We start from the raw sequence: 55,812 nt of genomic DNA on the forward strand, positions 1-55,812 counted from the left end.
GCCTCGTAGAGCCGGCCCTGGGCCTGGTTCACCTGATCGCCCGCGGCGTAGTGGGCCTGGCGCACGGTCTCCAGCTCGGATTCGACATGGCGCAGGTCGGCCATGCGGGCTTCAAGGTCGTTCACGGCCTGCAGGCCTTCCATGCGCACCTTGGTCTGGTCGGCCTCGGCGTCGGCACGCTTCAAAAACCACTGCTGGTGCTGCTTGAGCGTCACGTCCTGCTGCAGCAGGTTGTAGCGCGCGGCCACCTCGGCCTGTTTTTCGAGCTTTTCGAGGTTGGCGTTGAGTTCGCGCAGGATGTCTTCCACGCGCGTGAGGTTCTCGCGCGTGTCGTGCAGGCGGTTTTCGGTCTCGCGCCGGCGTTCCTTGTATTTGGACACGCCCGCCGCTTCCTCCAGGAACAGGCGCAGTTCCTCGGGGCGCGACTCGATGATGCGGCTGATGGTGCCCTGGCCGATGATGGCGTAGGCGCGCGGCCCCAGGCCCGTGCCCAGGAACACGTCCTGCACGTCGCGCCGGCGCACCGGCTGGTTGTTGATGTAGTAGCTGCTGTTGCCGTCACGCGTCAGCACGCGCTTGACGGCGATCTCGGTGAACTGGTTCCACTGGCCGCCCGCGCGGTGGTCCTGGTTGTCAAACACCAGCTCCACGCTGGAGCGGCTGGCGGGCTTGCGCGAAGTGGTGCCGTTGAAGATCACGTCCTGCATGGACTCGCCACGCAGCTCGCTCGCCTTGCTCTCGCCCAGCACCCAGCGCACCGCATCCATGATGTTGGACTTGCCGCAGCCATTGGGCCCCACCACGCCCACCAGTTGCCCTGGCAGCATGAAGTTGGTCGGCTCGGCGAACGACTTGAAGCCGGAGAGTTTGATGGAGTTGAGACGCACGGATCACCCTGATACACCAGCGCCGCTGGCGGGGGCCAGGGCCGGTCGAAACGCCACCAGGCCGCCCCTGCATGGATGCGGCCCGCCGACAAGGCGCCGATGTTACCCGAGCCCCGCCTCCCGCATCACGACCCGTGGCGCCTGTAAGAGTTCGCAACAAACCGCAAGACACGGTATCGGCCCCCGAATAAACCATGCGCCTGTGTCAGACTTTGCCGACCTTTTTTGCCGGAACCCACACCGTGACCACCCTTGCACTGGCAGACAACCCCGCGCGAACCCTCGATCCTTCCCCCCCGGCCGAGCCCCAGGACGGTTGGCAGACGCCGGCCCTGGCGCTGGCCGGCACGCTGGCCCTGGCGGCCTGCGGCGGAGGCGGCGGGGCGGACACCACCGACCCGCAATCCGGCCTGCCCGCCACGCGCAGCCCCGAGGACACCGCGCGCTTCATGGGCCAGGCCACGTTGGGCGCCACGCGCGCCGACATCCAGGCGCTGTCGCAGCGCAGCCTGGACGACTGGCTGGCCGAGCAGTTCGCCAAGCCCGCCACCTCCAGCCATGTCGACTGGTTGATGGCCCAGGGCTACGGCGCCGAGGAATTTCGCTTCAGCCAGCGCGGACTGGACAACACCGTCTGGCGCGCCTTCATCGGCGGCGAGGACGCCCTGCGCCAGCGCGTGGTGTTCGCGCTGTCGGAGATCTGCGTGGTGTCGGTGCTGGGCGTGGACAGCGCCTGGCGCCAGTTCGCCCTGGCGTACTACCTTGACATCCTGCAGGCGCACGCCTTCGGCAACTACCGCCAGTTGCTCGAAGCCGTGACGCTGACCCCGGCCATGGGCTACTACCTCACCTTCCGGGGCAACGCCAAGGCCAACCCCAAGACCGGCAGCCAGCCCGACGAGAACTATGCGCGCGAGCTGATGCAGCTTTTCACCATCGGCCTGGTGCAGCTCCAGCCCGACGGCACGCCCGTGCTGCGCAACGGCCAGCCGGTGGAAACCTACCGCGCCGAGGACGTGAGCGGCCTGGCGCGTGTATTCACCGGCTGGGACCTCGAAACCGCCGGCATGACCAAGCCCTACCCGCCCGAGCAGATGTGCCGCCCCATGGTGCAGGTGGCCGGGCGTTACGAAACCGGGCCCAAGCAGTTCCTGGGCACCACCATCCCCGACGGCACCGACGCACGCACCGCGCTGCGCATGGCGCTCGATGCGCTGTTCGCCCACCCCAACGTACCGCCCTTCGTGGGGCGTCAGCTCATCCAGCGGCTCGTGACCAGCAACCCCAGCCCCGCCTACGTGGGCCGCGTGGCCGCCGTGTTCGCCAACAACGGCCAGGGCGTGCGCGGCGACCTGCGCGCCGTGGTGCGCGCCATCCTGCTCGACCCCGAAGCGCACGACCCGGCCCGCCTGCAAAACCCCGCCTGGGGCAAGCTGCGCGAGCCGGTGCAGCGCTTCGTGCACTGGGCGCGCGCCTACAGGGCCACCTCGGCGGGCGGCATCTGGGACATTGGCGACCTTTCGGACCCCGGCTCGCGCCTGGGCCAGAGCCCGCTGCGCTCGCTTTCGGTGTTCAACTTCTTCCGCCCCGGCTACGTGCCGCCCCAGACTGCGCTGGCGACCCAGGGCCTGGTGGGGCCCGAGTTCCAGCTCACCAACGAATCCACCGTGGCGGGCTATGTGAACTTCATGCAGCGCGCCGTGGCCGCCAAGAATGTGGGCGACCTGCGGCCCGACTACGGCAGCCTGCACCCGCTGGCATCCAACGCCCCGGCCCTGGTGGCCGAGGTGGCCCTGGTGCTGGCGGCCGGGCAGATGCCGGCCGCCACCCAGGCCGTGATCGCCACCGCCGTGCAGTCCATGCCCGCCAAGACCGACACCGATCTTCAGAACCGCATCCAGGCCACGCTGCTGCTGGTGCTGGCGTCGCCCGAATACATCGTCCAGAAATGAGGCCGGCCATGCACGCCCCCGACAACATCGCTCCCAACAACGCCTCGCGCCGCGCCTTCCTGCGCCGCTCCGGCGCCCTCTCGCTGGCCGCCAGCGCCGCGCCCTGGGCGCTGGCGCTCTCGTCCATCGGCGACGCCGCCGCGCAGAGCGCCACCGACTACAAGGCCCTGGTCTGCGTCTTCCTGCAGGGCGGCAACGACAGCTGGAACACCGTGGTGCCCTACGACACCACGCACCATGCGCTCTACCAGGGCCTGCGCAGCAACATCGCCTTCACGCGCGAGGCGCTGGCGGCGGGCGCGCTCGAACCTTTGGGCGGCAGCCCCGACGGGCGCCAGTTCGCCCTCGCGCCCACGCTGGCCACCGGCCTGCGGCCCCTGTTCCAGCAGGGCCGGCTGGCCGTGGTGCACAACGTGGGCACGCTGGTACAGCCCACCACCAAAGTACAGTACCAGGCGCGCTCGGTGCCGCTGCCGCCCAAGCTGTTCTCGCACAACGACCAGCAGTCGTACTGGCAAGCATCGTCGGCCGAGGGCGCCACCAGCGGCTGGGGTGGGCGCATGGGCGACCTGTTCGCCTCGGGCAACGGCACCTCCACCTTCACCTGCATCAACGTGGCGGGCAACGCGGTGTTCCTCGCGGGCGACGTGGCCATCCCCTACCAGGTGACGACCAGCGGCGCGGTGCCGGTCAACGGCATCAAGAGCCCGCTGTTCGGCTCGGCCGCCGCCTCGCAGGCGCTGCGCCAGCTCATGACGGCGCCCTCCAGCCACTGGCTCGCCCAGGCGCACGCGCAGGTGGCGCAGCGCAGCATCCAGGCGGGCGAACAGGTCACCAGCGCGCTGGCGGCCACGCCGCTGCCCGCGCCCTTCCCCACCGGCAACCGGCTGGCCGACCAGCTCGGGCTGGTGTCGCGCATGATCGCGGCGCGCCAGCAGCTCGGCGTGCGGCGCCAGGTGTTCTTCGTGGCCATCGGCGGCTTCGACACGCACGACCGGCAGCTCGCCACGCACCCCGGGCTGCTCGCCAGCGTGGGCGACGCCCTCGCCGCCTTCCACCGCGCCACCGAGGTGCTGGGCGTGGCGCAGCAGGTCACCAGCTTCACCGCCACCGACTTCGGCCGCACTCTGGTGAGCAACAACGACGGCTCCGACCACGGCTGGGGCTCGGCCCAGCTCGTGCTGGGCGGCGCGGTGCAGGGCGGGCGCCTCTACGGCGCGGCCCCGGTGCCCGCCAACAACGGCCCGGACGACGTGGGCCAGGGCCGCCTGCTGCCCGCCGTGGCCGTGGAGCAGTACGCCGCCACCATGGCGCGCTGGTTCGGCGTGCCCGCCAGCGATTTGCCGCTGGTGCTGCCGCGCCTGGGCAATTTCGGCTCCGCTGATCTTGGGTTCATGACGGCCTGACCCCGGATCTATGCATCAAATCAGGCTAAAACGCCCATTCAGAAAGCGCCACCAGCTACTGATTCGATAGCGCCCGCTGCTGCACCGGGTACGGCGCCAGCGTGCTGCGCCGCTCGTCCACCTCCAGCGCGCGGCCCACGGGCGGGAAGGCGCGCTGCGGGCAGCTCGCGCGCTCGCACACCTTGCAGCCCATGCCGATGGGCACGGCGGCGGCCGGGTCCGCCAGGTTCAGCCCCTTGGAATACACCCAGCGCGGCGCGTGCTCGATGTCGCAGCCCAGCGCCACGGCGTGCAGCTTGCCCGGCGCGCCCCAGGCGCCGCCGCCGTGCTGCACGGTGCGCGCCACCCACAGGTAGGTGCGCCCATCGGGCATGCGCGCCAGCTGCGTGGCGATGCGGCCGGGCTGGGCGAAGGCCTCGTACACGTTCCACAACGGGCAGGTGCCGCCGATGCGCGAGAAGTGGAAATGCGTGGCCGACTGGCGCTTGGAGATGTTGCCCGCCCGGTCCACGCGGATAAAGATGAACGGAATGCCGCGCGCCTGCGGCCGCTGCAGCATCGACAGCCGGTGGCACACCGCCTCGAAGCCCACGCCAAAGCGCTGGCCCAGGCGCTCGATGTCGTAGCCCTCCTCCTCGGCCGCCTGCAGGAAGGCCGCATAAGGCATGAGCAGCGCACCGGCGAAGTAGTTGGCCAGGCCGATGCGCGCGAGTTGCCGCGCCTCGCGGCTCGACAGGCGCGCGTCCTGCGCCAGGCGCCGCAGCACGGGCTCCATCTCCAGGAAGGCCAGTTGCGTGGCCATGTGGAAGTTGCGCTGCCCGCCCTCCAGCCGGTCGGACAAATAGAGCACGCTGGACGCCGCGTCGAACAGGCGCAGCGTGCCGCCTTCGAGCACCGGCAAATCGGGCCCCGGCGTGACCACGCGCACGCCGTGCTGCTGCTCCAGCCGCTGCAGCAGCACGCTTTCGGCGCGGCGCGGCTCCATGCCCCACTGCGCGGCGCAGTGCTCGGCGGCGGCATCCAGCTCGGCCATGTGGTTGTGGTGCGCGAAGAAATAGTCGCGCACCTCCTCGTAGGCCATGGGCGGCGGCGCCGCGCCGTCCTGGCCCGCGCGTTCGCCGTCCCAGGGGGCGGCCAGCGCATCGAGCCGCTCCAGCGCCTGCTGGTAGCGCCCATGCAGGCCGATGAGGGTGCGCGCCACGGCGGGCATGCTGGCGGCCAGCTCGCGGATTTCGGCCAGCGACACCGGCGCCTGCCCCGCGCCATCGGGCGGCTGGTCGGCCAGCACGTCGTTCAGGCCGGCGATCAGGCGCGCCTCCTCGTCGTCGGAGAAGCGCTGCACGTCCACGCCCAGCGCGGCGCTGATCTTGAGCAGCACGGGCACCGTCAGCGGGCGCTGGTTCTGCTCGATCTGGTTCAGGTAGCTGGCCGACAGGCCCAGCGTGCGCGCCAGCGCCACCTGCGTGAGCCCGCGTTCCTCGCGCAGGCGGCGCAGCTGCACGCCCATGAAGGTCTTGCGCATGGAAGTCTCCTGGTTATTCGCAACATTCGCAATTTGCACTTTTATTCTTCGCAAACCTTCGCCAATTCAGTGCTTACCTTGGGAGAAGCGTTTGCGTACATTGCGAATCATGCACCGGACCACGCGGCTGCACAAACACTTTTTGCAAGGAGAACAACGCCATGAGCGAAACCGCCACCCCCGTCCCCAAGGCCAAGAAATCCGTCGCCCTCTCGGGCGTGACCGCCGGCAACACGGCGCTGTGCACCGTCGGCAAGACGGGCAACGACCTGCATTACCGGGGCTACGACATCCTGGACATGGCCGAGGTCTGCGAGTTCGAGGAGATCGCCCACCTGCTGGTGCACGGCAAGCTGCCCACGCGCGCCGAACTCCAGGCCTACAAGGCCAAGCTCAAGGCCCTGCGCGGCCTGCCCGCCAGCGTGAAGGACGCGCTGGAGAAGCTCCCCGCCAGCAGCCACCCCATGGACGTGATGCGCACCGGCGTCTCGGCCCTGGGCTGCGTGCTGCCCGAGAAGGACGACCACAACATCCCCGGCGCGCGCGACATCGCCGACCGCCTGCTGGCCAGCCTGGGCTCCATGCTGCTTTACTGGTACCACTGGAGCACGCAGGGCAAGCGCATCGCGGTGGAGACCGACGACGACTCCATCGGCGCGCACTTCCTGCACCTGCTGCACGGCCAGAAGCCCAGCGCCGCCTGGGAGCGCGCCATGCACACCTCGCTGAACCTCTATGCCGAGCACGAGTTCAACGCCAGCACCTTCACCGCCCGGGTGATCGCCGGCACCGGCAGCGATATGTATTCCAGCATCGCCGGCGCCATTGGCGCGCTGCGCGGCCCCAAGCATGGCGGCGCGAACGAGGTGGCTTTCGAGGTGCAAAAGCGCTACGACAACCCCGACGACGCCGAGGCCGACATCCGCCGCCGCGTGGAAGCCAAGGAAGTGGTGATCGGCTTCGGCCACCCCGTCTACACCGTGAGCGACCCGCGCAACGTGGTCATCAAGCGCGTCGCGCGCCAGTTGTCCGAGGAAGCGGGCAGCACCAAGATGTACGACATCGCCGAACGGCTGGAAGCCGTGATGTGGGAAACCAAGAAAATGTTCCCCAACCTCGACTGGTTCAGCGCCGTGAGCTACCACATGATGCGGGTGCCCACGGCCATGTTCACGCCGCTGTTCGTCATCGCGCGCACCAGCGGCTGGGCCGCGCACACCATCGAGCAGCGCATCGACAACAAGATCATCCGCCCCAGCGCCCACTACACCGGCCCCGACGACCTGGCCTTCGTGCCCATCGAGAACCGCACGTAACCCCTTGCAGCGCCCCACGCCATGAACACCCTCTACCGCAAGAACCTGCCCGGCACCGCGCTGGACTATGTGGACGCCCGCGCCGCCGTCGAGCACCTGCGCCCCGGCGCCTGGGCCGAGATGCCCTACACCGCGCGCGTGCACGCCGAGAACATCGTGCGCAAGGCCGACCCGGCCACCATCGTGGACTGCCTGCGCCAGCTCATCGAACGCCGCCGCGAGCGCGACTTTCCCTGGTACCCGGCGCGCGTGGTCTGCCACGACATCCTGGGCCAGACCGCCCTGGTGGACCTGGCCGGCCTGCGCGACGCCATCGCGGCCGAGGGCGGCGACCCGGCCCAGGTGAACCCCGTGGTGCCGGTGCAGCTCATCGTGGACCACTCGCTGGCCGTGGAGTGCGGCGGCTTCGACCCCGATGCCTTCGCCAAGAACCGCGCCATCGAGGACCGCCGCAACGAGGACCGCTTCCACTTCATTGAGTGGACGAAGAAGGCCTTCGCCAACGTGGAGGTGATCCCGGCGGGCAACGGCATCATGCACCAGATCAACCTGGAAAAAATGTCGCCCGTGGTGCAGGTGCAGGATGGCCTGGCCTACCCCGACACCTGCGTGGGCACCGACAGCCACACGCCGCACGTCGACGCGCTGGGCGTCATCGCCATCGGCGTGGGCGGCCTGGAGGCCGAGAACGTGATGCTGGGCCGTGCCTCGTGGATGCGCCTGCCCGAGATCGTGGGCGTGAGGCTCACCGGCCAGCGCCAGGACGGCATCACCGCCACCGACGTGGTGCTGGCGCTCACCGAATTCCTGCGCAAATCCAAGGTGGTGGGCGCCTACCTCGAATTCCATGGCGAGGGCGCGGCCAAACTCACCATTGGCGACCGCGCCACCATCTCGAACATGGCGCCCGAATACGGCGCCACGGCCGCGCTGTTCGCCATCGACGAACAAACGCTGGACTACCTGCGCCTCACCGGCCGCGCCGCCGAACAGGTGCGCCTGGTCGAAACCTACGCCCGCCAGGCGGGCCTGTGGGCCGACAGCCTGCAGGATGCCGTGTACGAGCGCACGCTCGAATTCGACCTGTCCCGCGTGGAGCGCAACCTGGCCGGCCCCTCCAACCCGCACGCCCGCGTGGCCACGCGCGAGCTGGCGGCCAAGGGCATCGCCGGCCCGTGGGCCATGCCCGCGCCCGGCGAAGGCACGATGCCCGACGGCGCCGTGGTCATCGCCGCCATCACGAGCTGCACCAACACCAGCAACCCGCGCAACGTGATCGCCGCCGCCCTGCTGGCGCGCAACGCCCGCCGCCTGGGCCTGACGCGCAAGCCCTGGGTCAAAACCTCGCTCGCCCCCGGCTCCAAGGCCGTGGAGCTGTACCTGCAGGAGGCCGGCCTGCTGGGCGACCTGGAGGCGCTGGGCTTCGGCATCGTGGGCTTTGCCTGCACCACCTGCAACGGCATGAGCGGCGCGCTCGACCCCGCCATCCAGCAGGAGATCATCGACCGCGACCTGTACGCCACCGCCGTGCTCTCGGGCAACCGCAACTTCGACGGGCGCATCCACCCGTATGCCAAGCAGGCGTTCCTGGCCTCGCCGCCGCTGGTGGTGGCCTATGCGCTGGCGGGCACGGTGCGCTTCGACATCGAGAACGACGTGCTCGCCATGGTCGATGGCCGCGCCATCCGCCTGCAAGACCTCTGGCCGAGCGACGCCGACATCGACGCCGTGGTGCGGGCCGCCGTGCAGCCCGCGCAGTACCGCGCCGTGTACGAGCCCATGTTCACCCTGCGGCGCGACGACGGCCAGCGCGTGAGCCCGCAATACGCCTGGCGCGCGCAGTCCACCTACATCCGCCGCCCGCCCTACTGGGACACCGAGGGCGTGGGTGCCCTCGCCGCCCACCCGCGCACGCTCAAGGGCCTGCGCCCGCTGGCGATCCTGCCCGACAACATCACCACCGACCACCTCTCGCCCTCCAACGCCATCCTGGCCGACAGCGCGGCGGGCGAGTATCTGGCGCGCATGGGCGTGCCCGAGGAAGACTTCAATTCCTACGCCACGCACCGGGGCGACCACCTGACCGCCATGCGCGCCACCTTCGCCAACCCGCAGCTGGTGAACGAAATGGCCGTGGTCGACGGCCAGGTGCGCAAGGGCTCGCTGGCCCGTGTGGAGCCCGAGGGCCGCGTGGTGCGCATGTGGGAGGCCATCGAAACCTACCTGCAGCGCAGGCAGCCGCTCATCGTCGTGGCCGGCGCCGACTACGGCCAGGGCTCCAGCCGCGACTGGGCCGCCAAGGGCGTGCGCCTGGCGGGCGTGGAGGTGGTGGTGGCCGAGGGCTTCGAGCGCATCCACCGCACCAACCTCATCGGCATGGGCGTGCTGCCGCTCGAATTCCAGCCCGGCACCACGCGCCACACGCTGCAGCTCGACGGCACCGAGACCTACGACGTGGCGGGCACGCTGCAGCCGCGCGCCGTGCTCACCCTTGTCGTGCGCCGCAAGAACGGCGAGGTGCTGCAGGTGCCCGTGCAATGCCGGCTCGACACCGCCGAGGAAGCCTCGGTGTACGAAGCGGGCGGCGTGCTGCAGCGCTTTGCCCAGGATTTTTTGGCCAAATCGGCCGATAGCGCCCGACCAGCAAGCGCCATCAGCTATCAAAACTGAAGTAAACCATGGCACCGCAAACCAAGATCCCCGCCCTCTACATGCGCGGCGGCACCAGCAAGGGCGTGTTCTTCCACCTGCCCGACCTGCCCGAGGCCGCGCGCCACCCCAGCCCCGCGCGCGACGCGCTGCTGCTGCGCGTGCTGGGCAGCCCCGACCCGTATGGCAAGCAGATCGACGGGCTGGGCAACGCCTCGTCCAGCACCAGCAAGGCCGTCATCCTGGGCCGCAGCACGCGGCCCGGGCACGATGTGGATTACCTCTTCGGCCAGGTCGCCATCGACCGCCCCTTCGTGGACTGGAGCGGCAACTGCGGCAACCTCTCGGCCGCCGTGGGGCCCTGCGCCATCCACCTGGGGCTGGTGGACCCGGCGCGCATCCCGCGCCAGGGCAGCGTGGCGGTGCGCATCTGGCAGGCCAACATTGGCAAGACCATCGTGGCCCATGTGCCCATCGTGGGCGGGCAGGTGCAGGAGGCGGGCGAATTCGCGCTCGACGGCGTGGCCTTCCCCGCCGCCGAGGTGCCGCTGGAGTTCATCGCCCCGGCCGACGAGGGGGACGGTGGCGCCATGTTCCCCACCGGCAACGTGGTGGATGAACTCGACGTGCCCGGCGTCGGCCGCTTCCAGGCCACGCTCATCAACGCCGGCATTCCCACCATCTTCCTCAACGCGGCGGACCTGGGCTATACCGGCACCGAGCTACAGGGCGCCATCAACGGCGACGCGCAGGCCCTGGCGCGCTTCGAGGCCATCCGCGCGCACGGCGCCGTGAAGATGGGCCTGATCCGCGACGTGGCGGAAGCCGCCCAGCGCCAGCACACGCCAAAAATAGCCTTCGTGGCCCCTCCCATCAGCTACACCGCGTCCAGCGGCAAGCACATCGAGGCCGAGGACATCGACCTGCTGGTGCGCGCCCTCTCCATGGGCCAGCTGCACCACGCCATGATGGGCACGGCGGCCGTGGCCATTGGCACCGCCGCCGCCATCCCCGGCACGCTGGTCAACCGCGCGGCCGGCGGCGGCACGCGCAACGCCGTGGTGTTCGGCCACCCCTCGGGCACCCTGCGCGTGGGCGCCGAGGCCGCGCAGGTGGGCGGCCAGTGGCAAGTGACGAAGGCCTTGATGAGCCGCAGCGCCCGCATCCTCATGGAAGGCTGGGTGCGCGTTCCCGCCGACAGTTTTTAAGCCAAATCAGCCTCCAGCGCTTATGCAGCAAGCGCCATAAGCTACCAAACCAATAGCAAACCAGCCATGAACACCAAGCAACAACTCAAGGCCCTGGCCCATGCCCGCCGGGGCGTCATCGTGCCCGGCGCGTTCAACGCCCTCTCCGCCCGCGTGGTGGCCGACCTGGGCTTCGAGGCCCTCTACGTCACCGGCGCGGGCGTGACCAACATGTGGTTCGGCCTGCCTGACCAGGCCTTCATGGGCCTCACCGACATCGCAGACCACACCGCCCGCATCCGCGACGCCGTGGACCTGCCCCTGATCGTGGACGCCGACACCGGCTTTGGCAACGCGCTCAACACCTACCACGCGGTGCGCACCCTGGAGCGCGCGGGTGCCGATTGCATCCAGCTTGAAGACCAGGTCAGCCCCAAACGCTGCGGCCACTTCGCCGGCAAGGACGTGGTGGAAGCCAGCGAAATGATCGGCAAGATCAAGGCCGCCTGCGACGCCCGGCGTGACAAGGACCTGCTCATCATGGCCCGCACCGACGCCGCCGCCGTGCACGGCTTCAACGCCGCCGTGGAGCGCGCCCAAGCCTACGCCGAGGCGGGGGCAGACCTGCTGTTCGTCGAGGCCGTGACCGAGCTGGAGCACGTCCGCGCCCTGCCCCAGCGCCTGGGCACACCCCAGCTCATGAACATGGTCATCGGCGGCAAAACCCCCATCACCAGCGCCCAGGAACTGGGCCAGCTCGGCTATGGCCTGGTGCTGTACGCCAACGCCGCCCTGCAAGGCGCGCTGGCGGGCATGCAGCGCACGCTGACGCAGTTACGGGAAATGCAGCGGATTGATGAAGACCCGGCGCTGGTGACGCCGTTTGCGGAAAGGCAGCGGCTGGTGGGTAAGGGGGTTTGGGATGGGTTGGAGAAGAAGTATGTGGGGTGATTGGGCAGCAGACACACACGCAGTCGGACCGCTTGAAATCAAGGGGTGCTCCTACATAATCCTCACGGCGTGGCCATGAGTTCGAGCAATTTGGGGCGCGCCACGCTTGGGCGTATCAGTGCGCTCTCGCCTGTGGCATCTACGCCGTGAACAGCAAAGACGTTCTTGGCTAGATAGATTCTGATGGAGATAATGGCAGACATGGACTTTCCCTTCCACAAAACGAGTGAATTGATGAGAGATCGCACTCCCATCGTGGCACTTTGATGCCGTACCCCGCAAATGCGCGGATCACTCGGGACGGGGAAGTCCCTTTCATTCGTTAGAAATCGTGCGCATGAATATTCGACTTATCTTAGTTCTGGCCCTAACCCTCTTCACCAAGAGCGCGCTAGCCGACCATGCTCATTCGGATCATCCAGCTAAACCAGAGGTGGAGATCGAGGCCTCACTAATTGCTCATGGCAGTGAAGACTGGAGCGTTCATATAACCCGAACAGGGATTACATATTTTCGCCATTCCTACAAAAAATCCTTTGGAACCCTCAGAGGTGAATTTCTCCTTGATCCCGATATTTTGTTAAAATTACTCACTGAGGCGCAAATACACCAGTTCAATGATCTCCCAAGAAAAATTCAACCCGCGCTGATCCCTATTCATGCACCCATGTACGCAATAGACATTCGGGTGGACGGCAATCGACATAAAGTTCAGGTCTACCATCCCGCTGGTTTTAGCCAATCTTCCGAACTCGATCGTTTCTCTGCAGTTTGGGACGCAATATGGAAAGAATTTCCCCTGAAACCTCCAGGCGTTCTAAATATTGACGGCAGCTTCGACCAGAAACAGCCGATTGCTTCTGACCGAAACGCGCCGCACGTCAAGTGCCCATGAATACGCGGCCTCTGCGCTACCATCCCAGCCGGTACCACTCACCACCCGCCATGACCACCACCCCCCTCACCCTGGCCATGCCCACCCCCACCGGCGACCAACTCAAGGCCGCGCGCGTGGCTGCCGGCCTCAGCCAGGCGCAGGCCGCCGAGCTGATGGGTTACCCGCTGCAGACCGGTAGCCGGGGCGGCGTGCAGTCGCGCACCTGGCAGGCGCTGGAGAGCACGACGGACGAGCGCAATATGCAGGGGCCGGTGTTCGCCATGTTCCTGCTGCTGACAGGGCAGCACCCGGAATACACGCTCACACCCCGGCCCGCGCCGGAACGCTGAAAAGCTAATGCACCGCAGGCCGGTGCGCGACCCCAAAGCGCTCGGCCAGGGTGGCGAGGCGCTTGTCCAGGGTCCAAAGACTGGCACCGGGCGTCATCAACGTGGAGGCAAGGAGCGACAAGTCCACCAGCCCGCAGCCCAGCCCAAAAAGCTGCTCATGCTCCACGAACGCCATCACCTCGCGGATGCTGGCCTGTTGGGCGGGTTGCAGGCGCTGCAGATCCGCCAGGGTTTGCGTTCGGGATGGCGGCGTGCCGCACGCCAATTCGCCCAGAACCATGGGGTGGATCATCACCGCGTCCCGCTCCAGCAGGCCCACCAGCGGCAGGCTGCCCTGGCGGAAGTGATCGACCCACACGGAGGTATCGACCAGCACCCGCATCACTGCGCCCCGGCTTCCTGGCGCCGGGAAACGTCCGCCATGTCGGGCATGGCGGCGCCCAGGGATGCGAGGCGCTTGGCGGCCTGCACGCGCACATAGGTCTTGATGGCCTCACGGATCAGGTCGGCCTTGTCCATGCCGGGCTCGGCCACCTGCAGTGCTTCTTCGTAGAGGGTGTCGTCGATGGTCACGGTGGTTCGCATGGGGCGCTCCAATTCATCAATTTTGATGCCATTTTGCATCAATTAATGCATCTATGCATTGCGCAGCCACCATGTTGCAGCCACAGGCCTTGCGGTGCTGGAAATGTCTCTGGCTCGCCAGTATTCAGGCACAAATCGGCCTTTAGCGCCCACCTAACAAGCGCTACCAGCTATCTTTTACATAGCTGACTTTGCTTCCCCTCCCATCCAATGCCCCTGCGCAAAAGCAGGCCTATTCACTAATTGCAAAGACAATCATTGTCTAGTCAATTAAATTACGGCCCATGCCAGACACACCCCAGCCGACCGCCCCCCCGCAGTTCTACGACACCACCCGCCTCGTGCCCGAGGAAAGCGTGGGCTACCTCATGCGCAAGGTGATGTCGTCCATCCGCACGCAGGCCGATGCGCAGCTCTCCACGCACGACATGACCTACGCACAGTGGCTGCCGCTGTTCAAGCTGTCGCTGTGCACCACCGCGCCCACGGTGGCCGGGCTGGCGCGCGACCTGGAGACCGATCCGGCGGCCATGACGCGCGTGCTCGACCGGCTGGAGGCCAAGGGCCTGGTGGCGCGCGAGCGCTCCACCACCGACCGGCGCGTGGTGCAACTGGCCCTTACGCCCGAGGGGCAGGCCGTGGCGGCGCAGGTGCCGCCCGTGCTGGCCGAGGTGCTGAACGGCCACCTGAGCGACTTCACGCACGAGGAATGGCAGCAACTGCTGCACCTGCTGCGCCGCATGCTGGCCAACGGCGAGGCCCGGCGCCAGCAGCAGGCGCAAAACCCCTGATTCACCCCCCGTTTCACGCACCGCCCATGACGCCCTCCTCCTTTCCTTCCTTCGCCGGCACGCGCCGCCTGCTCCCCCTGGCCGGCGCGCTGGCCACGGCCCTGCTGCTGGTGGCCTGCGCCAGCCCCGGCCCAGCGCACACGCCGCTGGCCGCCTCCACAGCCCATGCCGCCGGCCTGCCCGATGCCGCCTCGCAGCCCGCCGCCGCGCAGTGGTGGAGCGCGCTGGGCGACCGCCAGCTCGATGCCCTGGTAGCCCAGGCGCTGCAGGGCAGCCCCAGCCTGGCCGTGGGCCGCGCGCGGCTGGCCCAGGCCGTGGCGCTGAGCCAGGTGCGCGAGGCCGCCAACGGCCCGCAGGCCACGCTGGGCGCGGACCTGTCCCGCCAGCACTACACGGCGCACGGCCTGGTGCCCGCGCCCGTGGCGGGCAACAGCTATTCCACGGGCAACCTGCAAGCCACGCTGGCCTGGGCGCCCGACTTCTTTGGCCAGCACGCGGCTGAACTTGAAGCCGCCCTGGGCCAGGCGCGCGCGGCCCAGGCCGATGCCGCCGCAGCAGCCAACCTGCTGGCCGCCCAGGTAGCGCGCGGCTATGTGGGGCTGGCGCGCCTGGTGGCCCAGCGCGAGGTGGCCGAGCGCGCGCTGGCGCAGCGCCAGGAGCAACTGGGCCTGACGCGCCAGCGCGTGGGCGCGGGGCTGGACAGCCAGGTGGAGCTGACCCAATCCCAATCCGCCGTGCCCGACGCGCGCACGCAGATCGAGGCGCTGGACGAGCAGATCACACTGGCGCGCCGCCAGCTTGCCGTGCTCAGCGGCCAGGCGCCGGGCGCGCTGGCCGCGCTCACGCCCCGGCTCGCCGCGCTGCAGCCCCCGGCCGTGCCGGGCGAGCTGGGCGCCGACCTGCTGGGCCGCCGCCCCGACGTGGTGGCCGCGCGCTGGCGCATCGAAGCCGCCACCCAGGGCGTGGCCGTGGCGCGCAGCGAGTTCTACCCCAACGTCAACCTCACCGCCTTCGTGGGCCTGAACGCGCTGGGGCTGGACCGGCTGTTCAACGCCGGTTCGCGCCAGCTCGGCGTGGCGCCCGCGCTGCGCCTGCCCCTGTTTGACGGCGGGCGCCTGCGCGCCCAATTGGGCGGGCGGCAGGCCGAGCTGGACGCGGCCATCGCCCAGTACAACGGCGTGGTGCTCGACGCGGCACGCGAGGCCGGCGACGCCCTGGCCTCGCTGCACTCGCTGGAGCGCCAGCAGGCGCAGCAGGCCGAGGCCGCCGCTGGCGCCGAAAAGGCCTACCAGTTCGCGCAAGAGCGTTACCGCGCCGGCCTGGGCACCTACCTCGTGGTGCTGAGCACCGAGAGCCAGGTGCTGGCCCAGCGCCGCCTGGCCGTGGACCTGAGCGCGCGCCAACTCGACACCCGCGTCGCCCTGATGAAGGCCCTGGGCGGCGGCTGGCAGGACGATACCGCCACGCTGCAGACGGCCGCCCGCTGAGCCCTCTGCCATCGCACCCCACACAACGAACACGAAAGACAACACCATGAGCGCACCCCTGACCGCCACCGAAGCCAACACCGCCCGCCGCCGCGGCCTGACCCTGATCGCTGCCGCCGTGGCCCTGGCCGGGCTGGGCTGGGGCGGCTGGCACTGGATGAACGGCCGCCATTTCGAGAGCACCGACAACGCCTATGTGGCGGGCAACGTGGTGCAGATCACGCCCCAGGTGGGCGGCACCGTGGTGGCCATCGGCGCCGACGACACCGACTTCGTGCGCACCGGCCAGGTGCTGGTCAAGCTCGACCCGGCCGACGCCCGCGTGGCGCTGGAGCAGGCCGAGGCGCAACTGGCGCAGACGGTGCGCGAGGTGCGCACGCTCTATGCCAACACCGCCACCCTCAAGGCCCAGGTGAGCCTGCGCCAGGCCGACCTGGCGCGCGTGCAGGCCGACGCCGCCCGCCTGCAGGACGACGTGAACCGCCGCGCCCCGCTGACGGCCAGCGGCGCCGTGGGCAAGGAAGAGTTCCAGCACGCCACGGCGCAACTGGCCGCCGCCAAGAGCAGCGTGGCCGCCGCCCAGTCCGCCGTGCTGGCCGCGCAGGAGCAACTGGCCGCGAGCCAGACGCAGACCGACGGCACCACCGTGGAGCAGCACCCCGGCGTGCAGCGCGCCGCCGCGCGCGTGCGCGAGGCCTACCTGGCGGTGCAGCGCGCCCAGCTCGTGGCGCCGCTCGACGGCCATGTGGCCAAGCGCGGCGTGCAGGTGGGCCAGCGCGTGCAGGCCGGCGCGCCGCTGATGACCATCGTGCCGCTGTCGGACCTGTGGGTGGACGCGAACTTCAAGGAAAGCCAGCTGCAGAACCTGCGCATCGGCCAGAAGGCCGAGCTGGTGGCCGATGTGTACGGCACCCAGGTCACCTACCACGGCACCATCGCCGGCCTGGGCGCGGGCACGGGCGCGGCCTTCGCGCTGCTGCCGGCGCAGAACGCCACGGGCAACTGGATCAAGGTGGTGCAGCGCGTGCCGGTGCGCATCGCGCTCGACCCCAAGGAAGTGGCCGAGCACGCGCTGCGCGTGGGCCTTTCGATGGAGGTGAAGGTGGACATCCGCGACCAGGACGGCAAGGCCCTGGCCGACACCCCGCGCAGCGCCCCGGTGGCCGCCACGCCGGTGTTCGACGCACAGCTGCAGGCCGCCGACGAGGACGTGCAGAAGATCATCGCCGCCAACCTGGGCCGCAAGCTGACCCTGGCCGGCGCCCTGCACGCCCCCGTGGTGCGCTGAGAATGACCACCGCCAACCCCACCGCAGGGCCGGCCCCAGCCTCCCCTCCCGCCAGCGCGCCCCCGCAGGCCGCCGCGCACGCGCCGCTGCGCGGAGCGGCGCTGCTGCTGGGCACGGTGTCGCTGTCGCTGGCCACGTTCATGAACGTGCTGGACTCGTCCATCGCCAATGTCTCCATTCCCGCCATCGCGGGCGACCTGGGCGTGAGCCCGGCCCAGGGCACCTGGGTTATCACCAGCTTTGGCGTGGCCAACGCGATTTCGGTGCCGCTCACGGGCTGGCTCACGCAGCGCTTCGGCGCGGTGCGGCTGTTCACCATGAGCGTGCTGCTGTTCGTGCTGACCTCCTGGCTGTGCGGCTTTGCCTCGTCGCTCGAAGCGCTGGTGTTCTTCCGCGTGCTGCAGGGCCTGGTGGCCGGGCCGATGATTCCGCTGTCGCAAACGCTGCTGCTGGCCAGCTACCCGCGCGCGCTGGCGGGCACCGCGCTGGCCTTGTGGGGCGTGACCACGCTGGTGGCGCCCGTGGTGGGGCCGCTGCTGGGCGGCTGGATCACCGAAAACATCTCCTGGCCCTGGATCTTCTACATCAACGTGCCGGTGGGCCTGCTGGCGGCGCTGCTCACCTGGGGCATCTACCGCGACCGCGAGACGCCCATCCGCAAGCTGCCCATCGACACGGTGGGCCTGTCGCTGCTGGTGCTGTGGGTGGGCGCGCTGCAGCTCATGCTCGACAAGGGCAAGGAGCTGGATTGGTTCGCCTCGAACGAGATCATTCTGCTGGCCGTGGTGGCCGTGGTGGCGTTCGCGGTGTTCCTGGTGTGGGAGCTGACGGACAAGCACCCGGTGGTGGACCTGCGCCTGTTCGCGCGGCGCAACTTTGCGTTTGGCGCACTGGCGCTGTCGGTGGCCTACGCGCTGTTCTTCGGCAACGTGGTGCTGCTGCCGCTGTGGCTGCAGCAGTGGATGGGCTACACGGCCACCTCGGCCGGCATGGCGCTGGCGCCGGTGGGCATTTTTGCCATCCTGCTCACGCCGCTGGTGGGCAAGAAGGTGGGCCAGTGGGACCCGCGCCGCATGGCCACGGGCGCGTTCGTGGTGTTCAGCACGGTGCTGTGGATGCGCTCGCACTTCACGGTGCAGACGGACTTCATCCACATCCTCATCCCCACGCTGCTGCAGGGCGCGGCCATGGCGTTCTTCTTCATTCCGCTGACCACGCTGACGCTGGCGGGCATTGCCCCCGACCGCATTCCGGCTGCGGCGGGCCTGAGCAATTTCGTGCGCATCACGGCCGGAGCCATGGGCACGTCTATTGCCACCACGCTGTGGGACAGCCGCGCCGCCATGCACCACGCCCACCTCACCGAAGGGCTGGTGCAGGGCCAAGGCGTGTTCGCCGTCACACTGAACCAGCTCACGGCCTCGGGGCTGTCGCAGGCGCAGGCGCTGGCGCAGGTCAACCGGCTCATCGACCAGCAGGCCTTCACGCGCGCGGCGAACGACATCTTCCTGGGCTCTGCGGTCTTGTTCCTGCTGCTGATCGGGCTGATCTGGCTCACGCGCCGCCCGGCCCCGGTGGTGGGCGCGGGCGCGGCGGATGCCGGTGGAGCACACTGAGCAAGGACACCACCGTGTGCGGCTTCGCCGCTTCCCCCTTCTCTCGCCTCGCCGCGCGATGCGGGAGGGGGGACGCCACCAGCGCGGCGCGGCGGCCCTTGCGCGGTGGCTACTGGCCTGGGCAGCGCCTACCCATGCGCCGTGCCGATGTGCAATGCGAGATCAGGCGCGCTCGCGAACGAGCTGGACGAAGGCGTCGCCGGGCACCGGCCGGCTCATCAAGTAGCCCTGCCAGGCGTGGCAGTGGTGGCGCTCCAGGAACTGGCGCTGCGCGTCGGTCTCCACGCCCTCGGCGATAACATGCAGGCCCAGCCCCGCGCCGAGCGCCAGGATGGTGCGCACGATGGAGGCGTCGTTGGGGTCCACCAGCACGTCGCGCACGAAGCTCTGGTCGATCTTGAGCTGGTCCAGCGGCAGGCGCTTGAGGTAGGCCAGCGACGAGTAGCCGGTGCCGAAGTCGTCGAGCGAGAAGCCCACACCGTAGGACTGTAGTTCGGTCATGCGCGCCACCGAGATGTCGATGTCCTGGAGCAGCAGGGTTTCCGTCAGCTCCAGCTTGAGGCGCCGCGCCGACGCGCCCGTGGTGGCCAGCGTGCCCAGCACCTGCTGCACGAAACCGTCCTGCAGGAACTGGCGCGGGCTCACGTTCACGGCCAGGGTCAGCTCGGCCAGCACCGGGTCGGTGGCCCATTGCGCCAGCGTGGCGCAGGCCTGCTCCAGCATCCACTGGCCCAGCGGCAGGATCAGGCCGCATTCCTCGGCCACGGGGATGAAGCTCCCGGGCGAGACGTAGCCGTCGCGCGGGTGGCGCCAGCGCACCAGCGCCTCGGCGCCGGTGATGCGGCCGTGGTCGATCTGGGGCTGGAAGAACACCTCGAACTGGCGCTGCTCCAGGCCCACGCGCATGTCCTCCTCCAGCGCGGCGCGGGCCGTGGCCACGGCCTGCATGCGCGGGTCGAAGAACTGCAGGGTGTTGCGCCCTGCAGCCTTGGCCTGGTACATGGCCAGCTCGCTGCGCTTGAAGAGTTCGTCCACCGTGTCCTGCCCGCCGCCGCAGAACACCGTGATGCCGACGCTCATGGTGCTGTGGTGCGCCTCGCCCTCGATCAGGTAGGACTCGCGCAGCGCCGCCAGGATCTTCTGGCCCGCCTCCTCGCCCTGCGCGGCGGCCTCCTCGGGGGTGTCGCCCAGGTCTTCCAGCAGCACCGCGAACTCGTCGCCGCCCGGGCGGGCCACGGTGTCGTCGGCATGCACGCAGGCCACCAGGCGCGCCGCCACCTGCTGCAGCAGGGCGTCGCCCTTCTCGTGGCCGCGCGTGTCGTTCAGGGCCTTGAAGTTGTCCAGGTCCAGCACCAGCAGCGCCCCGCAGCGCCCGTGGCGGGCGCTCGTGGCCAGGGCCTGCTGCATCCGGTCGGTCAGCAGGCGCCGGTTGGGCAGGTGCGTGAGCATGTCGTAGAAGGCCAGGGTGTTGATCTTCTCCTCGGCGGCCTTGCGCTGGGTGAGGTCGATCAGCGTGACCAGCAGGTCCTCGCCCACCAGGGCCCCGGTGATGTCCACGCTGCGGTCCTGCCCGTTCTTGCAGTGGATGGTGTATTCGCCAGGCGGTATCGGCACGCCCTCGGCCTGCGCCTTGTGGCGCGCGGCCTGCCAGCGCTCGCGTGAGCGGCGCCGGTACTCGGGGTCGGGGTAGGCGGCCTCCCACCACTCGGCCGAGGTGGGCACCTCCTCCTCGGTGTAGCCGGTGAGCTGCAGGAAGTATTCGTTGCGGTGCGTCATGCGCCCGTCGGGCCGCACCAGGAACACGCCCACCGGCAGGCGCTGCAGCATGTCGCGCAGCCGCATCTCGCTGCCGCGCACCTCGTCCTGCATGTGCTTGCGCTCGGTGATGTCCTGCAGCACGACGATGTGGTGGTCGTGGCGCGAGCCGTCCATGTGCATGGCGGAAACCGTGCGCTCCAGCCAGACGGTATGGCCGTCCGGGCGCAGGCTGCGCATTTCCAGGGTGAATTCACCCCGGCCGTTCTCGCGGAAACGCTCCATCTGCGCGTCGTCCCCGGCGGCGTCGCGCGCATCGCGCCAGTCGGCCAGGCGGCTGCCGCGCAGGGTTTCGACGGGGCGGCCAAGGCAGTCGCAGAACTTCTGGTTGACGTCCACTAACCGGCCCGAGGCCGTTTCCACCAGCGCCACGCCCACGGCGGCCTGGTTGAACAGGGTGTGGAAGCGGTTCTCGCTCTCGGCGCGCGCGGCGTCGGAGGCGTTCACCCGCTGCAGGGCCTGCGCGCGCTGCAGCGCCAGCAGCGCCACCACGGCGCCCAGCAGCAGCGCCGCCAGGCCCGATACCAGCGCGGACACCAGGTGCAGGCGCCGTTCGGCCGCCGACAGGAAGGACGCGGCCGGCTGGAAGCCCAGGTGCCAGCGCCGGTCGTGCACCTTCAGCAAGCGCACCGAGGCGGCGGCGCCGTCGCCGTCGCTGAATGCATCGCTGCGGAACAGCGGGCGCGGCTTTTCGTCGGCGGCGCCCGGGCGCGTGGTGCCCAGGTCGGTCAGCGACACCGCCAGTCCGTCCATGCGCCCCTCGTGGGCGATGGCCTGCACGATGTCTTGGATGCGCGCCGTGGCGGCCACGGCCCCGATGAAGCGGCGCTGGCCCTCCCCCGAGCCCTGCACGAACACCGGTACGCGGATGACGAAGCCGAGCCGGTGCTCTTTTTCCTGCAACAGCTCGAACGGCGCCGAGGCCACCACCTTGCCGCTGTCGCGGCTGTAGTGCATGGCGGCCAGGTTGGCGGGCTGGGAGCTGATGTCCAGCCCCATGACGCGCTCGTTGCCCTCGCGGGGCCAGAGGTAGTCGGCCACGAAATACTCGGGCCGCTCGCCCGGCGGGTGGATGGCAAAGCCGGGGTGGCCCTGCGGGTGGAACGAGGTGTCGGCGCGCACGCTGGCCTCGAAGCGCTCGCGCTCGGCCGCCGTCACGAGACGGGTGAAGGACAGGTTCTTGAGCCCGGGGTAGCGCGAGGGCACGTCCAGCTCGCGCACGGCCTCGTCGAACGCGGCGCGGCCCGTGGCCGGGTTGGTGACGAACAGGCCGCGCAGGCCATAGACGATCTCGGTGTAGGCGGCGATGCGCTGGCCCAGCGCGTCGGCGAATTCGCTCGCCTTCTGCTCGAAGCGCGCCTGCTCGGTGGCCGCCAGCGAGGCACGCTGTATCTGGTAGAGCCAGGCACTGGCGAGCAAACCCGCCAACGCTACCGCCAGACCTGCGAACCAGGGCCACAACAGGAGCTTGCGCGCGGACTCAGACACGTTCAGACAGACTCGGCGGGACAGGGGTGCGCCACGCACCCGTGGAAAAAGCCCTGAGCATAACGTGCCCATTGCCCATTTGTGACAAATTGCGTATTTCCACCGCTTTATCCTGCCTGGCCTTGCGCTGCATCGTCTCGCAGCGACAACAGCAGGGGCTGCTGTTGCTGCACCGTCTCGCGCACCAGCGCCCAGGTGGCCTGCATGCGCGCCAGGTGCCGGGCCTCTTCGGGCATTGACATCCAGAAGGTGCGCGTGAACCGCGCCACGCCGGGCAGCACGCGCACCAGATGCGGGTCGCGGTCGGCGATGAAGGCCGGCAGCACGGCCAGGCCGGCGCCCGAGCGGGTGGCCTCGTACTGCGCCAGGATGCTGGTGCTGCGCAGCGCGTAGCGCTCGGGCCGGTGCAGCTCGCCAAGGATCTGCAGCTCCTTGCTGAACAGCAGGTCGTCGATATAGCTGATGAAGGTGTGGCCGCGCAGGTCCTCGCGCGCCGCGATCGGCCCGTGGGCCCCCAGGTAGTCGCGCGAGGCATAGAGCTGCAGCACGTAGTCGGTCAGCCGCGTGGCCACCACGGAGCCGCGCGCCGGGCGCTCCAGCGAGACCACGATGTCGGCCTCGCGCCGCGAGAGGTGCACCAGCCGGGGCAGCGCCAGCAGGTCGACCACCAGCCCCGGGTGCGCGCCAGCGAAGCGCGCCAGGTGCGGCGCCAGCACCGTGGTACCAAAGCCCTCGGGCGTGCCCACGCGCACCACGCCCGTCAGCCCCCCGGGCGTGCCCGGCGCCACGCTGCGCACGGCCAGGAAGGCGCTTTCCATGGCCTCCACCTGCGGCAGCAACTGGCGCCCGGCCTCGGTCAGGCGGTGGCCGCCGGCCTCGCGGGCGAACAGGGCCACGTCCATCTGCTTCTCCAGCGCCTGGATGCGCCTCGCCACCGTGGTGTGGTCCACCTCCAAATGGCGCGCCGCGCCCACCAACGTGCCGGCGCGGGCCAGTTCGAGGAAGTAGCGCAGGTTGTCCCAATCCATGGCGGTCTCCGGAGGGAAGGATGTGCAAATTTGCAAACCTCAGGTGCGTTATTGTCTCTTGTCTTGATAATTTCGCACAGCTACCATGCGTGCCAGTCGGCATTGTTGCCGCCCCCGTTCTACTTCAGGAGACAGTTCCATGGACGCATCCACCGCCGTCAAGGCCCCCACCGTCAAGCTGCTGATCAACGGCCAGTTCGTTGAGTCCAAGACCACCGAATGGCGCGACGTGGTCAACCCCGCCACGCAGCAGGTGCTGGCGCGCGTGCCGTTCGCCACGGCAGAAGAAATCGACGCCGCCGTGGCCTCGGCCAAGGAAGCGTTCAAGACCTGGAAGAAGACCCCCATCGGCGCCCGCGCCCGCATCTTCCTGAAGCTCCAGCAGCTGATCCGTGAAAACATGGGCGAGCTGGCCGCCATGCTGACCGCCGAACAGGGCAAGACCCTGCCCGACGCCGAGGGCGACGTGTTCCGTGGCCTTGAAGTGGTCGAGCATGCCGCCAGCATCGGCAACCTGCAGCTGGGCGAGCTGGCCAACAACGTGGCCGGCGGCGTGGACACCTACACCCTGCTGCAGCCGCTGGGCGTGTGCGCCGGCATCACGCCGTTCAACTTCCCCGCCATGATCCCGCTGTGGATGTTCCCCATGGCCATCGCCACGGGTAACACCTTCGTGCTCAAGCCCTCCGAGCAGGACCCCATGGTCACCATGCGCCTGTGCGAGCTGGCCCTCGAAGCCGGCGTGCCGCCCGGCGTGCTGAACGTGATCCACGGCGGCGAAATGGCCGTGAACGCCATCTGCGACCACCCTGACATCAAGGCCGTCTCGTTCGTGGGCTCCACCAAGGTGGGCACGCACGTGTACAACCGCGCCACCCTCAACGGCAAGCGCGCGCAGTGCATGATGGGCGCGAAGAACCACGCCATCATCCTGCCCGACGCCAACAAGGAGCAGACCCTCAACGCCATCGCCGGCGCCTCGTTCGGCGCGGCCGGCCAGCGCTGCATGGCCCTGCCCGTGGTGGTGCTGGTGGGCGAGGCCCAGAAGTGGATTCCCGACCTGGTGGCCAAGGCCAAGACGCTCAAGGTGTCCGGCGGCACCGAGAAGGGCACGGACGTGGGTCCCGTCATCTCCTGCGCGGCACTCTCGCGCATCGAGGGCCTGATCGAGCGCGGCATTGCCGACGGCGCCACGCTAGAACTCGACGGCCGCAAGCCCCAGGTGCCCGGCTACGAGAAGGGCAACTTCGTCGGCCCGACGATCTTCAGCGGCGTGAAGCCCGGCATGGCCATCTATGACCAGGAAATCTTCGGCCCCGTGCTGAGCCTGGTGGGCGCCGCCAACCTGGACGAGGCCATCGAGTTCATCAACGCCAACCCCAACGGCAACGGCACCGCAGTGTTCACTCAGTCCGGCGCCGCCGCGCGCAAGTTCCAGGAAGAGATCGACGTGGGCCAGGTCGGCATCAACGTGCCCGTGCCCGTGCCGGTGCCGCTGTTCTCGTTCTCGGGCTCGCGCGCTTCCAAGCTCGGCGACCTGGGCCCCTACGGCAAGCAAGTCATCCTGTTCTACACGCAGACCAAGACGGTCACGGCGCGCTGGTTCGACGACAGCACCGCCAGCCATGGTGTGAACACCACGATTAGTCTGAAGTGACACCTCCCTGAGGCGCTGCGCGCCTTCCCTCCTCTCTCGCATCGCTGCGCGCTGCGGGAGGAGGGACGCCACCAGCGCGGCGGGGCGGCCCTTGCGCGGTGGCCGCTGGCCTGGGGCCGCGCCACCCTCCACGCCTCGCGCCTTCTTGGCCTTGAAAGAATTTGAGCAAAATCAGGCTCCAGCGCTTGCCAGGCAAGCGCCATCAGCTATAAAAACAAAAGCACACCCGACCCGGAGACCAGCCCATGGACTTTGAACTGACCGAAGACCAGCGCGCCTTTGCCGACACCGCGCGCCAATTCGCCCTGGCCGAGCTGGCCCCGCATGCCGCGCACTGGGATGCCGAAGGCATCTTCCCGAAAGACGCCATCACCAAGGCCGGTGAACTCGGTTTTTGCGGCCTCTATGCGCCCGAAGCCGCTGGCGGCCTGGCACTGCCCCGGCTCGACGCCACGCTGGTGTTCGAGGAAATGGCCGCCGTGGACCCTTCCACCACCGCCTTCATCACCATCCACAACATGGCGACCTGGATGCTCGGTACCTGGGCCCAGCCCGAGGTGCGCGACCACTGGGGCCCGCTGCTGACCAGCGGCCAGAAGCTGGCCAGCTACTGCCTGACCGAACCCGGCGCGGGTTCGGACGCCGCCTCGCTCAAGACGCGCGCCGAGCTGGTGGGCCACGAATACGTCATCAACGGCTCCAAGGCCTTCATCTCCGGCGCCGGCAGCACCGACGTGCTGGTGCTCATGGCCCGCACGGGCGATGCGAGTTCGGGCGCCGCCGGCATCAGCGCCTTTGCCGTGCCGGCCGACGCCCCGGGCATCCACTACGGCAAGAAGGAAGAAAAGATGGGCTGGAACAGCCAGCCCACGCGCCAGATCAGCTTCGACAACGTGCGCATTCCCGCCAACCACCTGCTGGGCCGCGAGGGCGAAGGCTTCAAGATCGCCATGAAGGGCCTGGACGGCGGGCGCATCAACATCGCCACCTGCTCGGTGGGCGCGGCCCAGGGCGCGCTCAAGCAGGCGCAGCAGTACATGCACGACCGCAAGCAGTTCGGCAAGCCGATCGCCAGCTTCCAGGCGCTGCAGTTCAAGCTGGCCGACATGGCCACCGAACTCGTCGCCGCGCGCCAGATGGTGCGCCTGGCCGCCAGCAAGCTCGACGCCGGCGCGCCCGACGCCAGCACCTACTGCGCCATGGCCAAGCGCTTCGCCACCGACGCGGGCTTCAACGTCTGCAACGAGGCGCTGCAACTGCATGGCGGCTACGGCTACATCCGCGAATACCCGCTGGAGCGCCTGATGCGCGACGCGCGCGTGCACCAGATCCTGGAAGGCACGAACGAAATCATGCGCGTCATCATCGCCCGGCGCATGCTCGACGGCGACGCGCCGGACGCGATTCGCTAGGTTTTTGATAGCTACTGGCGCTTTACCAACGGGCGCTAGAAGCGAATTCAATCCAAAACCCCACCCGCCATGCCCGCCCGCCCCCTGGCCGACGAAACCCTGCACCTCATCGCCGCGGTGCGGGACGCGCTGGCCGAGCGCCTGGGCGTGGACGCCACGGTGGAGGAGCGCCCGCTCTTCGGCTGCCACGCCTTCATGGTGGACGGCAAGCTGTGCCTGGCCGTCAAGGGCGAAGACCTGCTGGTGCGCCTGCCACCGCTGGAGCACGCGGCCACGGCCGAAACGCCCGGCGTGCGCGAGCTAGACCCGCGCGGCGGCATGCCCGGCTACTTCTGGGTGGAGCCCACGGGCTACGCCACCCGGCCGCAGTGGCTGCACTGGGTGGAAACCGCCCTCGCCTACAACCCGCAGGCCAAGGCATCGCCCCGGCGCGCCAAGGCCCGCAAAGGCGCGGCGCCATGAAACTTCAAGCATTTTTGGCCTCTGGCGCCCATGCAACAAGCGCCAGCAGCTACTGAAACAATAGCAGCCCCCTCCCCTTTCCAACCCTTTCAAACCGACCAGGAGACAACACCATGCAAATCGCATTCATCGGCCTCGGCAACATGGGCGGCCCCATGGCCATCAACCTGCACAAGGCCGGCCACAGCGTCAAGGCCTTCGACCTGAGCCAGGATGCCCTCGCCAAGGTCAAGGCCGAAGGCCTGCAAGTCGCGGCCAGCGCACAAGACGCCGTGCAGGGCGCCGAAGCCGTCATCACCATGCTGCCCGCCAGCCAGCACGTGGAAGGCCTGTTCCTCGGCAACGGCAACCTGCTGGCCAGCATCGCCAAGGGCGCGCTGGTGATCGACAGCTCGACCATCGCCGCCGCCACCAGCCAGAAGGTCGCCAAGGCCGCCGAAGCTGCCGGCATCGACTTCATCGACGCGCCCGTTTCCGGCGGCACCGGCGGCGCCATCGCCGGCACGCTGACCTTCATGGTCGGCGGCAGCGACGCGCAACTGGAACGTGCCCGCCCCCTGCTGGAAAAAATGGGCGCCAACATCTTCCACGCCGGCAGCGTGGGCGCTGGCCAGACGGCCAAGATCTGCAACAACATGCTGCTGGGCATCCTGATGGTGGGCACCAGTGAAGCCATCGCCCTGGGCGTGGCCAACGGCCTGGACCCCAAGGTGCTGAGCGAGATCATGCGCCGCAGCTCGGGCGGCAACTGGGCGCTGGAGAAGTACAACCCCTTCCCCGGCGTGCACGAAAACGCCCCCGCCTCCAAGGGCTACGCTGGCGGCTTCGGCACCGACCTCATGCTCAAGGACCTGGGCCTGGCCCAGGAAAACGCCATGGCCACCAAGGCCAGCACCCCGCTGGGCGGCATGGCACGCGCCATCTACGCGGCGCACAGCATCGCCGGACATGGCGGCGAGGACTTTTCCAGCGTGATCAAGATGCTGCAGAAGAAGGGCTGATCTGCGGCAGAGTTGCCATTCCATGTAAACGGGTGCCGTGGCACCCGTTTTCTTTTGGTGCGATAGATGTCACTGCACAGGGGCATCTTCACCATCGAACGGCGTCTTGGGCAGCGGGAGGTGAAAAGGAACAACCAGAGAAACATCCGTTGCTTCTCCATCGATCAGCTTGGGAACAAAGCGAACCGAGTGCATGGATTTCAGCGCGGCTTCGTCATGCGCCGGGCTGCCACAGCTGCCTATCACTACCGTGCGGCGCACAGCTCCGGAAGCGTCCACATGTACCCGCAGGACGACAGGTCCTCGTATCTTTCCTTGAGCACGCACCTTGGGGACGGAAAAACGTATGGGAGTCAGAATCCTCATTTCCTCGATCGTGACCGTTATCGGAGGCCAGTTGCCCTCAGCTTGGGCGGCAAAGCCTAAAAAGAGCAGGCATGCGACAAGAAACGATGGTCGAAACATGAAACTCCTTGGTGAATGCGAATTAATATCAATATTCAACCATAGAGTCGCCTTGCTCACCATTGTTTTCGCCTGAACATGATCACTGCATTTAGCAAGAACCGGCTTGATAACAACGAGTTGACCAGCGATTCAAGCCCCCTGCCGCAGCGCCTCCCACTCCCCCAGGCAATGCCGCGCCAGCGCCGTCACCCAGCACGGCTCGTCCGGCACGAAAGCGATGCCGTAGCGGGGGCTGACGAGAAAGCCGGCGCGCTCGAACGCGGCGGCGTCGTGGCCATGCACGAAAGCGGCAAGGTCGCGGAACGGCACGGCGACGCGGCCCAGGTGCAGCACTTCAGCCCGGGTGGTGATTTCCTCCAGGCGTCCGCAGTCCTGGAAGCGGTACACCACGCCGCCAAAATCCAGCGCCGTCAGGCCCACGCCGTTGCGCGCCTCGGACAGCGGCTGGCCGTGGGCGCGCAGCACGTCCTCGCGCGTGGCGGTGAACGGCATGCCGTCCACGCGGGTGTAGGACTCCAGGTGCATTGACCGGCCCGGCATGGCGTCGCACGGGCGGTGAGCCGCCTCAACCCCGGATGGGCCCCGGGGCCACGAGCCGGGCGATGGCCTCGCGCATGCCTGGCGGCATGGCGCGCGACAGCGGATCGCCCGCGCGGGCACCGTAGCGGTGGCCGGCCGGCAGCAGATGCAGGCGCAGGCCCAGCATTTCCAGGTGGTCGCGGCTGTCGACTTCCTCCTGGTTGGATTTCATCTGGCGGCCGTCGATCAGGGTCACGGCGCCCGCGCCCACGATCTCGATGCCCAGCCCGCGCTCGATGACGAGGGCGGTGTTCTCGTCCACGCCCACCCCCAGCATGTGGGGCTTTTGCGCGAGCACGGAGAGCAGCCGCGCGAGGCGGCCACGCTCGGAGAAATGCTGGTCGATGATGGCATCGGCCACGAAGCCCAGGCCGATGTCCAACTCGGCGGCCTCCTTCTCGGGCAGGCGCGTGGCCTCGCCCTGCACCAGCATGTGCCGCGAGAGCACGGCCGCGCCGGCGCTGGTGCCGCCCACGCAGCAGCCGCGCAGGTGGAAAGCGCGGTGCAGCGCCTTGAAGGCCTCGGTCTCCCACAAGAGGTCCATCAACCGCCGCTGGTCGCCGCCCGAGATGAAGATGCCGTCAGCACCCAGGATCTGGTCGGTCACCCCGGGGCTGTCGGCGGTGGCCCGGTCGGGAATGTCGATCGGCTCGCAATCGGCCACGCCCAGGCCGGCGAAAGTCTTCTGGTACAGGGCCCAGGCGCCCGCCGGGTCGGCGCTGGCGGCCGAGATCAGGCGGATGCGGCTTGGCGCGCCGCCGCACAGTTCAACGAAGCGGCGCAGCACGATGCGGTCGCTGAGCTTGTCCTCGGCACCGCCGATGACGACCAGCCGGCCCAGGCGCCGCGCGCGGGCCTGGGCGGGGAACGCGGCGCAGCCCGCGGCAAGGGATAGAAAAACACGACGGTTCAGCATAAGTGCAGGCATTCTAGGAAAGCCCGGGCGGGGCACGCCCCGCCCGGCCGCTCAGCGGATCGCGAAGCGCACGCTCACGGGCTTCTTGCCCGCCAGGGTGACGGTGGCCACCGCCTTGGTGCCTGCGCCCAGCTTGTAGGCGCCCTGGGCCACGAGCTTGTTGGCGCCCGCCGGGACCAGGACGGCCTCGGTCTTCTCGGTGCCATTGAGCAGCGTGACCTTGGCCGTGGCGTCCTGGGTGCTGGCCGGCTTGCCGTGGTCGCGCACGAACAGCGCGATCGAACCGGCATCGGCCACCAGCTCGAAGTCGATGTCGCTGGCCTCGGCCACCACGCCGCCATGCAGCGGCTTGTGGTCGTGGCCGTGCTGGTGGTCGCCGGCGGCGAACACGGCGCCCGAGGCGCTCAGTGCGAGGGCGGAGAGGAGGATGGCGGTTTTTTTCATGGAACGTCCTTTCGTGGAATGGAGGGAGTCAGAAGGCTTCGGTGGTCTGGGCATCGACCAGGCGCTCGGCGTCCTTGCGGCCGAAGAGCCAGAACATGGCCGGGGTGAGGAAGGTGTCGAGCAGCGTGGAGCTGATAAGGCCCGAGAAGATCACCACGGCCACCGGGTGCAGGATCTCGGTGCCCGGGCGCTCGGCCTCGAACAGCAGCGGCGCCAGCGCGAAGGCGGTCACCAGCGCGGTCATCAGCACCGGGCTCAGGCGCTCCAGCGAGCCGCGCAGGATCATCGGGTGACCGAAGGACTCGCCCTCGGCGCGCATCAGGTTCAGGTAGTGGCTCACCTTGAGGATGCCGTTGCGCACCGAGATGCCTGCCAGCGTGATGAAGCCCACCAGCGCCGCCACCGACAGCGGCTGGCCCGACAGCCACAAGCCCACTACCGCGCCCACCAGGGCCAGCGGGATGTTGGCCATGATGAGCACCGATAGCCGCACCGACTGGTAGCGGCTGTACAGCACCACGAACATCAGCACCAGCGACACGAGGGACAGCAGGCCGACCAGGCGCGAGGCTTCCTCCTGCGCCTGGAACTGGCCGCCGAGCGTGACGAAGTAACCCTCGGGCAGCGGCGTCTGCGCGACCACCGCGCGGATGCCGGCCACGACCTCGGAGAGCGGCCGCCCCTGGGCGTTGGCCGAGAGCACGATGCGGCGCTTGCCGTCGTCGCGGCTGACCTGGTTGGGGCCATCGCTGTCCTCGATGCTCGCCAGCCGGGACAGCGGGATGCGTCCGTTCGGCGTCTCGACCAGGATCCGGCCCAGGCCCTCCAGCGAGCGCGCGCTCTCGGGCAGGCGCACGACGAGCGCGAAGCGCCGGCCGCCCTCGACGATCTGCGCCACCTTCTCGCCCTCCACCAGCGACTGCAGCGCCGCCAGCACGCGCGGCACCGGCACGCCGTACTGCGCGGCGGCGGCGTAGTCCACGCGCACCTTGATCTGCGGCGCCAGCACCTGCTTCTCGACCTCCAGGTCGGCCAGGCCGGGCACGGCCGCCAGCCGGCCGCGCAGGGCGTCGGCCTGGCCGCGCAGGGTGTCCAGGTCGTCGCCGAACAGCTTGATGGCGATCTGCGAGCGCACGCCCGACAGCATGTGGTCGATGCGGTGCGAGATGGGCTGGCCGATGCCGATCGCCGCCGGCAGGTTGACCAGGCGCGCGCGGATGTCGGCCTGGATCTCGGTCATGCCGCGCCGCAGCTCGGCGGCGGGCAGCAGCCCGACATCCAGCTCGCTCACGTGCACACCCTCGGCATGCTCGTCCAGCTCGGCCCGGCCGCTGCGGCGGCCGACATGCGTGACCTCGGGCACCGCGCGGATGAGCACCTCGGCCTGCCGCGCCAGCACGGTGGATTCGGCCAGCGTCACGCCCGGGTTCAGGCGCAGGCCCACGAGCAGCGTGCCTTCGTTGAACGGAGGCAGGAAGGTGGTGGGAAAGAACGGCACCGCCGCCACCGCGCCGGCCACCGCCACCGCACCCGCCGCCAGGGCCGCGCGCGGCCGGTCGAGCACGGCCTGCAGGGCGCGCCGGTAGCGTTCCTTGAGCCAGCGCAGGAAGCGCGTGTCGCCATGGTCCAGCGACTGCATCGCGGGCAGCAGGTAGAACGCGAGCACCGGCGTCACCGTGACCGAGACGACCAGCGAGGCCAGCGTGGAGACGATGAAGGCCACGCCCAGCGGCACGAACAGCCGCCCCTCCATGCCCGGCAGCGCGAACAGCGGCAGGAACACGAGCACGATGATGACCGTTGCGTAGAGGATGGCCGAGCGCACCTCCAGCGTGGCCATCTTCACCACCTCCAGCGGGTGCAGGCGTTTGTGCGGGTGCCGCTCGCGGTCCACCTGCAGACGGCGCAGCACGTTCTCCACGCCCACCACGGCATCGTCCACCAGGCCGCCGATGGCGATCGCCAGGCCGCCGAGCGTCATGGTGTTGATCGACATGCCGAAATGGCGGAACACCAGCGCCGTCATGAAGATGGACACCGGAATGGCCGTGAGCGCGATGGCCGTGGGCCGCACCGTGCCCAGGAACACGAACAGGATGACGGCGACGAACACCGAGGCGCCGATGAGCTTGCCCTGCAGCGTGTCCACCGAGGCCTCGATGAAGCTGGCCTGGCGGAACGTGACGCGCGGCGCCTCCAGGCCGGCGGGCAGCGACTTGCGCAAGTCCGCCAGCGCGGACTCGATGGTGCGCGTGAGGCCGATGGTGTCGGCCGTGGGCTGCTTCTGGATGCCGAGGATCACCGCCGGCTTGCCCTCGAAGCCCGCGTCGCCGCGTTTGAGCGCCGCCGCGAAGCTGACTTCAGCGATCTGCCGCAGCAGCACCGGCTGGCCGTTGCGCGCGGTGAGAGCCAGGTCCTGCAGATCCTGCAGCCGCGAGGTGCGGCCCAGGTGGCGGATCAGGTATTCGCGCCCGTTGAGCTCCAGGAAGCCGCCCGAGGTGTTCGACGAGAAGCCCTTGAGCGCCTGCGCGAGGTCGTCGTGCGTGATGCCCAGTTCGGCCATGCGCGCCGTGTCCGGCTGCACCTGGAACTGCCGCACCTCGCCGCCGATGGGAATGACCTGCGCCACGCCGGGGATGGCCATCAGCCGGGGGCGCAGCACCCAGTCGGCGTATTCGCGCACGGCCATGGGCGAGGCGCGGGCCACGTCGATGGGGATGGCGATCTGCAGGATCTCGCCCATCACCGAGCTGATCGGGCCCATGCGCGGCACTATGCCCTCGGGCAGGCCCTCCTCCATCGAGGACAGGCGCTCCGCGACCATCTGGCGCGCGCGAAAGATCTCCGTGCTCCAGTCGAAGGTGATGTAGATGAACGACAGGCCTGCGCTGGAGGTCGAGCGCACGCTCTCCACGCCGGGCAGGCCGTTCATGGTGGTCTCCAGCGGGAAGGTGATGAGCTGCTCCACCTCTTCGGCGGCCATGCCGCCGGCTTCGGTCATCACGGTGACCGTGGGCTTGTTGAGGTCGGGGAACACATCCACCGGCGTGCGTGACAGGGTGAACGCGCCATAGGCCATCAGTACCACGCTGGCGATGAGGACCAGCAGCCGGTTGGACAGGCTGTTGTCGAGTAGCCACTTGAACATGGGGGCCTTTCGTCAGCGGACCTGGTTGAGCAGGCTCGCGCCCTGCGTGACGACGCGCTCGCCCGCGCCCAGGCCCGAGGTGACCCGCACCGAAACGCCGTCGAGCGGCTCGTGCGTCACCGTGCGCGGCTCGAACCGCTCGGGCGCCTCCTTCACCCACACGATGGCCTGGTTGGCCGGGTTCTTCTGCAGCGCAGTGAGCGGCACCGCGATGCCCCGGGCGCGCGCCTTCGACTGCGCCTGGATGCGCACCGGCTGGCCCACGGCCAGCCGGGCCAGCGCTGGGCCCTCGGCCGCGAAATGCAGCGGCAGCGCCTGGTCGCGCAGGCTGTGCGCCGCGCCCAGGAAGCGCAGCGCCACCCGTTCCGTGCCGATGGCCAGGCTGCCGCCCGCCACGTCGCCCGCCTGGGCGGCGTCGTAGGCCAGCGCCTCGATGCGCAGGCGCGAGGGGTCGACCACCTCGAAGACCAGCTCGCGCGCATCCACGACCTGCCCCGCCACGGCATGGCTGGAGGCAACGATGCCGCTCACCGGCGCCACCAGCGCGTCGCGGCGGGACAGGCCGGCGCCCAGCGCCGCGATGCGCTCGTTCAGGCTGGAGGCCTCGGCCTCGGCGGCCTCGATGTCCTTGCGCGGCACGGTGTCGGCCAGCTCGCGCAGCCGGGCCAGGCGCTTGTCCGCCAGCGCCCGCGCGGCGCGCAGTTCGGCGATCTGGGCCTGCTTGTCGGAGCGTTCGAGCGCGCCGCTGGAGGGGACGACATACGCCAGCACCTCGCCCTTGCGCACGGCCTGACCCACGTCCGGCAGGCCCCGGGGCCCAGCCTCGATGCGGCCCGCCAGGGCGGCCTGTACCTTGCCGCCGGCGTTGGGGTCCATGGCCACCTTGCCGGCCAGCTCGAAGGACCGGTGCAGCTCGGCCTCTTCGGTGGCCAGGGTGCGCAGCGCCAACTGGCGCTGCGCCGGCTTGGGCAGAAACACGCTGCCGTCGGGCAGGCGCCGGGGGCCATTGCCGCTGGCGGCGGGCGGTGCGTCGCCATGGTCATGGCCGTCGCCGGCACGGGATGGCGCGGCCGCGCCGAACAAGGCCGCGAAACAGAGCGCGGCCAGCAGGGGAAAACGGTGTGCTTTCATGTCGCGCCTCCCGCGCGCCGCGCATGCAGGCGGCTGGCCGCGATCCCGGCCAGCGCCAACAGCGCGGCCAGCGCCGCGCCCCAGGCGCCATAGGCCTTCCACGGCGTGGCCGTGGCGGCGCGCTCGGCATGCGCCTCGGCGTGGATGTCGAGCGACCCGGCGAGCAGGTCGGACGCGTCGCCGGCCACCACGGTGGCGGTGACGGCGACCACGCCCTCGCCGGGCTCGGAGGCCAGGGTGGCTTCGAATTCGCCTTCGCCATGCGGCTGCACGGCGAGCTTGGTGCCGCCGAATTCGAGGTCGAGCTGCGCGTCCTTCACGGGACGGTTGTCGGCGGCATGGTCGAGGTACAGCGCCAGGCGCTTGCCGTCGAGCACGCCGACCAGCTCGAACAGGTCGGAGGTTGCGGTGAAGCGCGGCAGGGCCGGGCCGGCCTGCGCGGCGGGCGCGGCGGGCGCGTCGCCATGGTCATGGCCGTCACCGGCCAGGGCGGCCAGCGGCAGGCCGAGGGTGCCGAGCAGCAGCAAGGCGCTCAGCGGTTGGACAAGGAATGTAGGTGTCATGGAGGATGGTTTCAATTCAGTCGGGCAGCAGGCCCAGGGATTGGCGCAGCGCGGACACCGCCGCCGCCGCGTCGATGCGCGCGCGCGCCGCCAGGCGCTCGGCCTCGGCGGCTTCCAGTTCGGCGCGCAGCCGCGTGGGCAGGTCGGATTCGCCCAGGCGGAAGGACTTCTCGATGAAGCCGCGCACTTCGCGTGCGAGCCGGGCGCGCTGGTCGGCCGCCTCGCGCTGCGCGCGCGCGGCCTCGGCGCGCTCGCGCGCGGCCTCAATGCCGGCGGCCACGCGGCCGCGTTCGAGCGTGGCGAGGCTCTCGGCCTCGATCGCCTCCGCGCGGGCCGTGGCGGCCTTCGCATCGGCGCGGCCGCCACCGCCGAACGGAATGCGCAGGCCCACCGACAGGCTGCCCTGGTACGCCTCGCCCAGCGCTGCGCGCTCGCGTTTCGTTCCCAGCGTCAGCTCGGGGTTGGCCCGCGTCTGCACCACCGCCAGATCGGCGCTCCTGCGGGCCATCTCGGCGCGCGCCTGCAGTTCGCGCAGCGCCGGGTGCTGCGCCTGCGCGCCGTCCGTGGGGGCCTCGGGCCAGGGCTCGGCGTCCGTGCCGCCGGATGGGGGCAACGCCGGGCCCGCCAGGGCGTGCAGCCCGAGCCGCGCGGCCGCCAGGGCGGCCGAGGCATCGGCCAGCGCGGCATCGGCCTGCGCCGCAGCGCCGTCGGCCTGGTACTGGTCGGCACGGGCCAGGTCGCCCGCGCGCACGCGCCGGGCAACGTCGGCCACGAGTTGCCGCGCGCTGAAGCGCCGGTCCTGGGCCAGGCCGTGCTCCAACGCCGCGCGCTGCCAGGCCCACCAGGCATCGCGCACCTGGGCGGCAGTGCGCAGGCGCGCGGCCGCCAGCGTGGCCTGCAGCGCCTGCTGTTCGGCCTCGGCCAGCCGGCCGGCGCGCTCGCGCTCGCCCGGCAGCCACAAAGGCAGAGCCACGGCGGCCTCGTATTCGCGGGCGCCGTGGTTGCCGTGGGCACGGTCGGTCGCCGTGCGCAGCTCCAGGGCCGCTGGTTCGGCCAGCCAGCCTTGCGCGGCGCGGCGCGCGGCTGCGGCCGCCTCCTCCCGCGCGGGCTGCGCGGCGGCTTCCGGCTGGCGCTCCCAGGCCGCGTCGAAGGCCTGGCGCAATGTCAATTCACCGGCAGCCTGAGCCCCGGCGCCCGTGGCCGCGAGCGCGCCCCAGGCCAGGGGCAGCAGGCGTGCCCATAGTCGTCGATACATCCGATTCTCCTGTGGCAATCCAGGTGAACCGGCGAGGCATGTGCCCGCCCGCCGCAGCGCGCGCATGCCACGTCTGCGGCGCGTGCGTCAGGGGAAAGTGATGGGTTGCAAGGGGCCGCCCGGCCCCGCCTCGCCGTTCAGGCGAGGCCGCGCCAGTCGGGGCGCTCGGGGGCTTTCAGCGTGGGGAACGGCAGGAGCCGGTCATGCGGCTGCGGTGTGAAACCCGCCACCACCTTCGGCGCATCCGCCGGAACACCAGGAACGATGCCGGCCGTGCAGGCGTGGCAAGCATGGCAGTCCAGGTCAACGGTCAGCGCGCCGCCCGCGCCATCGGGATCGGCGTCAGGCTGACCGGCCGCGCCGTGGTCATGGGCATGGTGGCCGAAATGCGTGGCCTCCGGAGCCTTCTCGTGGCCGCAATAGGACGCCGCCACGGCCCACCCCGATTGGAGCGAGAAAAGGCACACGAGGAGGATGGCGAACAGCCGGCGCATGGGCGCGGATTATAGGCAGGCTCCATGCCCCTTCTGCCGTATCCCGGGCCGCAAAAGCAAAAACCCCGGCGCTTTCGAGGCGCCGGGGTTCCCTGTGAACCGGCGGATACCGGCGAACCGGCATGCGGGTTTACATGTGATCGATCATGACCTGGCCAAAGCCCGAGCAGCTCACCTGCTTGGCGCCGTCCATCAGGCGGGCGAAGTCGTAGGTCACGTTCTTGCTGGCGATGGACTTCTTCATCGAACTGATGATGAGGTCTGCCGCCTCGGTCCAGCCCATGTGGCGCAGCATCATTTCCGCGGACAGGATTTCGGAACCAGGGTTCACGTAGTCCTTGCCGGCGTACTTGGGGGCCGTGCCGTGGGTGGCCTCGAACATGGCGACGGAGTCGCTCAGGTTGGCGCCAGGGGCGATGCCGATGCCGCCGACCTGGGCCGCCAGGGCATCGGAGACGTAGTCGCCATTGAGGTTCAGCGTAGCGATCACGGAGTACTCGGCGGGGCGCAGCAGGATCTGCTGCAGGAAGGCGTCGGCGATGCTGTCCTTGATGACGATGTCCTTGCCCGTCTTCGGGTTCTTGAACTTGCACCAGGGGCCGCCGTCGATCAGCTCGGCGCCGAATTCCTTCTGGGCCAGGGCGTAGGCCCAGTCACGGAAGCCGCCTTCGGTGAACTTCATGATGTTGCCCTTGTGCACGATGGTCACGCTGGGCTTGTCGTTGTCGATGGCGTACTGGATGGCCTTGCGCACCAGGCGTTCGGTGCCTTCGCGCGAGACGGGCTTGACGCCGATGCCGGAGGTGGCGGGGAAGCGGATCTTCTTGACACCGAATTCTTCCTGCAGGATCTTGATGAGCTTCTTGGCCTTCTCGGACTCGGCTTCGAACTCGATGCCGGCATAGATGTCTTCCGAGTTCTCGCGGAAGATGACCATGTCGGTCTTGTGGGGCTCCTTCACGGGCGAGGGCACGCCATCGAAGTACTGGATGGGGCGCAGGCAGACGTAGAGGTCGAGCTCCTGGCGCAGGGCCACGTTCAGCGAGCGGATGCCGCCGCCCACGGGCGTGGTCAGCGGGCCCTTGATGGAGACCACGTAGTCGCGCACGGCGTGCAGCGTTTCCTCGGGCAACCAGACGTCGGGGCCGTACACCTTGGTGGATTTTTCACCGGCGTAGACCTCCATCCAGTGGATCTTGCGCTTGCCGCCATAGGCCTTGGCCACGGCGGCATCGACCACCTTGAGCATCACGGGGGTGATGTCGGCACCCGTGCCATCGCCCTCGATGAACGGAACGATGGGCTGGTCCGGCACGTTCAGCGACATGTCGGCGTTGACGGTGATTTTCTGGCCTTCGGCGGGCACTTTGATGTGCTGGTAGCTGGTCATGGCGGGAGTCTCCGGTGGGATGTTGGAAGTCACTGCAACGGGTTTGAAAAATCCGCAAAACGCATGAATTTTAGCCGCACCACCGTGGTGCCAATCACCGTTCTTGCCGCGCGCGCGGCTTCCGTCCGCGCATCACCGACGGGAGCGCCAGCGCCCTGCGGGAACGACGCCGCCAAGCCATTCGAACGTCACTCGCCAAGAAAAATGCCGCGCCGTGGGCCTGGGCCCACAGCGCGGCAATTCGGGTGAATCCGTCGTGTGGCTACCCCGGATCAGGGGCGGCCATCCGTCTGTCAGGCGGCAACGGAGGCAAGCACCGCGTTCAAGGTCTGGCTGGGCCGCATGACGGCGTCCAGCTTGGCCAGATCCGGGAGGTAGTAGCCACCAATATCGGCGGGCTTGCCCTGCACGGCGTTGAGTTCGTCCACGATCTTCTGCTCGTTGTCGGCCAGTTGCTGGGCCAGCGGTGCGAACAGCTTGGCCAGTTCGGCATCATCTGTCTGTGCCGCCAGCTCCTGCGCCCAGTACAGGGCCAGATAGAACTGGCTGCCACGGTTGTCGAGTTGGCCCGTCTTGGGCGAAGGGTTCTTGTTGTTGTCCAACAGCTTGCCGGTGGCGGCGTCCAGCGTCTTGGACAGCAGCTTGGCGCGCGCATTGTTGTTCTTGATGCCCAGATCCTCCAGCGACACGGCCAGCGCCAGGAATTCGCCCAGCGAGTCCCAGCGCAGGTGGTTCTCTTCCACCAGCTGCTGCACATGCTTGGGCGCGGAGCCGCCGGCACCGGTTTCGTACATGCCGCCACCGGCCATCAGCGGCACGATGGACAGCATCTTGGCCGAGGTGCCCAGTTCCATGATGGGGAACAGGTCGGTCAGGTAGTCGCGCAGGATGTTGCCGGTGGCGCTGATGGTGTCCAGGCCACGGATCACGCGCTCCAGCGTGTAGCGCATGGCGCGCACCTGGCTCATGATCTGGATGTCCAGGCCGGTGGTGTTGTGCTCGTGCAGGTACATCTTGACCTTGGTGATGAGCTGCGCTTCGTGCGGACGGTACGAGTCGAGCCAGAACACCACGGGCATGCCCGAGTTGCGCGCGCGCGTGACGGCCAGCTTCACCCAGTCGCGGATCGCTGCGTCCTTGACCTGGCACATGCGCCAGATGTCGCCCTGTTCCACGTCCTGGCTCATCAGCACCTCGCCGGTGGCCAGGTCGGTGATATTGGCGACGCCATCCTCCTGGATCTCGAAGGTCTTGTCGTGCGAGCCGTATTCCTCGGCCTGCTGGGCCATCAGGCCGACGTTGGGCACCGTGCCCATGGTCTTGGGGTCGAAGGCGCCGTGCCACTTGCAGAAGTTGATCATCTCCTGGTAGATGCGGGCGAAGGTGGACTCGGGCATCACGGCCTTCACGTCCTTCAGACGGCCATTGGCGTCCCACATCTTGCCGCCGTTGCGGATCATGGCGGGCATGGAGGCGTCCACGATGATGTCGTTGGGCGAGTGGAAGTTGGTGATGCCCTTGGCGGAATCGACCATGGCCAGCTCGGGGCGGTGCTCGTGGCAGGCATGCAGGTCGCGCTTGATTTCGTCCTGCTGGCTCTGCGGCAGCGTGGCGATCTTGTTGTACAGATCGACCATGCCGTTGTTGACGTTGATGCCCAGTTCTTCGAAGGTCTTGGCGTGTTTCTCGAACGCGTCCTTGTAGAAGATCTTCACGCAGTGGCCGAACACGATGGGGTGGGACACCTTCATCATCGTGGCCTTCACGTGCAGCGAGAACATCACGCCGGTCTTGCGCGCGTCTTCGATCTCCTTCTCATAGAAGGCCAGCAGCGCCTTCTTGCTCATGAACATGCTGTCGATCACTTCGCGGTCGAGCAAGGCGACCTTGGGCTTCAGGACAATGGTCTTGCCGCTCTTGGTGATCAGCTCCATCTTCACGTCGCGGGCCTTGTCCAGCGTCATGGACTTTTCACCGTGGTAGAAGTCGCCGTGGTGCATGTGCGAGACATGCGAACGCGAGGCCTGGCTCCACTCGGCCATGCTGTGCGGGTTCTTGCGCGCGTATTCCTTCACGGCCTTGGGCGCGCGGCGGTCGGAGTTGCCCTCGCGCAGCACGGGGTTCACGGCCGAGCCGATGCACTTGCCGTAGCGCGCCTTGATTTCCTTTTCCTTGTCGTCCTTCGGGTTGTCCGGGTAATCGGGCAAGGCATAACCCTTGGACTGCAGTTCCGCGATGGCGGCCTTGAGCTGGGCCACCGAGGCGCTGATGTTGGGCAGCTTGATGATGTTGGCGTCGGGCTGCAGCGTCTTCTTGCCCAGCTCCGCCAGGGTGTTGGGCACCTTCTGTTCTTCGGTCAGCAATTCCGGGAATTCACCCAGCACCCGGGCCGCCACCGAAATGTCGCTTTCGGTCACGTTGATGCCAGCAGGCGCGGCAAAGGCGCGCACGATCGGCAGGAAGGAAGCCGTGGCCAGGCGAGGTGCCTCGTCGGTCAGGGTATAGATGATGGTGGGTTGCTGGGTACTCATCGCTTACTTCAAGAAAAGGCTGAAGAAAACCACCGGCTGGTGGCCCAGCCGGTGGCAGTGATCGAACACCACCATTGTGCTTATTTGCATCGGGCCCCATCCGATTTTTTGCAATCAAATATCACCATGCAAAATTGAAACGCGCAAATTGACTTTTTTTTGATCCAAGAGGCCTGGACAAAGGATTTTCCCGGCCGCTTCCCTGGTCCGACAGCGGCCCCGGTTGCATCAAAATCGCCTGCGCACGCAGGCCATTTTTTCCGGCGTGCATCCGTCCCTGTTAACGTTCCCTGCCCTGCCATCGCTGAAAAGCCTGCCCATGACAACGACGCCTTCCGCCCGCCGCCTCAGCGCGGCCCGCATTCCAGACCCCATCGCCGCCCTGTCCGCCACCCTCGCCGGGGTCGTGCTGGCGTTGTGGACTCCCGCCGCAGCCGCCCAGGAAGGCCCGCAGCTGAACCTGCCGCGCGTGGAGCTGACGGTGGGCATGCACCGCATCGAGGCGCAGGTGGCGCAGTCCAACCCGGAGCGCCAGACCGGCCTGATGCACCGCAAGGAGATGCCCCAGCACGAGGGCATGCTGTTCGTCTTCGAGCAGCCGGCGACGCAGTGCTTCTGGATGAAGAACACGCTGCTGCCGCTGACGGCGGCCTTCGTGGCCGACGATGGCACCATCGTCAACCTGGTGGACATGAAGCCCTTGTCGCTCGATTCGCACTGCTCCACCAAGCCGGTGCGCTTCGTGCTGGAAATGAACCAGGGCTGGTTCGCGAAGAAGGCCATCAAGGCCGGAACCCGGCTGCAGGGCGCCCCGTTTGGCCGGCCCTGACCGCGATTTCGCTATGTTTTCAATAGCTAGCAGCGCTTAAATCACGGGCATTCAAGCCCAAAAACAATAAAAAAACGGCCCGAGGGCCGTTTTTTGCCGAGCGCGGTCAATGCTCAGGCGAAGTTAGCCTCGGCGAACTTCCAGTTCACGAGCTTGTCCAGGAAGGTCTCGACGAACTTCTGGCGCAGGTTGCGGTAGTCGATGTAGTAGGCGTGCTCCCACACGTCCACGGTCAGCAGGGCCTTGTCGGCGGTGGTCAGGGGCGTGCCGGCGGCGCCGGTGTTGACGATGTCCACGCTGCCGTCCGCCTTCTTCACCAGCCAGGTCCAGCCCGAGCCGAAGTTGCCCACGGCGCTCTTGACGAAGGCTTCCTTGAAGGCGGCGTAGCTGCCCCACTTGGCGTTGATGGCGGCGGCCAGCGCGCCGGTGGGCTCAGCGCCGCCATTGGGGGCCATGCAGTTCCAGAAGAAGGTGTGGTTCCAGATCTGGGCGGCGTTGTTGTAGATGCCGCCGCTGGACTTCTTGACGATCTCTTCGAGGGACATCGACTCGAACTCGGTGCCCTTCTGCAGGTTGTTCAGGTTCACCACATAGGCGTTGTGGTGCTTGCCGTGGTGGTACTCCAGCGTTTCCTTGCTGTAGTGCGGTGCCAGGGCGTCGATGGCATAGGGCAGCGCGGGCAGGGTGTGTTCCATGGGGTATTCCTTTCGTGGTTCTTGTGGTGGGGCGCCGCGCGGTGCGCGGGCAACGGAGAGTCAGCGGACCATTGTAGGAAGAAGCCCCAATCTTTGCAGGCGTAGGTTTACCGCACGGTGAGATCCAACCCGCCGTCGGCCAGCGTGGCGTGCAGCGCCGTGCCCGCCGGGGCCTGCCGCACGCTGGTGACGGTGCGGCCCTCGGCGTCGCTCAGCAGCGCATAGCCGCGCTGCAGCACCAGGCGCGGGTCGAGCAGCTGCAAGCGCAGCGCGGCGCGCTCCAGGCGCTGCTGGTGCGCGGCCAGGCCCTGCTGGAAGGCTTGAGGAAAATCGGCCTCCAGCGCTTGCTGGCTGTGCGCCAGATGCTGCAATTTCAATAGCGTCGCGCGGCGCATGCGCTCGGCCAGGCGCGCCACGCGCTGCTGTTCGCGCACCGCCAGGCCCGAGGGCCGGCCCAGGCGCGCGGCCCACTGGTCCAGGCGCTGGCCGCGCTGGTCGAGCTGGCGCTGCACGCCGTCGCCGAGCCGGTCGGCCAGCAGGTCCAGCGCGCCCAGCCACACCGAGCGCGGCTGGGCCACCAGCTCGGCGGCGGCCGTGGGCGTGGGCGCGCGCAGGTCGGCGCAGAAGTCGGCGATGGTGAAGTCGGTCTCGTGGCCCACCCCACTGACCACCGGCACGGGGCTTTGCACGATGGCGCGCGCGAGCTGCTCGTCGTTGAAGGCCCAGAGGTCCTCGATGGCGCCACCGCCGCGCACGAGCAGGACCACGTCGATGGCCGGCCCGCCCTCCTCACCCGCCATGCGGTAGAGCGTGGACAGCGCGGCGCACATGGAGGGCGCGGCGCCCGCGCCCTGCACCAGCGCCGGCACCAGCACCACCGGGATGTGCGGCACGCGCCGGCGCAGCGCGGTCACCACATCGTGCAGCGCGGCGGCGCCGGGCGAGGTCACCAGGCCGATGCCGCGCGGCATCAGGGGCAGCGGCCGCTTGCGCGCGGCGTCGAACAGGCCCTCGGCCTCCAGACGGGCCTTGAGCCGCAGGAACTGTTCGAACAGCGCGCCCTGGCCAGCGCGCTGCAGGCTCTCGACGATGAGCTGCAGATCGCCGCGCGCCTCGTACACCCCCAGGCGCCCGCGCAGTTCGACCAGCTCACCGTCGCGCGGCACGAAATCGAGCAGGCTGGCGGCGCGCCGGAACATGGCGCAACGGATCTGGCCCTGCGCGTCCTTGATGGAGAAGTAGCAATGCCCGCTGGACGCGCGCGAGAAGCCCGTGATCTCGCCGCGCACCGCGACAGGATTGAAGCGCGCCTGCAAGACATCAGCCACGGCGCGGCACAGCGCGCCAACCTCCCAGATACGCGGCGCCATTGCGGGGTTTAGGGGTTCAATCATCGGTATTCAGGCTGTTTCAGGCGGTTGCTGCGGCGCAGTACTCCACAGGGCGCGAAGGCGGCGGTGATGTAACTGTTTGTCTGACAAAAAGCGGCAAAAACCACGAATATTCGTGCAACCCATTGTTTTATAAGAGAAAACTTCTGCGTAATTTTTCATCAATCTGTTTCGATGATGAATTGGCGCCGTTTCGCGGGCCCGGCAGGTGCCGTTCTCCACAAAGTTATCCACAGAAACTGTGGGTGAGGTGCGCACCGAGCCGGAGGGGGGCCGTGGCAGGCCGCCCGGCAGGGGCAAACCGCCAAAGCTGGGCCATAATCGCCCTTTGCCCTATTCCAGCGCGGAGAGAGAATTGCTGTCCATCATACAAGCCGCAGGCTGGCCGATCTGGCCCCTGATTGCCTGCTCGGTACTGGCCATGGCGCTGATTTTTGAGCGCTTCATTTCCCTCAAGACCGCCCGCGTCGCCCCCCCGAAACTGCTCGACGAAGCCATCTCCGTCTCGTCCCAGGCGGTGCCCGGCCCCGACGTGGTGAGCCAGCTGGCGCAGAACTCGGCCCTGGGCGAAGTGCTGGCCTCCGGCCTGCGCACGCTCAACAGCCACCCCCGCTGCTCCGAATCCGACCTGCGCGCCTCCATGGAAGGCGCGGGCCGCGTGGTGGCGCACCGCCTGGAACGCTACCTCAGCGCGCTCGCCACCATCGCCTCGGCCGCGCCGCTGCTGGGCCTGCTGGGCACGGTGGTGGGCATGATCGAGATCTTCGGCTCCCAGGGCAGCGCAGGCGGCGGCATGGGCAGCGGCAACCCGGCGCAACTGGCGCACGGCATCTCGGTGGCCCTCTACAACACGGCCTTCGGCCTGATCATCGCCATCCCGGCGCTGATCTTCTGGCGCTATTTCCGCGGCCGGGTCGATGCCTACCTGCTGACGCTGGAGCTCTCTTCCGAGCAGTTCGTGCGGCACCTGCTGCGTTTGCGCAAGTGACTCCCAAGGCACGCCGCCCATGAACTTCCGCCCCCGCGCCAAGGAAGAGCCGGAGATCAACCTGATCCCGTTCATCGACGTGCTGCTGGTGATCCTCATCTTCCTGATGCTGACCACCACCTACAGCAAGTTCACCGAGCTGCAGCTCACGCTGCCCGTGGCCGACGCCGAGCAGCAGCGCGACCACCCCAAGGAAGTCATCGTCGCCGTGGCCGCCGACGGCCGCTACGCCGTGAACAAAACGGGGCTGGAAGGCAAGAGCGTCGATGTGCTGGCCGCCGCGCTGCGCGACGCCGCCAAGGCCGGTCCGGGCAGCATCGTCATCATCAGCGCCGACGCCACCGCGCCGCACCAGTCCGTGGTCACGGTGATGGAGGCCGCGCGCCGCGTGGGCCTGACGCAGATCACCTTCGCCACGCAATCGTCCGCCCGCGCGGGCAAGTCCTGAAACATGGCTGCCGCCGCGCCGCAGCCACCCTCCCCGCCCTCGACCGCCACGGCGCCCGGCGCCCGGCTGCAACGCGCCTGGCAACGGCGTGGCCCGCTGGCCTGGCTGCTCTGGCCGTTGTCCCTCGCCATGGCCCTGCTGGTGGCCCTGCGCCGCGCGCTGTACCGCGCTGGCGTGCCGCGCGCCGAGCACCCGGGCGTCCCCGTCGTTGTCGTCGGCAACGTGGTGGCCGGCGGCGCGGGCAAGACCCCGGTGGTCATGGCCGTGGTGCGCCACCTGCGCGCGCAAGGGCTGCACCCCGGCGTGGTCTCGCGCGGCTACGGGCGTAGCACGCGCGGCTGCCATCCGGTGCATGCCAACAGCCCGGCCAGCGAGGTCGGCGACGAGCCCGCGCTGATCGCCCGCGCCTGCGGCGTGCCGGTGTTCGTGGCCGAACGGCGCATCGATGCCGCCCGCGCGCTGCGCGCCGCGCACCCGGAAACCGATGTGATCGTCTGCGACGACGGCCTGCAGCACCTGGCGCTGGCGCGCGACATCGAGATCTGCGTCTTCAACGACCAGGGCGCGGGCAACGGCTTCCTGCTGCCGGCCGGCCCGCTGCGCGAGCCCTGGCCGCGCGCGGTGGATTTGGTGGTGCATGCCGGCACCCCGGTGGCCAGCGGCGGCGCGCCCGCGTTCGCGCTGCGGCGCGCCCTGGCCAACCATGCCCTGCGCGCCGACGGCACGCCGGTGCCCTTTGAGGCACTGCGCGGCCAGCCCCTGCTGGCGGTGGCGGGCATCGCCCGGCCACAGGATTTCTTCGCCATGCTGCAGGCGCAGGGGCTCACGCTGGGGCTGGTGCAAGGCCTGCCAGATCACTCTGATTTTGATAGCTGGCAGCGCCCTATGGACAAGCCCTACACGCTGATTTGCACCGAAAAAGACGCCGTGAAGCTGTGGCGCCACCACCCCGACGCGCTGGCCGTGCCGCTGCAGGTGCGGATCGACGACGGCTTCTTCGCCGCGCTCGACGCCCGGCTGGCCGTGGTGCGCGCGCGCTCGCTATCATCGCCCTCCTGATTTCTTTTTCCCCTATTGCCGCGCCATGGACACCAAACTGCTCGAACTGCTGGTCTGCCCCGTCACCAAGGGTCCCCTCACCTACGACCGGGAGCGCCAGGAACTGGTCTCGCGCAGCGCCCGCCTGGCCTACCCGGTGCGCGACGGCATCCCGGTGCTGCTGGAGAACGAGGCGCGCACGCTGACCGACGAGGAACTCGAAAAATGAGCGCTACCGCCGGCTTCACGGTGCTGATCCCGGCGCGCATGGCGTCGAGCCGCCTACCCGACAAGCCCCTGGCCGACATCGCTGGCCTGCCCATGGTGGTGCGCGTGGCCCAGCGCGCCGCGCAGAGCGGCGCGCTGCGCACCGTGGTGGCGGCCGACGACGAGCGCATCCTCGCGGCGTGCCGCGAGCATGGCGTGCAGGCCGTCGCCACGCGCGCCGACCACCCCAGCGGCAGCGACCGCCTGGCCGAGGCCTGCGCGCTGCTGGGCCTGGACGGCGACGACGTGGTGGTCAACGTGCAGGGCGACGAACCGCTGATCGACCCGGGGCTCATTGGCGCCGTGGCCGCGCTGCTGGCGGCCCATCCCGCGGCGAGCATGGGCACGGCGGCCCACCCCATCGCCACCGTGGCCGACCTGGCCAACCCCAACATCGTCAAGGTGGTGTGCGACGCGCGCGGCCTGGCGCATTACTTCAGCCGCGCTCCCATCCCGCACGCACGCGACCATGCCGGCAGCGCCTGGTGGGATGGCAGCGCCGCGCGGGCGCAGCCCGGCGTGGCGGCCCTGGCCGGCTTCGCGCCGCTGCGCCACATCGGCATCTACAGCTACCGCGCGGGCTTCCTGCGCCAGTTCCCCAGCCTGCCCCAGGCGCCCACCGAAGTCATCGAGGCGCTGGAGCAGTTGCGCGCGCTCTGGCACGGCCACCGCATCGCCGTGCATGTCACGCCCACGGCTCCCGGGCCGGGCGTGGACACGCCCGAGGACCTGGCGCGCGTGCGTGCGCTGCTGGACCCTGCCCTTGCGTAAGCGGGGGCGAAAGATGCGCGTGCTATCCTTGCCCTCCAATAAAAAAGCACCGCATCCGGGGGCAGCGCCCCGTGGCCCGCAGTGCCGCCAGGTTTCACACACTTAGAGGACTTCCATGAGACTGATTCTGTTGGGCGCGCCCGGCGCCGGCAAGGGCACGCAGGCCACCTTCATCTGCCAGAAATACGGCATCCCGCAAATCTCGACCGGCGACATGCTGCGCGCCGCCGTCAAGGCCGGCACGCCGCTGGGCCTGCAAGCCAAGGCGGTGATGGAGTCGGGTGGTCTGGTCAGCGACGACCTCATCATCAACCTGGTGAAAGAACGCATCGCCCAGCCCGACTGCGCCAACGGCTTTCTGTTCGACGGCTTCCCGCGCACCATCCCCCAAGCCGATGCCATGAAGGCCGCCGGCGTGAAGCTGGACTACGTGCTGGAAATCGACGTGCCGTTCGACGCCATCATCGAACGCATGAGCGGCCGCCGCTCGCACCCCGGCAGCGGCCGCACCTACCACGTCAAGTTCAACCCCCCCAAGGTGGCGGGCAAGGACGACGCGACCGGCGAAGACCTCATCCAGCGCGATGACGACAAGGAAGAGACCGTGAAGAAGCGCCTGGAGGTCTACAGCGCCCAGACGCGTCCCCTGGTGGACTACTACTCCGGCTGGGCCGCCCAGGACCCCGCAGCCGCCCCCAAGTACCGCGCCATCAGCGGCACCGGCAGCGTCGAGGAAATCACCACGCGCGCGCTCGCGGCCCTGGCCGGCTGAGAGCCGCTCGCGGCCCTTTGGCGAACGCCCCGCTTGCGGGGCGTTTTTCTTTTCAGCGTGCGGGTGGCTGCGCCCCCAGCAACTCCAAGAGCAGCGACACCCGGGCCTTCACCGGAATCAGGCCCGACGCCAGCGGCAGCGCCGCTTCGGCCCACGGCAGGGCCAGCACCTGCCCCAGGGGGCAGCGCGTGGTCACGCGGACGGCCACGCCGGCCTGCTGCGCGCGCTCCAGCGCCGCCTGCAGCGCGTGGTGCAGGGTGCCGTTGCCCGTGGCCGCCACCACCAGGCCTTGCACCCCGTCGCGCACCAGCGCATCCACCGTCGAGCCACTCGCGCCGGCGTAGTTCATAACGATCTCGACACGCGGCCAGGGGGCGCCCGCCGCTATCTTTTCCAGAGCTGATTGCGCCCATCCCGCCTGGGCTTGAGGCCAATCCTGCGCCAGGCGCACGCGCCCCTCCTCCACCCAACCCAGCGGCCCGCCCTCACCCGAGCTGAAGGCGTCGACACGGTAGGGGTGCACTTTCTGCACTTGCCGCGCACCATGCACCGCCCCGGCGCACACCGACACAACCCCGCGAGCGCCGGGAGCATTGGCCACGGCCAGGGCATCCAACAGATTCTGCGGCCCGTCGGGCGCGATGGCTGTCGCCGGGCGCATCGCGCAGGTCAGCACCACGGGCTTGCGCGCGTCAAGCACGCTGTGCAGGAACCAGGCCGTCTCTTCGAGCGTATCGGTTCCATGGGTCACCACGATGGCTCGCACGCTGTCATCGGCCAGGTGCGCGCGGCAGCGGTGCGCCAGCGCGGCCCAGACGGCGAATTCCATGTTCTTGCTGTCGATCTGCGCCACCTGCTCGACCACCAAAGGCCCTTGCGCGGCCTGCGCCAGTCCAGGCACGGCTTCGAGCAGGTCCTGCACGCCCACCTGGCCCGCCACGTAGCCGATGTTGTCGCCCGCCACGCCCGCCTTGCCGGCAATGGTGCCGCCGGTGCCCAAAACAACGATTTTTCCTGCGCTCACTTGCATCCCCTGGAAAACTGGTTAAAAATACAGTTACTGGATTAAAAAACAGCCCATCACCCGCACCATTGGAGCCTTCCATGCTCAACAGCCCCAAGCTCACGGCCCGCCAACAGCAGATTCTGGACCTGATCCAGACCGCCATCTCGCGCACCGGCGCCCCGCCCACGCGCGCCGAGATCGCCGCCGAGCTGGGCTTCAAATCGGCCAATGCCGCTGAAGAGCACCTCCAGGCCCTGGCACGCAAGGGCGTGATCGAGCTGGTGAGCGGCACCTCGCGCGGCATCCGCCTGCGCGGCGACGCGGTGCGTTCCATCAACGCCGCGCGCGGCACCCAGTACAGCCTGCCCATCCCCGGCCTCTCGCAACTCATGCTGCCCCTGGTTGGCCGCGTGGCCGCAGGGTCGCCCATTCTCGCGCAGGAACACGTGGACCAATCGTATTGCGTCGAGGACAGCCTGTTCCAGCACAAGCCCGATTACCTGCTCAAGGTGCGCGGCATGTCCATGCGCGACGCAGGCATCATGGACGGCGACCTGCTGGCGGTGAAGATCGCCCACGAGGCGCGCAACGGCCAGATCATCGTGGCCCGCCTGGGCGACGACGTCACCGTCAAACGCCTGCGCCGCACGGCCCACGCCATCGAACTGCTGCCCGAAAACCCCGACTACCCGGTGATCGTGGTCGAACCCGGCGAGCCCTTCGCCATCGAGGGGCTTGCCGTGGGGCTGATCCGCAACACCATGCTCATGTAGCACCGCATCCGCACCCCGCAGGTGGCGGGCGTTGGGCGGGCTGCCATGGCCCGCCAGCCCTGCGCTGGTGCCCTATTCGCAATCCTGCCTGTGTTCAACCTCTGATCTCTGGAGTTTTCACATGGGAATTGCCCTCTTGGCCGCATCGACCCTGGCCCACCCCCTGACCGCGCTGCACCGCTGGTGGAGCCGCCGGCGCCCACCCCTGCCGCAGCACGGCAGCGGCATGCATTCCGAGCCAGCGGACCCGGCCCAGCCCTGCGCGCCGCATGCCATGGGCACACCCGCACGGCCCGCCACGGGCCCGCAGTCCCGCGCCATGGCATCCAGCCGCTCGGCACCGGCCAGGCCCTCGGCATGCCCCGTGCGCGCGGCGCCAACCCCCGACCACCCCCTGCGCGTGCTGCGCAGGCATGGCCGCATGGTGATCGCCGGTCGCATGGCCGACGTCTGCGCCGAATTGGAGCGCCTGGCTGCCTGCGAGCCCCAGCACTGACCACGCATCCCACGCCCGGCCAGCCGCCCCCGGACACCGCATGGCCGGCCCCTGAGGGACGCCCGCCCCCCCGCGCCAAGGCACAATGTGGGGATGAACATTGTGATCCTGGATGACTATCAAGACGCCGTGCGCAAACTGCATTGCGCATCACGCCTAGATGCCTATTCCGCCAAGGTCTATACCAACACGGTCAAGGGCCTGGGCCAGTTGTCGGTGCGCCTGAAGGACGCCGACGTCATCGTGCTGATCCGCGAGCGCACCCACATCACGCGCCAGCTCATCGAGAAGCTCCCCCGCCTCAAGCTCATCGCGCAGACCGGCAAGGTCGGCAGCCACATCGACGTGGCAGCCTGCACCGAGCGCGGCATCGCGGTGGCCGAGGGCGTGAGTTCGCCCGTGGCGCCCGCGGAACTGGCCTGGGCGCTCACCATGGCGGCCATGCGCCGCCTGCCCCAGTACATCGCCAACCTCAAGCACGGTGCCTGGCAGCAATCGGGGCTGAAAGCGGCCAGCATGCCGCCCAATTTCGGTATCGGCAGCGTGCTGCGCGGCAAGACGCTGGGCATCTGGGGCTACGGCCGCATCGGCCAGATCGTGGCCGGCTACGGCAAGGCCTTCGGTATGAATGTGCGCGTCTGGGGTCGTGAGCCCTCGCGCGCCCAGGCGCTGACCGACGGCTACCAGGCCGCCAACTCCTGCGAGGAGTTCTTTTCACAGTGCGATGTGATCTCGCTGCACCTGCGCTTGACGGAAGAAACGCGCGGCATCATCACGCTGGAAACACTGTCGTGCATGAAACCCACGGCCCTGCTGGTCAACACCTCGCGCGCCGAGCTCATCGAACCCGATGCCTTGATCGCCGCCCTGAACCGCGGCCGCCCCGGCATGGCGGCCGTGGACGTTTTCGAAAGCGAACCCATCCTCCAGGGCCACGCGTTGTTGCGCCTGGAAAACTGCATCTGCACCCCGCACATCGGCTACGTGGAACAGGACCACTATGAGCTGTACTTCGGCGCCGCCTTCGACAACGTGGTGAACTTCATGAAAGGCACTCCCACCAACATCGTGAATCCCGGCGCCCTGCAAGTGCGCCGCTAACCCCCGTCGCATGCAGCGGCAAAGAAAAAGGCTTCCCGGAGGAAGCCTTTTTTGATGGCACCGGCAAGTAGCCGGTGCACTGCGGTCCGCTTCAGTTCAGGGGAGACTTCTTGCCGTCCTTGTAGACGTACAGCGTGATGGCGGGGTTCTTCATTTCGCCGTTGGGTTCGAACGCGATGTTGGCGGTCACGCCCTTGAAGTTGGCCTTGGCCAGCTCGGGGATGTACACCTTGGGGTCGGTCGAGTTGGCGCGCTGCATGGCGTCAACCAGCAGCATCGTGGCGTCGTAGGTGTAGGGGCTGTAGACCTGGAACTGGTTGGGGTACTTGGCGTCGTAGCGCTTCTTCCATTCCACGCCGCCAGGCATCTTGGCCAGCGAGGCGCCGCCTTCAGCGCAAACCACGTTGGCCAGGGTCTTGGCGCCAGCGGCCAGCTTGGCGATTTCAGAGGTGCAGATGCCGTCGCCGCCGAAATACTTCACGTTGGACATGCCCAGTTGTTCCATCTGGCGCAGCATCGGGCCACCCTGGGGGTCCATGCCGCCGAAGAAGATGGCGTCGGGGTTCTTGGCCTTGATGGCGGTCAGGATGGCCATGAAGTCGGTGGCCTTGTCGGTGGTGAACTGCTCGTCCACGACCTTCATGCCCTTCTCGGCGGCAACCTTCTTGAACACGTTGGCGACGCCCTGGCCGTAAGCGGTACGGTCGTCGATGATGGCAACCGTCTTGAGCTTCAGCGTCTCAGCGGCGTAGGCAGCCAGGCCAGCGCCCAGGGCGTTGTCGTTGGCGATGATACGGAAGGTGGTCTTGTAGCCGGGCTTGGTCAGGTTGGGGTTGGTGGCAGCGCCGGTGACGTGGGGAACGCCGCAGTCGTTGTAGACCTTGGAGGCGGGGATGGTGGTGCCCGAGTTCAGGTGGCCCACCACGCCGACGACCTTGGAGTCGCACAGCTTTTGCGCGGCAGCGGTGCCTTGCTTGGGGTCAGCGGCATCGTCTTCGGCGATCAGTTCGAGCTTGACCTTCTTGCCGCCGATCGTGACACCCTTGGCATTGAGGTCTTCAATGGCCATGCGCGCGCCGTTTTCGTTGTCCTTGCCGTAGTGGGCTTGGGCGCCGGAAACCGGAGCCACGTGACCGATCTTGACCACATCTTGTGCAGAGGCCATACCAGCAACAGCCGCGATAGCAGCAACTACGGTCAGTTTCAACTTCAATTGCATAGGAATCTCCAGTAAAGATAAATGCTGAGATCGTTCTTATTTCTCAACGCCAGCAAACATACCTCAATTTGAACGCCGAGACACTAGGGAACACGATGAAAGATCGAAGAAACCACAAGGCAAAACCCTGTCAACGCAACACGGGTTGTGATGCGCCATTCGCCAGTTCATCGGCCACGGCTTCATAGACGCAATGCCGCACCACCGACTCGACCTCTTCGCGCAGCCGTGGAAGCACAGAGCGCGTCTGTTCCTGCACCACCGTGGCGATGGCCTCGCGCAGGCGGGTCTCAAGCATCACGTCAACGCGCTGCATGACGCGGTGCACCATATGTTCCTCGAAGCCCTCGGGCAGCTGTGGCGCGGGCGGGGCTGGCTGCGGAGCCGGGATGCTGGCACGCACGGCCGGCGGCGGTGGCGGGGCAGTTGGCGGCGCAGCGGCGGGGAGTGGCAGCCGGGAGGCCGGCACGGCATCCCCACGCACCACTTCGGTGAGCGTCGGTACGAAGCGGGGCGGCGTGCGGGGCGGCGTGCTCGACATCAGGCGGCTTTCTGCACCAGATCGTGGCGCACCATGGAATAGCCGCGCTGCGCATAGTGGCGCCAGCGGGCCCTTGCGTGTTGGCGGTCGGCTTCGTCGCTGGCGCTGACGACCTCGACGAGCCGGGCGAAGCTGGAGAAGCCCGGCGGTACCTCATCGCCCAGATTCAGCAGCACATCGTGGTGGGGCGACTGGCCCGGATCGGTCACCAGGACAACGGGGGAAGCCGCCAGCAGCCGAGGATCGGCATCGCCCCGGCAATGCGCCACGAAGTCATGGGCCGCCATGTTCCAGAGCATGGGATCGAGGCGGTCCAGCACCTCGGCCTGCCCCAGGATCGCCAGCCGCAGGTCGCCCTGCAGCAGCTTGCGCGCATAGCGGCAGGCGTGCGCCAGCTTGTCCGGCGCATTGAAGTGGAAGGAGATTTCCGTCATGCCTTCGGAGCGCGCCGCGCGGGCACCTTCGCTGCCTGGCCCAGCAGGTAGTGCACCAGCAGCCCCACCGGGCGCCCGGTGGCCCCCTTGGCGGCGCCGCTCTTCCAGGCCGTGCCGGCAATATCGAGGTGCGCCCAGGGGAACTCGCCCACGAAGCGCTGCAGGAACTTGGCCGCCGTCACCGCGCCGCCGGGGCGGCCCGCCACGTTGCCAACGTCGGCGAAATGGGACTTCAGGCCCTCGGCGTAGTCCTCGTCGAGCGGCAGGCGCCAGCACAGGTCGTCTGCGGCCTCGCCGGCCTGCAACAGTGCGTCGGCGAGCGCATCGTCGGTGGCGAACATGCCGCTGCGCACGCCGCCCAGCGCAATCACGCAGGCCCCCGTCAGCGTGGCGATATCGACCACGGCCGCCGGCTTGTAGCGCGCAGCGTAGGTCAGCGTGTCGCACAGAATTAACCGGCCCTCGGCGTCGGTGTTGAGGATCTCGATGGTCTGGCCGCTCATGCTGGTGACTACATCACCGGGCTTGATGGCGCGGCCGTCGGGCATGTTCTCGCAGGCGGGCACCAGGCCCACCACGTTGATGGCCGGCTGCAGCTCGGCCAGCGCGCGGAACACCCCAAGCACGCTGGCGGCGCCGCACATGTCGAACTTCATCTCGTCCATCTCGGGGGCCGGCTTGATGGAAATGCCCCCGGTGTCGAAGGTGATGCCCTTGCCCACCAGCACCACCGGCGCCTGCGTCTTGGCGGCGCCGCTGTAACGCAGCTCGATGAAGCGCAGCGGCTCCTCGGAGCCCCTGGCCACGGCAAGAAAGGCGCCCATGCCCAGGCGCGACACCTCGGCCGGCCCCATGACCTTGCACTGGACGCCCGGGTGCTTGGCCAGCGCCTTGGCGGCGTCGGCGAGCAGCGCGGGAGTGGCATGGTTGGCGGGGCGGTTGCCCCATTCCCGGGCGTATTCCACGCCGGCCACCACGGCCACGGCATGCGCGAAGGCATCGGCCACCCCGTCGGCGTCGGCCACGCCCACCACCACCCGGCCCAGCGTGCGCGCCTCGGCCTTGGGCTTGGTCGTGGTGTAGACGTAACTGGCATGGGCCACGTTCTGCACCACCGAGGCCACGGCACCAGGCCGAACCACACCCGCCAGGCAGACCACGGCGCGCTTGACCGCGCCGGCCTTGAAGACCGGGCCAATGGCGGCCAGTGCCTGGCGCACCGCGCGCGCGTCGCCCTTGCCCATCCCGGCCAGCACCACGCGCCGCGCCGCGATGCCAGGTGCATGGTAGAGCTGCAGGTGCTTGCCGGGCTCGGTTTCCAGGTCCTTGTTCTTGAGCGCGAGCGCCACCAGGGTGGAGAGGGCATCGGCGCCAGGCTGGAAGCCCTCCGGCACCAGCAGGACCAGCAGGTCGCATTTCTCGGATACCGCGCCGGACAGGTCCAGGGTCTTGAGATCGAAGTTCATAATCGCCCTTTTCTAACGAGCCAATGTTATTCGATTCATCCATCCGCAAGGAGCTTGCGCGCAGCTTCGGCGCGACCCTGGTGGTGCTGGTCACCGTGGTCATGACCATGATGCTGATCCGCACGCTCGGCCAGGCCTCGCGCGGCAGCGTGAGCCCGTCCGACGTGATGCTGGTGATGGGCTTCACCGTGCTCGGACAGTTGCCGACCATCCTGAGCCTGAGCCTGTTCGTGGCCATCGTCGGCACCCTCTCGCGCATGTACCGCGACAGTGAAATGGTCATCTGGTTCGCCAGCGGCAAGGGGCTGGCCAGCCTGCTGCCCCCGCTGCTGCGCTTCGCCTGGCCGGTGATGCTGGTGGTGGCCGTGCTGTCGCTGGGCGTGTGGCCGTGGGCCAACCTGCAGATCCAGGAACTGCGGGCGCAATACGAGCAGCGCGGCGACATCGATCGCATCGCCCCCGGCGAGTTCCAGGAATCCGCCAGCGGCAACCGGGTCTTCTTCATCGACAAGGACAGCCCCGACCCCCAGTCCGCGAACAACGTGTTCATCCTCCAGACAGAGCGCGGCAGCGAGACCGTGACCTCGGCGCGCAGCGCTCGCCTGGAAGTGCGCGAGGGCGAGCGCATGTTGATGCTCACCCAAGGCCAGCGCATGGAAACCGCCACCGACAAGCCCGGCGTCAAGATCAGCGAATTCGCCGAATACAGCACCCGCATCGGCGCCGCGCCCCCCAGCGCACCGAACGAGTTCTCGGCCAAGACCCGCGGCACCTTGCAACTTCTGGCCGACCCGAGGCCCGTGCATCTGGCCGAGATCGGCTGGCGCCTGGGCCTGGCGCTCGCGGCGTTCAACCTCGTGGTGCTGGCGCTGGCGCTCTCCAGCGTCAACCCGCGCGTGGGCCGCAGCGGCGGCCTGATGTTCGCCCTGTT

The 55,812-nt window shown here is 68.6% G+C and carries 52 protein-coding genes and 1 pseudogene (2 of these 53 cut by a window edge); 27 read left to right on the plus strand and 26 right to left on the minus strand.

Annotation, left to right across the window (positions count from 1 at the left end):
• Window positions 1–887, minus strand: the start of a protein-coding gene (gene smc, locus D8S75_RS10825) for a chromosome segregation protein SMC (protein WP_119966340.1). It extends 2,641 nt beyond the left edge of the window; the window shows 887 of its 3,528 coding nt (coding positions 1–887); its start codon is at window positions 885–887; its stop codon lies beyond the left edge, outside the window.
• A 242-nt stretch (window positions 888–1,129) separates the two neighbouring features.
• Here smc and D8S75_RS10830 point away from each other — a divergent pair, with 242 nt between their 5' ends.
• Together D8S75_RS10830 and D8S75_RS10835 are read left to right on the plus strand one after the other, a co-directional pair.
• Complete coding sequence (locus D8S75_RS10830; RefSeq protein ID WP_232829015.1) at window positions 1,130–2,839, plus strand: DUF1800 domain-containing protein; 1,710 nt, start codon at window positions 1,130–1,132, stop codon at window positions 2,837–2,839.
• An 8-nt stretch (window positions 2,840–2,847) separates the two neighbouring features.
• Window positions 2,848–4,245 (plus strand): DUF1501 domain-containing protein, encoded by a 1,398-nt coding sequence (locus D8S75_RS10835; RefSeq protein ID WP_119966341.1) that lies wholly within the window; start codon window positions 2,848–2,850, stop codon window positions 4,243–4,245.
• Window positions 4,246–4,300: 55 nt separating this feature from the next.
• Here the strand turns inward: D8S75_RS10835 and D8S75_RS10840 are convergent, their stop codons facing one another.
• Entirely contained in the window at window positions 4,301–5,767 is a 1,467-nt protein-coding gene (locus D8S75_RS10840; RefSeq protein ID WP_119966342.1) for a short-chain fatty acyl-CoA regulator family protein, read from the minus strand.
• Window positions 5,768–5,928: 161 nt separating this feature from the next.
• Here D8S75_RS10840 and prpC point away from each other — a divergent pair, with 161 nt between their 5' ends.
• The 4 genes from prpC to D8S75_RS10860 all read left to right on the plus strand — a co-directional run bounded on the left by prpC (window position 5,929) and on the right by D8S75_RS10860 (window position 11,870).
• A complete protein-coding gene (gene prpC, locus D8S75_RS10845) occupies window positions 5,929–7,083 on the plus strand; it encodes a bifunctional 2-methylcitrate synthase/citrate synthase (RefSeq protein WP_119966343.1) in 1,155 nt (384 codons plus the stop codon).
• Window positions 7,084–7,104: 21 nt separating this feature from the next.
• Window positions 7,105–9,753, plus strand: a complete 2,649-nt coding sequence (gene acnD / locus D8S75_RS10850; RefSeq protein WP_119966344.1) for a Fe/S-dependent 2-methylisocitrate dehydratase AcnD — start codon at window positions 7,105–7,107, stop codon at window positions 9,751–9,753.
• 8 nt (window positions 9,754–9,761) lie between these two features.
• Window positions 9,762–10,940, plus strand: a complete 1,179-nt coding sequence (gene prpF, locus D8S75_RS10855) for a 2-methylaconitate cis-trans isomerase PrpF (RefSeq protein ID WP_119966345.1) — start codon at window positions 9,762–9,764, stop codon at window positions 10,938–10,940.
• Window positions 10,941–11,006: 66 nt separating this feature from the next.
• A complete protein-coding gene (locus D8S75_RS10860; protein ID WP_119966346.1) occupies window positions 11,007–11,870 on the plus strand; it encodes an isocitrate lyase/PEP mutase family protein in 864 nt (287 codons plus the stop codon).
• A gap of 68 nt (window positions 11,871–11,938) precedes the next feature.
• Here D8S75_RS10860 and D8S75_RS10865 read toward each other — a convergent pair.
• Window positions 11,939–12,073: pseudogene (locus D8S75_RS10865) on the minus strand (IS110 family transposase); the annotation flags it as partial.
• 134 nt (window positions 12,074–12,207) lie between these two features.
• Between D8S75_RS10865 and D8S75_RS17465 the strand changes: the two are divergent.
• Window positions 12,208–12,765 (plus strand): hypothetical protein, encoded by a 558-nt coding sequence (locus D8S75_RS17465; RefSeq protein WP_157982635.1) that lies wholly within the window; start codon window positions 12,208–12,210, stop codon window positions 12,763–12,765.
• A 50-nt stretch (window positions 12,766–12,815) separates the two neighbouring features.
• A complete protein-coding gene (locus D8S75_RS10870) occupies window positions 12,816–13,097 on the plus strand; it encodes a helix-turn-helix domain-containing protein (RefSeq protein ID WP_119966347.1) in 282 nt (93 codons plus the stop codon).
• 4 nt (window positions 13,098–13,101) lie between these two features.
• Here the strand turns inward: D8S75_RS10870 and D8S75_RS10875 are convergent, their stop codons facing one another.
• Window positions 13,102–13,479, minus strand: coding sequence for a type II toxin-antitoxin system VapC family toxin (locus D8S75_RS10875; protein WP_119966348.1), 378 nt, complete (start codon window positions 13,477–13,479; stop codon window positions 13,102–13,104).
• Window positions 13,479–13,682 carry a type II toxin-antitoxin system VapB family antitoxin gene (locus D8S75_RS10880; RefSeq protein ID WP_119966415.1) on the minus strand — a complete coding sequence of 68 codons (204 nt, stop codon included), beginning with the start codon at window positions 13,680–13,682 and terminating at the stop codon, window positions 13,479–13,481. The genes D8S75_RS10875 and D8S75_RS10880 overlap by 1 nt, the downstream gene beginning before the upstream one ends.
• 284 nt (window positions 13,683–13,966) lie before the next feature.
• On the opposite strand from D8S75_RS10880, the gene D8S75_RS10885 reads away from it, so the two are divergent.
• Genes D8S75_RS10885 through D8S75_RS10900 form a run of 4 tightly spaced genes read left to right on the plus strand, consistent with a single transcriptional unit; the run spans window position 13,967 to window position 18,864 of the window.
• Window positions 13,967–14,473, plus strand: coding sequence for a MarR family winged helix-turn-helix transcriptional regulator (locus D8S75_RS10885; protein WP_119966349.1), 507 nt, complete (start codon window positions 13,967–13,969; stop codon window positions 14,471–14,473).
• Between the two features lie 26 nt (window positions 14,474–14,499).
• Window positions 14,500–15,960, plus strand: coding sequence for an efflux transporter outer membrane subunit (locus tag D8S75_RS10890; protein WP_119966350.1), 1,461 nt, complete (start codon window positions 14,500–14,502; stop codon window positions 15,958–15,960).
• A 46-nt stretch (window positions 15,961–16,006) separates the two neighbouring features.
• Window positions 16,007–17,248, plus strand: coding sequence for an HlyD family secretion protein (locus D8S75_RS10895; protein WP_119966351.1), 1,242 nt, complete (start codon window positions 16,007–16,009; stop codon window positions 17,246–17,248).
• A 2-nt stretch (window positions 17,249–17,250) separates the two neighbouring features.
• On the plus strand, window positions 17,251–18,864 hold the full coding sequence (locus D8S75_RS10900; protein ID WP_119966352.1) for a DHA2 family efflux MFS transporter permease subunit: 1,614 nt from the start codon (window positions 17,251–17,253) through the stop codon (window positions 18,862–18,864).
• Between the two features lie 162 nt (window positions 18,865–19,026).
• Here D8S75_RS10900 and D8S75_RS10910 read toward each other — a convergent pair whose 3' ends face one another.
• Window positions 19,027–22,167 carry a bifunctional diguanylate cyclase/phosphodiesterase gene (locus D8S75_RS10910; protein ID WP_232829016.1) on the minus strand — a complete coding sequence of 1,047 codons (3,141 nt, stop codon included), beginning with the start codon at window positions 22,165–22,167 and terminating at the stop codon, window positions 19,027–19,029.
• A 107-nt stretch (window positions 22,168–22,274) separates the two neighbouring features.
• Entirely contained in the window at window positions 22,275–23,195 is a 921-nt protein-coding gene (locus D8S75_RS10915; protein WP_119966355.1) for a LysR family transcriptional regulator, read from the minus strand.
• 139 nt (window positions 23,196–23,334) lie between these two features.
• Here D8S75_RS10915 and D8S75_RS10920 point away from each other — a divergent pair, with 139 nt between their 5' ends.
• From D8S75_RS10920 to mmsB, 4 genes are all read left to right on the plus strand, one after another.
• Window positions 23,335–24,852 carry a CoA-acylating methylmalonate-semialdehyde dehydrogenase gene (locus D8S75_RS10920; RefSeq protein ID WP_119966356.1) on the plus strand — a complete coding sequence of 506 codons (1,518 nt, stop codon included), beginning with the start codon at window positions 23,335–23,337 and terminating at the stop codon, window positions 24,850–24,852.
• A 245-nt stretch (window positions 24,853–25,097) separates the two neighbouring features.
• Complete coding sequence (locus D8S75_RS10930) at window positions 25,098–26,264, plus strand: acyl-CoA dehydrogenase family protein (RefSeq protein WP_119966357.1); 1,167 nt, start codon at window positions 25,098–25,100, stop codon at window positions 26,262–26,264.
• Between the two features lie 69 nt (window positions 26,265–26,333).
• A complete protein-coding gene (locus D8S75_RS10935) occupies window positions 26,334–26,726 on the plus strand; it encodes a TfoX/Sxy family protein (protein ID WP_119966358.1) in 393 nt (130 codons plus the stop codon).
• Window positions 26,727–26,839: 113 nt separating this feature from the next.
• Complete coding sequence (gene mmsB, locus D8S75_RS10940) at window positions 26,840–27,727, plus strand: 3-hydroxyisobutyrate dehydrogenase (RefSeq protein WP_119966359.1); 888 nt, start codon at window positions 26,840–26,842, stop codon at window positions 27,725–27,727.
• A gap of 69 nt (window positions 27,728–27,796) precedes the next feature.
• On the opposite strand, the gene D8S75_RS10945 is transcribed toward mmsB, so the two are convergent.
• The 11 genes from D8S75_RS10945 to D8S75_RS10995 all read right to left on the minus strand — a co-directional run bounded on the left by D8S75_RS10945 (window position 27,797) and on the right by D8S75_RS10995 (window position 40,646).
• The gene (locus tag D8S75_RS10945; protein ID WP_157982636.1) at window positions 27,797–28,192 is read right to left on the minus strand and encodes an energy transducer TonB family protein; all 396 of its coding nucleotides are present in this window, start codon (window positions 28,190–28,192) and stop codon (window positions 27,797–27,799) included.
• A gap of 132 nt (window positions 28,193–28,324) precedes the next feature.
• Window positions 28,325–28,735, minus strand: a complete 411-nt coding sequence (locus tag D8S75_RS10950) for a hypothetical protein (RefSeq protein ID WP_232829017.1) — start codon at window positions 28,733–28,735, stop codon at window positions 28,325–28,327.
• A gap of 25 nt (window positions 28,736–28,760) precedes the next feature.
• Window positions 28,761–29,690: a cyanophycinase gene (locus D8S75_RS10955; protein ID WP_157982637.1), complete on the minus strand. Its 930-nt coding sequence runs from the start codon at window positions 29,688–29,690 to the stop codon at window positions 28,761–28,763.
• A gap of 51 nt (window positions 29,691–29,741) precedes the next feature.
• Window positions 29,742–30,134: a hypothetical protein gene (locus D8S75_RS10960; protein ID WP_119966363.1), complete on the minus strand. Its 393-nt coding sequence runs from the start codon at window positions 30,132–30,134 to the stop codon at window positions 29,742–29,744.
• A gap of 28 nt (window positions 30,135–30,162) precedes the next feature.
• Window positions 30,163–33,282, minus strand: coding sequence for an efflux RND transporter permease subunit (locus tag D8S75_RS10965; RefSeq protein WP_119966364.1), 3,120 nt, complete (start codon window positions 33,280–33,282; stop codon window positions 30,163–30,165).
• Between the two features lie 12 nt (window positions 33,283–33,294).
• On the minus strand, window positions 33,295–34,413 hold the full coding sequence (locus D8S75_RS10970; protein ID WP_119966365.1) for an efflux RND transporter periplasmic adaptor subunit: 1,119 nt from the start codon (window positions 34,411–34,413) through the stop codon (window positions 33,295–33,297).
• Entirely contained in the window at window positions 34,410–34,976 is a 567-nt protein-coding gene (locus tag D8S75_RS10975) for a hypothetical protein (RefSeq protein WP_119966366.1), read from the minus strand. The genes D8S75_RS10970 and D8S75_RS10975 overlap by 4 nt, the downstream gene beginning before the upstream one ends.
• Window positions 34,977–34,992: 16 nt before the next feature.
• Complete coding sequence (locus tag D8S75_RS10980; RefSeq protein ID WP_119966367.1) at window positions 34,993–36,231, minus strand: TolC family protein; 1,239 nt, start codon at window positions 36,229–36,231, stop codon at window positions 34,993–34,995.
• A 137-nt stretch (window positions 36,232–36,368) separates the two neighbouring features.
• Window positions 36,369–36,725 carry a hypothetical protein gene (locus D8S75_RS10985; RefSeq protein ID WP_119966368.1) on the minus strand — a complete coding sequence of 119 codons (357 nt, stop codon included), beginning with the start codon at window positions 36,723–36,725 and terminating at the stop codon, window positions 36,369–36,371.
• Window positions 36,726–36,855: 130 nt separating this feature from the next.
• Window positions 36,856–38,115, minus strand: coding sequence for an NADP-dependent isocitrate dehydrogenase (gene icd / locus D8S75_RS10990; RefSeq protein ID WP_119966369.1), 1,260 nt, complete (start codon window positions 38,113–38,115; stop codon window positions 36,856–36,858).
• Between the two features lie 293 nt (window positions 38,116–38,408).
• Window positions 38,409–40,646, minus strand: coding sequence for an NADP-dependent isocitrate dehydrogenase (locus D8S75_RS10995; protein ID WP_119966370.1), 2,238 nt, complete (start codon window positions 40,644–40,646; stop codon window positions 38,409–38,411).
• A gap of 319 nt (window positions 40,647–40,965) precedes the next feature.
• Between D8S75_RS10995 and D8S75_RS11000 the strand changes: the two genes are divergently transcribed.
• Window positions 40,966–41,475, plus strand: a complete 510-nt coding sequence (locus tag D8S75_RS11000) for a DUF192 domain-containing protein (RefSeq protein WP_119966371.1) — start codon at window positions 40,966–40,968, stop codon at window positions 41,473–41,475.
• 113 nt (window positions 41,476–41,588) lie between these two features.
• Here D8S75_RS11000 and D8S75_RS11005 read toward each other — a convergent pair whose 3' ends face one another.
• The 3 genes from D8S75_RS11005 to D8S75_RS17470 all read right to left on the minus strand — a co-directional run bounded on the left by D8S75_RS11005 (window position 41,589) and on the right by D8S75_RS17470 (window position 43,783).
• Window positions 41,589–42,170, minus strand: coding sequence for a Fe-Mn family superoxide dismutase (locus D8S75_RS11005; RefSeq protein ID WP_119966372.1), 582 nt, complete (start codon window positions 42,168–42,170; stop codon window positions 41,589–41,591).
• A 107-nt stretch (window positions 42,171–42,277) separates the two neighbouring features.
• Window positions 42,278–43,564 carry an exodeoxyribonuclease VII large subunit gene (gene xseA, locus D8S75_RS11010; RefSeq protein WP_119966373.1) on the minus strand — a complete coding sequence of 429 codons (1,287 nt, stop codon included), beginning with the start codon at window positions 43,562–43,564 and terminating at the stop codon, window positions 42,278–42,280.
• A gap of 6 nt (window positions 43,565–43,570) precedes the next feature.
• Complete coding sequence (locus D8S75_RS17470) at window positions 43,571–43,783, minus strand: hypothetical protein (protein WP_157982638.1); 213 nt, start codon at window positions 43,781–43,783, stop codon at window positions 43,571–43,573.
• Between the two features lie 133 nt (window positions 43,784–43,916).
• Between D8S75_RS17470 and D8S75_RS11015 the strand changes: the two genes are divergently transcribed.
• The 6 genes from D8S75_RS11015 to adk all read left to right on the plus strand — a co-directional run bounded on the left by D8S75_RS11015 (window position 43,917) and on the right by adk (window position 47,845).
• A complete protein-coding gene (locus D8S75_RS11015) occupies window positions 43,917–44,549 on the plus strand; it encodes a MotA/TolQ/ExbB proton channel family protein (protein ID WP_119966374.1) in 633 nt (210 codons plus the stop codon).
• Between the two features lie 19 nt (window positions 44,550–44,568).
• The gene (locus tag D8S75_RS11020) at window positions 44,569–44,997 is read left to right on the plus strand and encodes an ExbD/TolR family protein (protein WP_119966375.1); all 429 of its coding nucleotides are present in this window, start codon (window positions 44,569–44,571) and stop codon (window positions 44,995–44,997) included.
• A 3-nt stretch (window positions 44,998–45,000) separates the two neighbouring features.
• The gene (lpxK, locus tag D8S75_RS11025; protein WP_119966376.1) at window positions 45,001–46,056 is read left to right on the plus strand and encodes a tetraacyldisaccharide 4'-kinase; all 1,056 of its coding nucleotides are present in this window, start codon (window positions 45,001–45,003) and stop codon (window positions 46,054–46,056) included.
• 25 nt (window positions 46,057–46,081) lie between these two features.
• Window positions 46,082–46,264, plus strand: coding sequence for a Trm112 family protein (locus tag D8S75_RS11030; RefSeq protein ID WP_119966377.1), 183 nt, complete (start codon window positions 46,082–46,084; stop codon window positions 46,262–46,264).
• Window positions 46,261–47,073, plus strand: coding sequence for a 3-deoxy-manno-octulosonate cytidylyltransferase (gene kdsB / locus D8S75_RS11035; RefSeq protein WP_119966378.1), 813 nt, complete (start codon window positions 46,261–46,263; stop codon window positions 47,071–47,073). Before D8S75_RS11030 ends, kdsB begins: the two co-directional genes overlap by 4 nt.
• 115 nt (window positions 47,074–47,188) lie before the next feature.
• Window positions 47,189–47,845: an adenylate kinase gene (gene adk, locus D8S75_RS11040; RefSeq protein ID WP_119966379.1), complete on the plus strand. Its 657-nt coding sequence runs from the start codon at window positions 47,189–47,191 to the stop codon at window positions 47,843–47,845.
• A gap of 52 nt (window positions 47,846–47,897) precedes the next feature.
• Here adk and D8S75_RS11045 read toward each other — a convergent pair whose 3' ends face one another.
• Window positions 47,898–48,875, minus strand: a complete 978-nt coding sequence (locus tag D8S75_RS11045; protein ID WP_119966380.1) for an asparaginase — start codon at window positions 48,873–48,875, stop codon at window positions 47,898–47,900.
• A gap of 74 nt (window positions 48,876–48,949) precedes the next feature.
• Here D8S75_RS11045 and lexA point away from each other — a divergent pair, with 74 nt between their 5' ends.
• The 3 genes from lexA (at window position 48,950) to D8S75_RS11060 (ending at window position 51,221) form a co-directional block, all read left to right on the plus strand.
• Entirely contained in the window at window positions 48,950–49,624 is a 675-nt protein-coding gene (gene lexA, locus D8S75_RS11050; protein ID WP_119966381.1) for a transcriptional repressor LexA, read from the plus strand.
• 121 nt (window positions 49,625–49,745) lie between these two features.
• Window positions 49,746–50,120 carry a hypothetical protein gene (locus D8S75_RS11055; protein WP_119966382.1) on the plus strand — a complete coding sequence of 125 codons (375 nt, stop codon included), beginning with the start codon at window positions 49,746–49,748 and terminating at the stop codon, window positions 50,118–50,120.
• A gap of 93 nt (window positions 50,121–50,213) precedes the next feature.
• Window positions 50,214–51,221: a D-2-hydroxyacid dehydrogenase family protein gene (locus D8S75_RS11060; protein WP_119966383.1), complete on the plus strand. Its 1,008-nt coding sequence runs from the start codon at window positions 50,214–50,216 to the stop codon at window positions 51,219–51,221.
• 91 nt (window positions 51,222–51,312) lie between these two features.
• On the opposite strand, the gene D8S75_RS11065 is transcribed toward D8S75_RS11060, so the two are convergent.
• The 4 genes from D8S75_RS11065 to D8S75_RS11080 form a co-directional block, all read right to left on the minus strand.
• Window positions 51,313–52,440, minus strand: a complete 1,128-nt coding sequence (locus tag D8S75_RS11065) for a branched-chain amino acid ABC transporter substrate-binding protein (RefSeq protein WP_119966384.1) — start codon at window positions 52,438–52,440, stop codon at window positions 51,313–51,315.
• A gap of 130 nt (window positions 52,441–52,570) precedes the next feature.
• Window positions 52,571–52,843: a hypothetical protein gene (locus D8S75_RS11070; RefSeq protein ID WP_370807591.1), complete on the minus strand. Its 273-nt coding sequence runs from the start codon at window positions 52,841–52,843 to the stop codon at window positions 52,571–52,573.
• 137 nt (window positions 52,844–52,980) lie between these two features.
• Window positions 52,981–53,415 carry a DNA polymerase III subunit chi gene (locus D8S75_RS11075; protein ID WP_119966386.1) on the minus strand — a complete coding sequence of 145 codons (435 nt, stop codon included), beginning with the start codon at window positions 53,413–53,415 and terminating at the stop codon, window positions 52,981–52,983.
• Entirely contained in the window at window positions 53,412–54,881 is a 1,470-nt protein-coding gene (locus D8S75_RS11080) for a leucyl aminopeptidase (RefSeq protein WP_119966387.1), read from the minus strand. Before D8S75_RS11080 ends, D8S75_RS11075 begins: the two co-directional genes overlap by 4 nt.
• A gap of 23 nt (window positions 54,882–54,904) precedes the next feature.
• On the opposite strand from D8S75_RS11080, the gene lptF reads away from it, so the two are divergent.
• A protein-coding gene (gene lptF / locus D8S75_RS11085; RefSeq protein ID WP_119966388.1) for an LPS export ABC transporter permease LptF crosses the window boundary here: on the plus strand, window positions 54,905–55,812 show its 5' portion. It continues 187 nt past the right edge of the window; 908 of the gene's 1,095 nt are visible here — the first part of the coding sequence; it begins with the start codon at window positions 54,905–54,907; the stop codon falls past the right edge of the window.

It is taken from the genome of Simplicispira lacusdiani, assembly GCF_003604195.1.
Classification (GTDB): Bacteria; Pseudomonadota; Gammaproteobacteria; order Burkholderiales; family Burkholderiaceae_C; genus Simplicispira; species Simplicispira lacusdiani.

Coding starts and splice junctions, on each gene's coding strand:
- D8S75_RS10835 (WP_119966341.1), top strand. CDS start 2,848: ATGCACGCCCCCGACAACATCGCTCCCAACAACGCCTCGCGCCGCGCC.
- D8S75_RS10840 (WP_119966342.1), bottom strand. CDS start 5,767: ATGCGCAAGACCTTCATGGGCGTGCAGCTGCGCCGCCTGCGCGAGGAA.
- prpC (WP_119966343.1), top strand. CDS start 5,929: ATGAGCGAAACCGCCACCCCCGTCCCCAAGGCCAAGAAATCCGTCGCC.
- acnD (WP_119966344.1), top strand. CDS start 7,105: ATGAACACCCTCTACCGCAAGAACCTGCCCGGCACCGCGCTGGACTAT.
- prpF (WP_119966345.1), top strand. CDS start 9,762: ATGGCACCGCAAACCAAGATCCCCGCCCTCTACATGCGCGGCGGCACC.
- D8S75_RS10860 (WP_119966346.1), top strand. CDS start 11,007: ATGAACACCAAGCAACAACTCAAGGCCCTGGCCCATGCCCGCCGGGGC.
- D8S75_RS17465 (WP_157982635.1), top strand. CDS start 12,208: ATGAATATTCGACTTATCTTAGTTCTGGCCCTAACCCTCTTCACCAAG.
- D8S75_RS10870 (WP_119966347.1), top strand. CDS start 12,816: ATGACCACCACCCCCCTCACCCTGGCCATGCCCACCCCCACCGGCGAC.
- D8S75_RS10875 (WP_119966348.1), bottom strand. CDS start 13,479: ATGCGGGTGCTGGTCGATACCTCCGTGTGGGTCGATCACTTCCGCCAG.
- D8S75_RS10880 (WP_119966415.1), bottom strand. CDS start 13,682: ATGCGAACCACCGTGACCATCGACGACACCCTCTACGAAGAAGCACTG.
- D8S75_RS10885 (WP_119966349.1), top strand. CDS start 13,967: ATGCCAGACACACCCCAGCCGACCGCCCCCCCGCAGTTCTACGACACC.
- D8S75_RS10890 (WP_119966350.1), top strand. CDS start 14,500: ATGACGCCCTCCTCCTTTCCTTCCTTCGCCGGCACGCGCCGCCTGCTC.
- D8S75_RS10895 (WP_119966351.1), top strand. CDS start 16,007: ATGAGCGCACCCCTGACCGCCACCGAAGCCAACACCGCCCGCCGCCGC.
- D8S75_RS10900 (WP_119966352.1), top strand. CDS start 17,251: ATGACCACCGCCAACCCCACCGCAGGGCCGGCCCCAGCCTCCCCTCCC.
- D8S75_RS10915 (WP_119966355.1), bottom strand. CDS start 23,195: ATGGATTGGGACAACCTGCGCTACTTCCTCGAACTGGCCCGCGCCGGC.
- D8S75_RS10920 (WP_119966356.1), top strand. CDS start 23,335: ATGGACGCATCCACCGCCGTCAAGGCCCCCACCGTCAAGCTGCTGATC.
- D8S75_RS10930 (WP_119966357.1), top strand. CDS start 25,098: ATGGACTTTGAACTGACCGAAGACCAGCGCGCCTTTGCCGACACCGCG.
- D8S75_RS10935 (WP_119966358.1), top strand. CDS start 26,334: ATGCCCGCCCGCCCCCTGGCCGACGAAACCCTGCACCTCATCGCCGCG.
- mmsB (WP_119966359.1), top strand. CDS start 26,840: ATGCAAATCGCATTCATCGGCCTCGGCAACATGGGCGGCCCCATGGCC.
- D8S75_RS10945 (WP_157982636.1), bottom strand. CDS start 28,192: ATGTTTCGACCATCGTTTCTTGTCGCATGCCTGCTCTTTTTAGGCTTT.
- D8S75_RS10950 (WP_232829017.1), bottom strand. CDS start 28,735: ATGCCGGGCCGGTCAATGCACCTGGAGTCCTACACCCGCGTGGACGGC.
- D8S75_RS10955 (WP_157982637.1), bottom strand. CDS start 29,690: ATGCTGAACCGTCGTGTTTTTCTATCCCTTGCCGCGGGCTGCGCCGCG.
- D8S75_RS10960 (WP_119966363.1), bottom strand. CDS start 30,134: ATGAAAAAAACCGCCATCCTCCTCTCCGCCCTCGCACTGAGCGCCTCG.
- D8S75_RS10965 (WP_119966364.1), bottom strand. CDS start 33,282: ATGTTCAAGTGGCTACTCGACAACAGCCTGTCCAACCGGCTGCTGGTC.
- D8S75_RS10970 (WP_119966365.1), bottom strand. CDS start 34,413: ATGAAAGCACACCGTTTTCCCCTGCTGGCCGCGCTCTGTTTCGCGGCC.
- D8S75_RS10975 (WP_119966366.1), bottom strand. CDS start 34,976: ATGACACCTACATTCCTTGTCCAACCGCTGAGCGCCTTGCTGCTGCTC.
- D8S75_RS10980 (WP_119966367.1), bottom strand. CDS start 36,231: ATGTATCGACGACTATGGGCACGCCTGCTGCCCCTGGCCTGGGGCGCG.
- D8S75_RS10985 (WP_119966368.1), bottom strand. CDS start 36,725: ATGCGCCGGCTGTTCGCCATCCTCCTCGTGTGCCTTTTCTCGCTCCAA.
- icd (WP_119966369.1), bottom strand. CDS start 38,115: ATGACCAGCTACCAGCACATCAAAGTGCCCGCCGAAGGCCAGAAAATC.
- D8S75_RS10995 (WP_119966370.1), bottom strand. CDS start 40,646: ATGAGTACCCAGCAACCCACCATCATCTATACCCTGACCGACGAGGCA.
- D8S75_RS11000 (WP_119966371.1), top strand. CDS start 40,966: ATGACAACGACGCCTTCCGCCCGCCGCCTCAGCGCGGCCCGCATTCCA.
- D8S75_RS11005 (WP_119966372.1), bottom strand. CDS start 42,170: ATGGAACACACCCTGCCCGCGCTGCCCTATGCCATCGACGCCCTGGCA.
- xseA (WP_119966373.1), bottom strand. CDS start 43,564: ATGATTGAACCCCTAAACCCCGCAATGGCGCCGCGTATCTGGGAGGTT.
- D8S75_RS11020 (WP_119966375.1), top strand. CDS start 44,569: ATGAACTTCCGCCCCCGCGCCAAGGAAGAGCCGGAGATCAACCTGATC.
- lpxK (WP_119966376.1), top strand. CDS start 45,001: ATGGCTGCCGCCGCGCCGCAGCCACCCTCCCCGCCCTCGACCGCCACG.
- D8S75_RS11030 (WP_119966377.1), top strand. CDS start 46,082: ATGGACACCAAACTGCTCGAACTGCTGGTCTGCCCCGTCACCAAGGGT.
- kdsB (WP_119966378.1), top strand. CDS start 46,261: ATGAGCGCTACCGCCGGCTTCACGGTGCTGATCCCGGCGCGCATGGCG.
- adk (WP_119966379.1), top strand. CDS start 47,189: ATGAGACTGATTCTGTTGGGCGCGCCCGGCGCCGGCAAGGGCACGCAG.
- D8S75_RS11045 (WP_119966380.1), bottom strand. CDS start 48,875: ATGCAAGTGAGCGCAGGAAAAATCGTTGTTTTGGGCACCGGCGGCACC.
- lexA (WP_119966381.1), top strand. CDS start 48,950: ATGCTCAACAGCCCCAAGCTCACGGCCCGCCAACAGCAGATTCTGGAC.
- D8S75_RS11055 (WP_119966382.1), top strand. CDS start 49,746: ATGGGAATTGCCCTCTTGGCCGCATCGACCCTGGCCCACCCCCTGACC.
- D8S75_RS11060 (WP_119966383.1), top strand. CDS start 50,214: ATGAACATTGTGATCCTGGATGACTATCAAGACGCCGTGCGCAAACTG.
- D8S75_RS11065 (WP_119966384.1), bottom strand. CDS start 52,440: ATGCAATTGAAGTTGAAACTGACCGTAGTTGCTGCTATCGCGGCTGTT.
- D8S75_RS11075 (WP_119966386.1), bottom strand. CDS start 53,415: ATGACGGAAATCTCCTTCCACTTCAATGCGCCGGACAAGCTGGCGCAC.
- D8S75_RS11080 (WP_119966387.1), bottom strand. CDS start 54,881: ATGAACTTCGATCTCAAGACCCTGGACCTGTCCGGCGCGGTATCCGAG.